This window comes from Gammaproteobacteria bacterium, assembly GCA_032250735.1.
Taxonomy (GTDB): Bacteria; Pseudomonadota; Gammaproteobacteria; order SZUA-152; family SZUA-152; genus SZUA-152.
In genome coordinates this window covers 98,942-154,869 of sequence record JAVVEP010000004.1, presented here as the reverse complement: position 1 = coordinate 154,869, position 55,928 = coordinate 98,942, and the positions used below count along the sequence as shown (strand labels likewise).

The 55,928-nt window shown below is 60.0% G+C and carries 60 protein-coding genes and 1 tRNA gene (1 of these 61 cut by a window edge); 35 read left to right on the top strand and 26 right to left on the bottom strand.

The genetic code is table 11. The features are described 5' to 3' along the window. The 3 genes from RRB22_04175 to RRB22_04165 form a co-directional block, all read right to left on the bottom strand. Positions 1-134 carry the start of a chemotaxis protein CheW gene (locus tag RRB22_04175; protein MDT8383590.1) on the bottom strand. Its footprint begins 406 nt before the window's first position, so the window shows 134 of its 540 coding nt (coding positions 1-134); it begins with the start codon at positions 132-134; its stop codon lies off the left edge, out of view. Between the two features lie 32 nt (positions 135-166). Beyond that, positions 167-532 carry a response regulator gene (locus RRB22_04170; GenBank protein ID MDT8383589.1) on the bottom strand — a complete coding sequence of 122 codons (366 nt, stop codon included), beginning with the start codon at positions 530-532 and terminating at the stop codon, positions 167-169. Between the two features lie 63 nt (positions 533-595). Further along, positions 596-955 carry a response regulator gene (locus RRB22_04165; protein ID MDT8383588.1) on the bottom strand — a complete coding sequence of 120 codons (360 nt, stop codon included), beginning with the start codon at positions 953-955 and terminating at the stop codon, positions 596-598. Positions 956-1,518: 563 nt separating this feature from the next. On the opposite strand from RRB22_04165, the gene gshB reads away from it, so the two are divergent. The 11 genes from gshB (at position 1,519) to RRB22_04110 (ending at position 10,569) form a co-directional block, all read left to right on the top strand. Then, positions 1,519-2,493, top strand: a complete 975-nt coding sequence (gene gshB, locus RRB22_04160; protein MDT8383587.1) for a glutathione synthase — start codon at positions 1,519-1,521, stop codon at positions 2,491-2,493. Beyond that, the gene (locus tag RRB22_04155) at positions 2,490-3,539 is read left to right on the top strand and encodes an FAD:protein FMN transferase (protein ID MDT8383586.1); all 1,050 of its coding nucleotides are present in this window, start codon (positions 2,490-2,492) and stop codon (positions 3,537-3,539) included. The genes gshB and RRB22_04155 overlap by 4 nt, the downstream gene beginning before the upstream one ends. Continuing rightward, complete coding sequence (locus RRB22_04150) at positions 3,536-3,904, top strand: NusG domain II-containing protein (protein MDT8383585.1); 369 nt, start codon at positions 3,536-3,538, stop codon at positions 3,902-3,904. The genes RRB22_04155 and RRB22_04150 overlap by 4 nt, the downstream gene beginning before the upstream one ends. Before the next feature lie 21 nt (positions 3,905-3,925). Next, positions 3,926-4,462: a Gx transporter family protein gene (locus RRB22_04145; GenBank protein MDT8383584.1), complete on the top strand. Its 537-nt coding sequence runs from the start codon at positions 3,926-3,928 to the stop codon at positions 4,460-4,462. 45 nt (positions 4,463-4,507) lie between these two features. Beyond that, complete coding sequence (locus tag RRB22_04140; GenBank protein ID MDT8383583.1) at positions 4,508-5,452, top strand: TonB family protein; 945 nt, start codon at positions 4,508-4,510, stop codon at positions 5,450-5,452. 110 nt (positions 5,453-5,562) lie between these two features. Next, positions 5,563-6,129: a YqgE/AlgH family protein gene (locus RRB22_04135; GenBank protein MDT8383582.1), complete on the top strand. Its 567-nt coding sequence runs from the start codon at positions 5,563-5,565 to the stop codon at positions 6,127-6,129. Next, the gene (gene ruvX, locus RRB22_04130; protein MDT8383581.1) at positions 6,126-6,593 is read left to right on the top strand and encodes a Holliday junction resolvase RuvX; all 468 of its coding nucleotides are present in this window, start codon (positions 6,126-6,128) and stop codon (positions 6,591-6,593) included. The genes RRB22_04135 and ruvX overlap by 4 nt, the downstream gene beginning before the upstream one ends. A gap of 89 nt (positions 6,594-6,682) precedes the next feature. Next, on the top strand, positions 6,683-7,216 hold the full coding sequence (gene pyrR / locus RRB22_04125) for a bifunctional pyr operon transcriptional regulator/uracil phosphoribosyltransferase PyrR (GenBank protein MDT8383580.1): 534 nt from the start codon (positions 6,683-6,685) through the stop codon (positions 7,214-7,216). Further along, complete coding sequence (locus tag RRB22_04120; protein ID MDT8383579.1) at positions 7,213-8,229, top strand: aspartate carbamoyltransferase catalytic subunit; 1,017 nt, start codon at positions 7,213-7,215, stop codon at positions 8,227-8,229. The genes pyrR and RRB22_04120 overlap by 4 nt, the downstream gene beginning before the upstream one ends. After that, positions 8,226-9,506 carry a dihydroorotase gene (locus tag RRB22_04115; protein ID MDT8383578.1) on the top strand — a complete coding sequence of 427 codons (1,281 nt, stop codon included), beginning with the start codon at positions 8,226-8,228 and terminating at the stop codon, positions 9,504-9,506. Before RRB22_04120 ends, RRB22_04115 begins: the two co-directional genes overlap by 4 nt. 181 nt (positions 9,507-9,687) lie before the next feature. After that, positions 9,688-10,569: a dihydroorotate dehydrogenase electron transfer subunit gene (locus RRB22_04110; protein MDT8383577.1), complete on the top strand. Its 882-nt coding sequence runs from the start codon at positions 9,688-9,690 to the stop codon at positions 10,567-10,569. Between the two features lie 149 nt (positions 10,570-10,718). Here RRB22_04110 and RRB22_04105 read toward each other — a convergent pair whose 3' ends face one another. Continuing rightward, entirely contained in the window at positions 10,719-11,873 is a 1,155-nt protein-coding gene (locus tag RRB22_04105) for a PilT/PilU family type 4a pilus ATPase (GenBank protein ID MDT8383576.1), read from the bottom strand. 196 nt (positions 11,874-12,069) lie between these two features. Then, entirely contained in the window at positions 12,070-13,107 is a 1,038-nt protein-coding gene (locus tag RRB22_04100; GenBank protein MDT8383575.1) for a type IV pilus twitching motility protein PilT, read from the bottom strand. 220 nt (positions 13,108-13,327) lie between these two features. On the opposite strand from RRB22_04100, the gene RRB22_04095 reads away from it, so the two are divergent. The 6 genes from RRB22_04095 (at position 13,328) to RRB22_04070 (ending at position 18,742) form a co-directional block, all read left to right on the top strand. Further along, positions 13,328-14,083: a YggS family pyridoxal phosphate-dependent enzyme gene (locus RRB22_04095; GenBank protein ID MDT8383574.1), complete on the top strand. Its 756-nt coding sequence runs from the start codon at positions 13,328-13,330 to the stop codon at positions 14,081-14,083. Between the two features lie 60 nt (positions 14,084-14,143). Continuing rightward, positions 14,144-15,007: a pyrroline-5-carboxylate reductase gene (gene proC, locus RRB22_04090; protein MDT8383573.1), complete on the top strand. Its 864-nt coding sequence runs from the start codon at positions 14,144-14,146 to the stop codon at positions 15,005-15,007. Beyond that, positions 15,004-15,588, top strand: a complete 585-nt coding sequence (locus RRB22_04085; GenBank protein MDT8383572.1) for a YggT family protein — start codon at positions 15,004-15,006, stop codon at positions 15,586-15,588. The genes proC and RRB22_04085 overlap by 4 nt, the downstream gene beginning before the upstream one ends. After that, positions 15,585-15,896 (top strand): DUF167 family protein, encoded by a 312-nt coding sequence (locus RRB22_04080; protein ID MDT8383571.1) that lies wholly within the window; start codon positions 15,585-15,587, stop codon positions 15,894-15,896. The genes RRB22_04085 and RRB22_04080 overlap by 4 nt, the downstream gene beginning before the upstream one ends. A 192-nt stretch (positions 15,897-16,088) precedes the next feature. After that, the gene (locus tag RRB22_04075) at positions 16,089-18,056 is read left to right on the top strand and encodes a dynamin family protein (protein ID MDT8383570.1); all 1,968 of its coding nucleotides are present in this window, start codon (positions 16,089-16,091) and stop codon (positions 18,054-18,056) included. Positions 18,057-18,289: 233 nt separating this feature from the next. Beyond that, entirely contained in the window at positions 18,290-18,742 is a 453-nt protein-coding gene (locus tag RRB22_04070; protein MDT8383569.1) for a DUF4426 domain-containing protein, read from the top strand. A 105-nt stretch (positions 18,743-18,847) separates the two neighbouring features. Here the strand turns inward: RRB22_04070 and RRB22_04065 are convergent, their stop codons facing one another. Further along, the gene (locus RRB22_04065) at positions 18,848-19,633 is read right to left on the bottom strand and encodes an exodeoxyribonuclease III (protein MDT8383568.1); all 786 of its coding nucleotides are present in this window, start codon (positions 19,631-19,633) and stop codon (positions 18,848-18,850) included. Positions 19,634-19,756: 123 nt separating this feature from the next. On the opposite strand from RRB22_04065, the gene pyrE reads away from it, so the two are divergent. Continuing rightward, the gene (pyrE, locus tag RRB22_04060; protein ID MDT8383567.1) at positions 19,757-20,398 is read left to right on the top strand and encodes an orotate phosphoribosyltransferase; all 642 of its coding nucleotides are present in this window, start codon (positions 19,757-19,759) and stop codon (positions 20,396-20,398) included. 221 nt (positions 20,399-20,619) lie between these two features. Further along, entirely contained in the window at positions 20,620-21,351 is a 732-nt protein-coding gene (locus RRB22_04055) for a DUF481 domain-containing protein (protein MDT8383566.1), read from the top strand. 184 nt (positions 21,352-21,535) lie between these two features. Here the strand turns inward: RRB22_04055 and RRB22_04050 are convergent, their stop codons facing one another. From RRB22_04050 to RRB22_04015, 8 genes are all read right to left on the bottom strand, one after another. After that, positions 21,536-22,291 (bottom strand): sulfite exporter TauE/SafE family protein, encoded by a 756-nt coding sequence (locus tag RRB22_04050; GenBank protein MDT8383565.1) that lies wholly within the window; start codon positions 22,289-22,291, stop codon positions 21,536-21,538. Between the two features lie 36 nt (positions 22,292-22,327). Further along, a complete protein-coding gene (gene slmA, locus RRB22_04045) occupies positions 22,328-22,921 on the bottom strand; it encodes a nucleoid occlusion factor SlmA (protein ID MDT8383564.1) in 594 nt (197 codons plus the stop codon). Between the two features lie 42 nt (positions 22,922-22,963). Then, entirely contained in the window at positions 22,964-23,866 is a 903-nt protein-coding gene (argB, locus tag RRB22_04040) for an acetylglutamate kinase (protein ID MDT8383563.1), read from the bottom strand. Positions 23,867-24,005: 139 nt separating this feature from the next. Next, positions 24,006-25,379 carry an MFS transporter gene (locus RRB22_04035; GenBank protein ID MDT8383562.1) on the bottom strand — a complete coding sequence of 458 codons (1,374 nt, stop codon included), beginning with the start codon at positions 25,377-25,379 and terminating at the stop codon, positions 24,006-24,008. 168 nt (positions 25,380-25,547) lie between these two features. Continuing rightward, positions 25,548-26,942, bottom strand: coding sequence for a phosphomannomutase/phosphoglucomutase (locus RRB22_04030; protein ID MDT8383561.1), 1,395 nt, complete (start codon positions 26,940-26,942; stop codon positions 25,548-25,550). A 150-nt stretch (positions 26,943-27,092) separates the two neighbouring features. Continuing rightward, positions 27,093-27,548: a dUTP diphosphatase gene (gene dut, locus RRB22_04025; GenBank protein ID MDT8383560.1), complete on the bottom strand. Its 456-nt coding sequence runs from the start codon at positions 27,546-27,548 to the stop codon at positions 27,093-27,095. A gap of 62 nt (positions 27,549-27,610) precedes the next feature. Next, positions 27,611-29,023: a pitrilysin family protein gene (locus RRB22_04020; GenBank protein ID MDT8383559.1), complete on the bottom strand. Its 1,413-nt coding sequence runs from the start codon at positions 29,021-29,023 to the stop codon at positions 27,611-27,613. Then, complete coding sequence (locus RRB22_04015; GenBank protein MDT8383558.1) at positions 29,013-30,473, bottom strand: pitrilysin family protein; 1,461 nt, start codon at positions 30,471-30,473, stop codon at positions 29,013-29,015. Before RRB22_04015 ends, RRB22_04020 begins: the two co-directional genes overlap by 11 nt. 258 nt (positions 30,474-30,731) lie before the next feature. Between RRB22_04015 and ftsY the strand changes: the two genes are divergently transcribed. The 6 genes from ftsY to RRB22_03985 all read left to right on the top strand — a co-directional run bounded on the left by ftsY (position 30,732) and on the right by RRB22_03985 (position 37,181). Then, a complete protein-coding gene (gene ftsY / locus RRB22_04010; protein MDT8383557.1) occupies positions 30,732-31,790 on the top strand; it encodes a signal recognition particle-docking protein FtsY in 1,059 nt (352 codons plus the stop codon). A gap of 222 nt (positions 31,791-32,012) precedes the next feature. Continuing rightward, entirely contained in the window at positions 32,013-32,744 is a 732-nt protein-coding gene (gene ftsE / locus RRB22_04005) for a cell division ATP-binding protein FtsE (protein MDT8383556.1), read from the top strand. 114 nt (positions 32,745-32,858) lie between these two features. After that, positions 32,859-33,842, top strand: coding sequence for a permease-like cell division protein FtsX (gene ftsX / locus RRB22_04000; GenBank protein ID MDT8383555.1), 984 nt, complete (start codon positions 32,859-32,861; stop codon positions 33,840-33,842). A 153-nt stretch (positions 33,843-33,995) separates the two neighbouring features. Continuing rightward, the gene (gene rpoH / locus RRB22_03995) at positions 33,996-34,847 is read left to right on the top strand and encodes an RNA polymerase sigma factor RpoH (protein MDT8383554.1); all 852 of its coding nucleotides are present in this window, start codon (positions 33,996-33,998) and stop codon (positions 34,845-34,847) included. A 275-nt stretch (positions 34,848-35,122) separates the two neighbouring features. Continuing rightward, entirely contained in the window at positions 35,123-36,265 is a 1,143-nt protein-coding gene (locus RRB22_03990; protein MDT8383553.1) for a hypothetical protein, read from the top strand. Positions 36,266-36,347: 82 nt separating this feature from the next. Next, the gene (locus tag RRB22_03985) at positions 36,348-37,181 is read left to right on the top strand and encodes a hypothetical protein (protein MDT8383552.1); all 834 of its coding nucleotides are present in this window, start codon (positions 36,348-36,350) and stop codon (positions 37,179-37,181) included. A 6-nt stretch (positions 37,182-37,187) separates the two neighbouring features. Here the strand turns inward: RRB22_03985 and bioD are convergent, their stop codons facing one another. The 5 genes from bioD to bioB form a co-directional block, all read right to left on the bottom strand. Further along, the gene (gene bioD, locus RRB22_03980; protein ID MDT8383551.1) at positions 37,188-37,880 is read right to left on the bottom strand and encodes a dethiobiotin synthase; all 693 of its coding nucleotides are present in this window, start codon (positions 37,878-37,880) and stop codon (positions 37,188-37,190) included. Further along, positions 37,880-38,818: a malonyl-ACP O-methyltransferase BioC gene (gene bioC, locus RRB22_03975; protein ID MDT8383550.1), complete on the bottom strand. Its 939-nt coding sequence runs from the start codon at positions 38,816-38,818 to the stop codon at positions 37,880-37,882. Before bioC ends, bioD begins: the two co-directional genes overlap by 1 nt. Before the next feature lie 37 nt (positions 38,819-38,855). Continuing rightward, a complete protein-coding gene (gene bioH, locus RRB22_03970) occupies positions 38,856-39,617 on the bottom strand; it encodes a pimeloyl-ACP methyl ester esterase BioH (GenBank protein MDT8383549.1) in 762 nt (253 codons plus the stop codon). Continuing rightward, positions 39,614-40,810, bottom strand: coding sequence for an 8-amino-7-oxononanoate synthase (gene bioF, locus RRB22_03965; GenBank protein MDT8383548.1), 1,197 nt, complete (start codon positions 40,808-40,810; stop codon positions 39,614-39,616). Before bioF ends, bioH begins: the two co-directional genes overlap by 4 nt. Positions 40,811-40,906: 96 nt before the next feature. Beyond that, positions 40,907-41,953, bottom strand: a complete 1,047-nt coding sequence (gene bioB / locus RRB22_03960) for a biotin synthase BioB (GenBank protein ID MDT8383547.1) — start codon at positions 41,951-41,953, stop codon at positions 40,907-40,909. 139 nt (positions 41,954-42,092) lie between these two features. Here bioB and RRB22_03955 point away from each other — a divergent pair, with 139 nt between their 5' ends. Continuing rightward, the gene (locus RRB22_03955; GenBank protein MDT8383546.1) at positions 42,093-42,812 is read left to right on the top strand and encodes a ComF family protein; all 720 of its coding nucleotides are present in this window, start codon (positions 42,093-42,095) and stop codon (positions 42,810-42,812) included. A 48-nt stretch (positions 42,813-42,860) separates the two neighbouring features. Here RRB22_03955 and RRB22_03950 read toward each other — a convergent pair whose 3' ends face one another. The 3 genes from RRB22_03950 to rpmB form a co-directional block, all read right to left on the bottom strand. Further along, positions 42,861-43,445: a YfaZ family outer membrane protein gene (locus RRB22_03950; GenBank protein MDT8383545.1), complete on the bottom strand. Its 585-nt coding sequence runs from the start codon at positions 43,443-43,445 to the stop codon at positions 42,861-42,863. A 269-nt stretch (positions 43,446-43,714) separates the two neighbouring features. Next, positions 43,715-43,870 carry a 50S ribosomal protein L33 gene (rpmG, locus tag RRB22_03945; GenBank protein ID MDT8383544.1) on the bottom strand — a complete coding sequence of 52 codons (156 nt, stop codon included), beginning with the start codon at positions 43,868-43,870 and terminating at the stop codon, positions 43,715-43,717. A gap of 94 nt (positions 43,871-43,964) precedes the next feature. Continuing rightward, positions 43,965-44,201: a 50S ribosomal protein L28 gene (gene rpmB / locus RRB22_03940; GenBank protein MDT8383543.1), complete on the bottom strand. Its 237-nt coding sequence runs from the start codon at positions 44,199-44,201 to the stop codon at positions 43,965-43,967. A 238-nt stretch (positions 44,202-44,439) separates the two neighbouring features. Between rpmB and rph the strand changes: the two genes are divergently transcribed. Continuing rightward, the gene (rph, locus tag RRB22_03935; GenBank protein MDT8383542.1) at positions 44,440-45,156 is read left to right on the top strand and encodes a ribonuclease PH; all 717 of its coding nucleotides are present in this window, start codon (positions 44,440-44,442) and stop codon (positions 45,154-45,156) included. Next, entirely contained in the window at positions 45,153-45,767 is a 615-nt protein-coding gene (gene rdgB, locus RRB22_03930) for an RdgB/HAM1 family non-canonical purine NTP pyrophosphatase (protein ID MDT8383541.1), read from the top strand. The genes rph and rdgB overlap by 4 nt, the downstream gene beginning before the upstream one ends. A gap of 131 nt (positions 45,768-45,898) precedes the next feature. Here rdgB and RRB22_03925 read toward each other — a convergent pair whose 3' ends face one another. Beyond that, a complete protein-coding gene (locus tag RRB22_03925) occupies positions 45,899-46,279 on the bottom strand; it encodes a hypothetical protein (protein MDT8383540.1) in 381 nt (126 codons plus the stop codon). A gap of 198 nt (positions 46,280-46,477) precedes the next feature. Between RRB22_03925 and RRB22_03920 the strand changes: the two genes are divergently transcribed. From RRB22_03920 to RRB22_03910, 3 genes are all read left to right on the top strand, one after another. Next, complete coding sequence (locus tag RRB22_03920; GenBank protein ID MDT8383539.1) at positions 46,478-48,598, top strand: AsmA family protein; 2,121 nt, start codon at positions 46,478-46,480, stop codon at positions 48,596-48,598. After that, complete coding sequence (gene mutY, locus RRB22_03915; protein ID MDT8383538.1) at positions 48,595-49,695, top strand: A/G-specific adenine glycosylase; 1,101 nt, start codon at positions 48,595-48,597, stop codon at positions 49,693-49,695. The genes RRB22_03920 and mutY overlap by 4 nt, the downstream gene beginning before the upstream one ends. 98 nt (positions 49,696-49,793) lie before the next feature. Continuing rightward, the gene (locus tag RRB22_03910; protein MDT8383537.1) at positions 49,794-50,063 is read left to right on the top strand and encodes an oxidative damage protection protein; all 270 of its coding nucleotides are present in this window, start codon (positions 49,794-49,796) and stop codon (positions 50,061-50,063) included. 256 nt (positions 50,064-50,319) lie between these two features. Here RRB22_03910 and amrS read toward each other — a convergent pair whose 3' ends face one another. Then, positions 50,320-51,402 carry an AmmeMemoRadiSam system radical SAM enzyme gene (gene amrS / locus RRB22_03905; GenBank protein MDT8383536.1) on the bottom strand — a complete coding sequence of 361 codons (1,083 nt, stop codon included), beginning with the start codon at positions 51,400-51,402 and terminating at the stop codon, positions 50,320-50,322. A gap of 110 nt (positions 51,403-51,512) precedes the next feature. On the opposite strand from amrS, the gene RRB22_03900 reads away from it, so the two are divergent. Both RRB22_03900 and RRB22_03895 read left to right on the top strand, forming a co-directional pair. Further along, positions 51,513-51,588, top strand: a tRNA-Phe gene (locus RRB22_03900). 387 nt (positions 51,589-51,975) lie between these two features. Further along, complete coding sequence (locus RRB22_03895) at positions 51,976-52,422, top strand: hypothetical protein (protein ID MDT8383535.1); 447 nt, start codon at positions 51,976-51,978, stop codon at positions 52,420-52,422. Between the two features lie 82 nt (positions 52,423-52,504). Here the strand turns inward: RRB22_03895 and RRB22_03890 are convergent, their stop codons facing one another. Together RRB22_03890 and RRB22_03885 are read right to left on the bottom strand one after the other, a co-directional pair. Next, positions 52,505-53,392, bottom strand: a complete 888-nt coding sequence (locus RRB22_03890) for a phosphoribulokinase (protein MDT8383534.1) — start codon at positions 53,390-53,392, stop codon at positions 52,505-52,507. 286 nt (positions 53,393-53,678) lie between these two features. Then, complete coding sequence (locus tag RRB22_03885) at positions 53,679-54,158, bottom strand: Rrf2 family transcriptional regulator (protein MDT8383533.1); 480 nt, start codon at positions 54,156-54,158, stop codon at positions 53,679-53,681. A gap of 241 nt (positions 54,159-54,399) precedes the next feature. Between RRB22_03885 and RRB22_03880 the strand changes: the two genes are divergently transcribed. After that, positions 54,400-54,768, top strand: coding sequence for a group 1 truncated hemoglobin (locus RRB22_03880; GenBank protein ID MDT8383532.1), 369 nt, complete (start codon positions 54,400-54,402; stop codon positions 54,766-54,768). A 45-nt stretch (positions 54,769-54,813) separates the two neighbouring features. After that, positions 54,814-55,785, top strand: a complete 972-nt coding sequence (locus RRB22_03875) for an FAD-binding oxidoreductase (protein ID MDT8383531.1) — start codon at positions 54,814-54,816, stop codon at positions 55,783-55,785. Positions 55,786-55,928 lie beyond the last annotated feature (143 nt).

The following is a 55,928-nucleotide window of genomic DNA, read 5'->3' as shown; positions in this document are numbered from 1 at the left end:
ATGTCACCGATGCGAAAACCGATGCCGCTCCACAGAGAACGCACCTCGGTCTGCTGCGGCAGCCCGCGTGCACTTTTTTTGCTTTGTTGCTCCATGGACAGGAGCAGGTCAAAGGGATGGGTCTGATTCGCCACTGATAGCTTACCGATTTAAAAGCAGGCCGGCGTCAGGCGCCAAGCAGGTTGTTGATTTTGGTGATCAGTTCTTTTTCCTTTGCGGGCTTGGTGACGTAGTCTTTTGCACCCTGACGTAACCCCCACATCTTGTCGGTCTCCTGATCCTTGGTGCTGACGATAATGATCGGGATGCCGGTGGTTTCCGGGTCGGTGGAGATCTGTCGTGCGGCCTGGAAACCATTCATGCCCGGCATGACCACGTCCATCAGGATCAGGTCCGGCTTTTCCGCCCTGGCCTTCTCGACGCCTTCCTCGCCGTTATTGGCGACGGCCACGGAAAAGCCATGCTTTTCGAGCATCGACGTGAGGACGTGGATTTCAGTAGGTGAATCATCAACGATCAAGATGTTTGCCATGGAATGCTTCTCCAGTTATTACTAAATTCAGGTGTGCGAAATAATGATGTGTAAGCCCTGCATTCAGGGTGCAGGCGCCAGATGCTCCTTGATGGCGCCCAGTAATTCGTCTTTGGTAAAGGGTTTTGTCAGGTAACGATCAGAACCGACGATGCGCCCGCGGGCACGATCGAACAGGCCGTCTTTACTGGTCAGCAAGATAACTGGGGTATTTTTGTAGTTATGATTTTTCTTGATCAGTGCGCAGGTCTGGTAGCCATCCAGACGCGGCATCATGATATCGACAAAAATCACATCGGGATTCTGGTCGGTAATTTTTGCCAGGGCCTCAAAGCCATCGGTGGCCGTGACCACATCGCAGCCGGCCTTTTTGAGCAGGGTCTCGGCCGTGCGACGAATCGTTTTACTGTCATCAATGACCATGACCTTAATGCCTTCCAGGCTGAGTTCTTCTGTTTCGCTCGACACCGCATCACCTCTAACTAGGTTGTAATCTGTATGGCACCCGCGTTGCTGCGAATGGTGTCGCCGGTGGGGCCACATGTTTTTGGGGTAAGCCGTTATCAGACAGGGTTACCGGTTCGGTCTTGCTGCTTCCTTAATATGTGAGTCTCGGCAGATATCGGGAGGCGATAGCCGCAGATTGTTTGGAAGCGTGGATCAAAAAAACCGGTTATTTCAGGTTGGTAGACTCCAGGCTCTACCGCATGCGCTGATGTCCGCATCGGTCGGTCAGGTCTACGTTTTCCAAAAAACTCACCTGTTAAATCAATAGCATCGCCCCGTTTATTTATCACACTATTCAAGTACAATCCATAAGTGCCTGCCGTTCATACGTATATCCGCACAGCTGGCAGCTCACCCAAACTATCGGCCGAGATTCTGGAACCTTAACGACCTTCTTAACTTATGCCGGGCGTCGCTGTACAGATAGTGTTCGAAGTGCCGAAGTTTTGTACAGGCGACAACCCGGTGGCGATGAAAAAATGATCAAGCTGGCCCTTTTGATGGATCCTATCGGCACGATCAAGCCGTACAAAGACAGCAGCCTGGCCATGGCGCTGGCCGCCCAGGCGCGGGGCTGGCAACTGTATTACCTGGAGATGGGCGATCTGTTTTTACGCGATGGCCGCGCCTATGCGCGAGCGCGTGAACTGACCGTGCGTGACGATGCGGCGGACTGGTTCAGCCTGGGCGCATCACGGGAGCTGCCGGTGAGTGAGCTGGATGTGCTGCTGATGCGCAAGGACCCGCCCATCGACACCGAATATCTCTATGCCACCCAGATGCTGGCGCTGGCCGAAGCCGAGGGTACCCTGGTGGTCAATCGCAGCCAGGCGCTGCGCGAGGCGAACGAGAAGCTGGCCAGCACCTGGTTTCCGCAGTGCGCGCCGCCGACCCTGGTGACCCGCGACCAGGACCGACTGCGCGCCTTCCTGGCCGAGCAGGGCGATGTGATCATCAAGCCGCTGGACGCCATGGGTGGGGCCTCGATCTTTCGGGTGCGGGCCGATGACCCGAATACCGGGGTGATTTTCGAGACCCTCACCGAGCACGGCGGCCGTTACGCCATGGTGCAGCGCTTCATCCCGGAGATCGCCGCCGGCGACAAACGCATCCTGCTGATCGATGGCGAGCCCGTGCCCTATGCGCTGGCGCGGGTGCCGGCCAAGGGCGAGACGCGGGGCAATCTGGCGGCGGGCGGTACCGGCGTGGGGGTGGCGCTGTCGGACCGCGACCGCTGGATCTGTGAGCAGGTGGGGCCACGGCTGAAGGCCATGGGACTGATGTTTGTGGGTCTGGATGTGATCGGGGATTATCTGACCGAGATCAATGTCACCAGCCCCACCTGCATCCGGGAGCTGGACCGTCTTTACGGGCTGGATATCGCCGGCCAGCTGATGGATGTGATCGAGTCAAAGCTGAGAGAAGGCGGCCAGAAGACCGACGTTAGCGCATGATCAGGTATTTTATCCGTAATCTGCTGGTGGTTGCCGTCATCTTGGTGGCCGGCTGTAGCGCGCGCCCTGCCGTCTATCACGAGCAGCTGCTGGTGTTCGGCACCGTGGTGGATATCCAGTTGTGGGGCGTGGACGAGACACGGGGTCAGCAGGTGGTGTCGCGTCTGGCCGAGGATTTTGAGTTCATGCACCGCACCTGGCACGCCTGGCACCCCGGCACCCTGGGGCGAGTGAATGTGCAGCTGGCCACGGGCGAGGCCTTTACGGCGGCGCCCTCGATCCTGCCCCTGATCGCACGCGGTACCGAGCTGTCGCAACTTAGCGGGGGACTGTTTAATCCGGCCATCGGCAGGCTCATCGCGCTGTGGGGTTTCGCCAGTGATGAACCGCCCAAGGGGCCGCCGCCCTCCGCTGAGGCCATTCGCGCCCTCCTGGATCAGCGGCCGGCGATGACGGATATCCACCTCGACGGGATCAAGATGCAGTCCCGGAATCCGGCCCTGAAGCTGGATTTTGGCGCCTTTGCCAAGGGTTATGCGGTGGATCGCGCCATCGATGCGCTGCGGGAGATGGGCATTGAACACGCGGTGGTCAATGCCGGTGGCGACCTGCGGGCCATCGGCCGGCATGGCGAGCGGGCCTGGCGGATCGGGATTCGGCACCCGCGGGCAGAGGGGATCCTCGCCTCGGTGGAGGTCGAGGGGGACGAGAGCGTGTTCACCTCCGGCGATTACGAGCGCTATTTTGACTGGCAGGGCCAGCGTTACGACCACATTATCGATCCGCGCAGTGGCTATCCCGCGCAGGGGCTGAGTTCGGTCACCGTCTTTGCCCGGCAGGGCGACCTTGCCGATGCGGCGGCCACCGCACTGTCCGTGGCCGGCCCGAAGGTCGAGAACTGGTTGCCGGTGGCGCGGGCGATGGGCATCAGCGGCGCGATGCTGGTGGACCAGCAGGGCGTGGTGCAGATCACCCCCGGTATTCGGCAGCGGATCCGCTTTGAGCCGGAGTCCCTGCCCACCATCGTGGTCAGCGAGGCGCTGTGACGGCCTTTACCCGCGGCGACCGCCTGCTGCTGTTGCTGGCGTTGATCCTGCTGACCGGCCTGTACCTGCGCTACTGGCAGGCCGATGGCCACGGTGCCGAGGCCCGGGTGCTGGTCGATGGCAAGCCGTGGGCGCGGCTCAACCTGTTTCACGACCACGACCTGGCGGTGCCGGGCCCGCTGGGGCTGAGCCATATCCAGGTGCGTAACGGCCAGGTGCGGTTTACCGCCTCGCCCTGCCCCAACCAGCTGTGCGTGCACACGGGCTGGCTGAGCCGGGGCGGCGAGGTGGCGATCTGTCTGCCCAATCGGGTGAGCCTGCAGATCCTGGCCAGCGACCCGCGTTTCGATGCGATCAATTTTTAGCGCACGCCAGCGCGCCTCGCCATGAGCCAGCTGATCCAGACCACCCGCGACGATCACCTGATTGCCGGCTTTACCGCCCTGGCGATCACCATCCACATCGCCGAGAGCGCCCTGCCCAGCCCCCTGCCGGGGATCAAGCCTGGTCTGGCGAATGTGGTCACCCTGCTGGTGCTGTGTCGCTATGGCTGGCGGATGGCGGCCTGGGTATCCCTGTTACGGGTGCTGGTGGGCAGCATCCTGATCGGCACCTTCCTGTCGCCGGCCTTTTTTCTGTCCGCCGCCGGGGCCCTGGCCAGCGTAGCAATGCTGGGTCTGTTGGTGGCGGTCTCACGGGCGCTGCCGGCCTGGGCGCCGGGGCCGATGGGGCTGGGGCTGGCGGCCGCCCTGGCGCATATGAGCGGACAGTTCTGGCTGGCCTATGTCCTGTTTGTGCCCCATTCCGGCCTGCTGATGCTGTATCCGTTGCTGATGTCGATGGCAGCGATCCTCGGCGTGCTCAGCGGCTGGTTGACCCGCAGCGTGCTGGCGCGGTTGAATAAGGCTCCAGCAGTGCAATGAACAATGTTATTAACAAACTGGTCGTAGCGTAATGGTCTCAAAACAATGACAGCGGCTCAGGCAATACAGCAGGCACCCCTGCCGCCCCATCGCCAACCGCGCCGGGCGCGGCCGCCGCTGCGCCCCAAGGTCACTAGCGGTGACCGCCTCAGCCTGACCATCTTTTTCGCCGTGGTGTTGCACAGCCTGATCATCCTCGGTATCAGCTTCTCCCAGGAGGATCGCTCCCAGCCAAAACAGAAGCTGCCGGGTCTGGAGGTGACGCTGGTGCAGAGCCGGACCGACAAGGAGATCAAGGACGCCGATTTTCTCGCACAGGCCAGCCAGGAGGGCGGCGGTGATACCGAGGAAAAGGTGCGACCTTCCACCGAGGTGGTGCCGGTGGTGCCCACCGGGGAGCAGGGGGAGGTACGTGAATTTGTGCCGGAGACCCGCATCGCCACCCAGCCGGAGCCGCAGCGCCAGCAGTTGCTGACCGCCGCCAGCTCGGAGCGCAAGGTGTCGGCGGGCATCAGCGCACCCGAGCTGGAACAGGAGCAGCAGTTGACCGCGGCGCAGCTGCTGTCGCGCAGCAAGGAGATCGCCCGCCTGTCGGCGGAGATTGATCAAACCCAGCGGGTGTTTGCGCATCGACCCAAGCGCAAATTTATCTCGGCCCGTACCCAGGAATACCGTTACGCCAGTTACGAAGAGGCCTGGCGCGCCAAGGTAGAGCGCATCGGCAGGATCAATTTTCCAGACCAGGCAAAACGCCAGCAGCTGTCGGGCAGCCTGATCATGGCGGTGACCATCAGCAAGGACGGCAGCATCAAATCCATCAACATCCGTCAGTCATCGGGGCACAAGATCCTCGACGACGGCGCGGTGCGGATTGTCCGCCTGGCCGCGCCGTTTGCCCCCTTCTCGGAAGACATCCGCAACGAAGTCGATGAGCTGGTGATCACCCGCACCTGGGTGTTTGAGGCCGGCAGCAAGTTTTCGACCCGCTGAGAGCCGGTGAAAAAACCGTCGGCCTACTGCGGCCGACGGTTTTTTCACCGGCGCTAAGGATTTGGCCGCCAGGCCTGTCACTTTTGGCCTCCCTGCCCCATACTACGGACATGGCCGAATCCGGTTATCTGACCAATCAATTCCTCATTGCAATGCCAACATTGTTGGACCCCCATTTTTTTCACAGCGTGGCCTACCTCTGCGAACACAATCAGCATGGCGCCATGGCCATCATCATCAATCAGCCGGTGGACCTGACCGTGGGCGAACTGATGGCGCAGATGGATGAGCATCCGACGCATGAGGGCATTGCCACCAGGCCGGTATTCCGTGGCGGCCCGGTGGAGATGGAGCGGGGTTTCGTGTTGCACCAGACCGGTGAGCGCGCCTGGGCGTCCACCCTGCCGGTGACCGAGGAGATTGCCTTGACCTCCTCCAATGACATCATCACCGCCATGGCCCAGGGCCGCGGCCCGGTCAACAGCCTGGTGGCCCTGGGCTACGCCGGCTGGGGTCCGGGTCAGCTGGAGGCGGAGATCCGTGACAACGCCTGGCTCAATGTGCCGGCCGACAAGCAGATCCTGTTTCATACCGAGGTGTCGGCGCGCTGGGAGGCGGCAGCGGCACTGCTCGGTATCGATATCCATCAGCTCAGCGGCGAGGCCGGCCACGCGTGACCGATCCGGCGTCGGGCGCGCCCCGCAAGAGCCGCCTGTTTCTGGCCTTTGATTACGGCACCCGACGCATCGGTGTGGCGGTCGGCCAGGCGCTGACCGGGGCCGCTACGGCGCTGGGCACGGTACGCGCCACCGACGGCAAACCGGACTGGGATGCCATCAGTCAGCTCATCGCGCAATGGCAGCCGGACGAAGTGGTGGTGGGCCTGCCGCTGAACATGGATGGCACGGACAGCGAGCTGAGCCGACGCGCGCAGCGATTTGGGAATCAACTGCAGGGGCGGTACAATCTGCGCGCCCATTTTATGGATGAGCGCCTGTCGTCGCTGCAGGCCGAGGAAGAGTTGCGCGAACGCCCGCCGGCACGGGGACGCTCACGTCGGGTGCAGGCGGCGGATATCGATCAACAGGCGGCAAGGATCATTCTGGAGTCCTGGCTCAGGCAGGAGAGTGATGGGGCCTGAAGTGGTGTGATCTGAATAAAAAATCGGCTCTGCACAACAGATAAAACAAACACCGTACCAATTACCCTACTACAGCGTAAAGGCAGGTCATGACCGCACAACATTCTCAGTCCGCCACCTCGATAGCCTCGGTGATCACCCGCATGGCGGACGAGCTGCGCACCCGGTTTGCACAGGATCACCCCGGCACCGGGCTGGAGGATGCGCTGATGATCGGCATTCACACCGGCGGGGTGTGGGTCGCCGAACGGCTGCACGCGCAGCTGGGCCTGCAGCAGTCCCTGGGCAGGCTGGACATCTCCTTTTATCGTGATGACTTCTCGCGCATCGGCATGAACCCACAGGTGAAACCCTCGCAGCTCCCAACCACGGTGGACGATAGTCACATCATCCTGGTCGACGACATCCTGCACACCGGCCGTACCATCCGCGCCGCCCTCAACGAGATTTTTGACTACGGCCGACCGGCCTCGGTGACCCTGGTGGTACTGGGCGAGCGCAGTGGCCGGGAGCTGCCGATTCAGGCGGATATCGTGGGCCAGCACCTGTCCCTCAGCGAGCATGAACACGCCAAGCTGACCGGGCCGGAGCCGCTGCAACTGGAAGTGGTGGAGGCGCCATGAGGGGACAGAATCTACAGCTGGATGAGCAGGGCCGACTCAAACACCTGTTGACCATCGAGGGCCTCAAACGCCAGCAGATAGTCGACATCCTCGACATCGCCGAATCCTTCATCAGTGTCGGCGATCAGCAGGTGAGAAAGGTGCCCCTGCTGCGCGGCAAGACCGTGGTCAACCTGTTCTTTGAGGCCAGCACCCGGACCCTGACCACCTTTGAGCTGGCGGCAAAGCGGCTTTCGGCCGACGTGTTAAAGATCAACATCAATACCTCGGCCACGGTGAAGGGTGAGAGCCTGCTGGACATGCTGCACAATCTGGAGGCCATGCAGTGCGACATGTTTGTGGTGCGCCACAGCGATAGTGGCGCGGCCCATCTGATCTCCCAGCACGTCGCGCCGCACGTCAGTGTGATCAACGCCGGTGACGGCCGCCATGCCCACCCGACCCAGGCCCTGCTGGACATGTTTACCATCCGCCGTCGCAAGGGTGAGTTCGCGCCGCTGACCGTGGCCATCGTCGGCGACATCATGCACTCACGGGTGGCCCGCTCGCAGATCCATGCGCTCACCACCCTGGGGGTGAACGAGGTGCGGGTGGTTGCCCCCAAGACCCTGATCCCCGCCCAGGTGGAGAGCCTGGGCGTGCACGTCTATCACGATATGAAGGCGGGGCTGCGCGACGCCGACGTCATCATCATGCTGCGCCTGCAAAAGGAGCGCATGCGCGGGGCGATGCTGCCCAGCGAGCAGGAGTATTTTCAGAGCTACGGCCTGACCCGGGACAAGCTGGCGATGGCCAGGCCCGATGCCATCGTAATGCACCCCGGCCCCATCAATCGCGGCGTGGAGATCGATTCCGAGATCGCCGATGGCCCGCAGTCGGTGATCCTGGAGCAGGTCAGCAACGGCATTGCGGTGCGCATGGCGGTGATGTCCATGGTGCTGGGCCGGCCGCCCGCAGAGAACGCGCCTGCCGAGGCGCCGGCGAAGGGAAGCGCACAGGGAGAGGCATCATGAGGCTGTCGATTCTGGGCGGTCGTGTCATCGACCCGGCCAACGGTATTGACCGGATCACCGACCTGCACATCGCCTCCGGCAAGGTGCTGGCGGTGGGTGAGGCGCCGGCGGGCTTTGAGGCCGGCAGGGTCATCGATGCCAGGGGGCAGGTGGTGTGTCCCGGCCTGGTGGATCTGCAGGCCCGACTGCGCGAGCCGGGTCAGGAAAACAAGGCCACCATCGCCAGCGAAACGCGAGCCGCCGCCAGGGCCGGCATCACCACCCTGGTCTGTCCGCCAGACACAGATCCGGTCACCGACACGCCGGCCGTGGTCGACCTGATCCGCCACCGCGCCACCCAGGCCGGTTTTGCGCGGGTAGTGTCGCTGGGCGCCCTGACCAAAAATCTGCAGGGCGAACAGCTGGCGGAGATGAGCGCGCTAAAAAATGCCGGTTGTGTTGGGGTCAGCAATGCCCACCATGCGATCGCCAGTACGGAGGTGATGCGGCGCGCGATGGAATATGCCGCGAATCAGGACATGCCGGTGTTTCTGCATGCGCAGGACCCCTGGCTGGCCGCCGGCGGTTGCGCTCATGAGGGGATGGTGAGTGTGCGACTGGGGCTACCCGGAATTCCCGAGGCCGCGGAGACCATCGCCGTGGCGCGCGAACTGCACCTGATCGAACAGACCGGGGTCCGCGCCCATTTCTGTCAGCTGTCCAGTGAGCGGGCGGTGAACATGATTGCCCGCGCCCAGCACGACGGTCTGCCGGTGAGCGCGGATGTCGCGGCCCATCAGCTGTTTCTCACCGAGATGGACATCGGATTCTTTGATAGCCACTGCCATGTGCAACCCCCGCTGCGCACCCAGCGCGACCGCGATGGCCTGCGCGAGGCCCTGCGCCGCGGCAGCATCAGCGCCATATGTTCGGATCATCAGCCCCTGGACCGGGATGCCAAGCTGGCGCCGTTCCCCTCCAGTGAGCCGGGGATCAGTGGCCTGGAGACCCTGCTGGTGCTGACCCTGCGGCTGGTGGACGAGGGCCTGCTGAGCCTTCCGCAGGCGATCGCCTGCATCAGCCAGGGCCCCGCCGGCATCATCGGCCTGAGTGCGGGGCTGGGGGTGGGGGAGCGCGCGGACATCTGTATCTTTGATCCCGAGCAATACTGGGAGCTGGGCGCCGAGGGTATGGCCAGTCAGGGGAAGAATTCGCCGTTCCTGGGCTGGGAATTCAAGGGCCGTGTCACCCACACCCTGTTGGCGGGCCGTCTCAGCTTTAGTAGTGAGAGCCTGTGAAAAACCGTCGACCTACTGCGGCCGTCGATTTTTTCACATGCTCTGAGGAGTGAGGCGCCGGGGACAGATCCCGCCCGACGCTGCCCGAGGCGCAGTGCCTGCCGGGTCTGCGCCTGGGCGTCCCTGCTCGGTTTAACACATCAGCCATGACACGCATCAGCCACTATTAAGAAGAACCGCTATGAGCCCATCACACCGCGACAGCATTTTTATCGAACAGGCCAGGGTGCTGGAACGCCAGGAGCACCCCGGCGAGCAGGTGATCCTGCGCCTGCACGCGCCGGAGACCGCGGCCCATGCCCGGCCGGGACAGTTTATGCATATCCAGTGTGACCCGGCCCTGCCCATGCGCCGTCCGCTATCGATCATGCGCGTCAGCGCCCGGGCGGGCTGGGTGGATATCCTGTTCAAGGTGCTGGGGGAGGGCACCCGACTGCTGGCGATGCGCAAGCAGGATGATCTGGTCTCCGTTATGGGGCCGATCGGCATGCCCTTCACACCGCAACTGCGCCACTCACGACCGCTGCTGATCGGCGGTGGTGTGGGCATGCCGCCCATGGTGTTTCTGGCCGATTCTCTGCGCGAGGTGAAAGGTGCCTATGAGCCGCTGGTGATCATGGGCTCGGAGGTGCCGTTCCCGTTCAAGGCCCAGCCCTCAAAAATCATGGTCCCCGGCGTGCCCGCCGAGGTGATTGCCGCCATGCCCCTGCTGGACGACTGGGGCATCGCCTCGCGGCTCGCCAGTCAACAGGGTTATGCCGGATGCTTTGAGGGTTATGTGACCGACCTTGCACGTACGTGGTTAGATGCGCTGGACGCGGCGCAGCGCGAACAGGTGGCGGTCTTCGCCTGCGGCCCGCACCCCATGCTGGAGGCGGTGGCCCGGCTGGCGCGGGAATATCAGCTGCCCTGTCAGGTCTCGCTGGAGGAATTCATGGCCTGTGCGGTGGGTGGCTGCGCCGGTTGTACCGTGGAGGTGCAGACCGCCAGTGGTCCGGCCATGAAACGCGTGTGTGTTGACGGTCCGGTGTTTGAGGCGAGTGCAGTATTTCCCGCGGCCTGATGCCAACCGCAGAATCGGCGTCGAAGCCACCGTGCCGATGGCGAAGCCGACGGCCGCAGTCTGTTCAGCCTGAGTCCGAGAGACTGCTGAGAGCCTGTGAAAAAAATCGACGGCCTCGCTACGGCCGTCGATTTTTTCACAGGCTCTGACTATTTGTCCTGCACATCCATCAAGGTGACGCCGCTGAGGGTGTCGCCCATCTGTTTCACCCCCGCCTTGTTGCCGAGCTTGATCATCAGCCGCAGCTCGTTGGCGGAGTCGGCGTGGTGCAGGGCCGCCTCATAAGAGATCTTTTTGGCCTTGTAGAGCTCAAACAGGGCCTGGTCAAAGGTGAGCATGCCCTGTTGATTGGACTTGCTCATTACCGCCTTGAGTTCGGTGACATTGCCCTCGCGGATCAGCTGGCTGACCAGGGGTGTGTTGATGAGGATCTCAACGGCGACGCAGCGCCCGGTTTTATCGGGCGTGGGGATCAGCTGCTGACCGATGATGGCGCGCAGGTTGAGGGACAGATCCAGCAGGGTCTGTTCGCGGCGATCCTTGGGGAAAAAGTTGAGGATACGGTCCAGCGCCTGATTGGCGTTATTGGCGTGCAGGGTGGTCAGGCAGAGGTGGCCGGTTTCGGCAAAGGCGATGGCGTGTTCCATGGTCTCCCGGGTGCGGATCTCGCCGATGAGGATCACATCCGGCGCCTGTCGCAGGGTGTTGCGCAGGGCCGCCTCGAAGCTGATGGTATCCACGCCGACTTCCCGCTGGGTGATGATGCAGCCATCATGCTCATGCACGTATTCGATGGGATCTTCCACGGTGATGATGTGGCCATGACTGTTGCGGTTGCGTTGCCCCAGCATGGCGGCCAGGGTGCTGGATTTGCCGGTGCCGGTGGCGCCGGCGATGATCACCAGGCCCCGTTTGGCCATCGCCAGATCGGCCAGGGTTTGCGGCACCCCCAGATCGGCAAAGGTGGGGATCTCGGTCTTGATGCGGCGCAGCACAATGCCGACGTGATTTTTCTGCTGGAAGACGTTGACGCGAAAGCGCCCGGTGCCGGGTGGGTCGATGGCGAAATTGCATTCCAGCGTGTGTTCAAATTCGTGACGCTGCTGATCGTTCATCAACGACAGCGCCAGCTTGCGCACCTGGTCGGCATTGAGCGGTGATTCGGAGATCGGCGAGATCTCACCGTTGATCTTGAAACTGGCGGGCAGCCCTGCCGTGAGGAACAGGTCAGAGGCCTCCTTGCGCATCATCATTTTCAGTAAGGACTGAAAATCCTGGATGACATTAAACGGTTTGGCGGCCATGCGTGATCAATATCCCTGTGCGGTCAATGTGGGTCGTTTTTACGGGCATATGCAGCGCTTTGCAACCTCCTGCTGACGGCGAAGGTCGGTACATGGGTTACACGCCATTCCCGGGTGGAATGATCCCGGTGTCGGCGTATCGATGGGTGGCTGCCCACAGTGTGGCATACCGAGTGCGACAACCGAGTGTCGCATACTACACAAAGGTATCCTTGTTGGCCGCCTTGGAGGCTGCCTCCTGTTTGGTGATCACCCCTTTCTGTAACAGCTTTTGCAGATTCTGATCGAGGGTCTGCATGCCGCTGCCCTGTCCGGTCTGGATCGCGGAATACATCTGCGCGATCTTGGCCTCACGGATCAGGTTACGGATGGCCGGGTTGGCGATCATGATTTCATGCGCGGCGACACGCCCGCCGCCGACCTTCTTCATCAGGGTCTGGGAGATAACGGCGCGCAGCGATTCCGACAGCATGGAACGCACCATCTCCTTTTCCGCGGCGGGAAACACGTCGATGATACGGTCGATGGTCTTGGCGGCGGAGCTGGTATGCAGGGTGCCAAACACCAGATGGCCGGTCTCGGCCGCGGTCAGCGCCAGGCGGATGGTTTCCGGGTCACGCATTTCGCCCACCAGAATCACGTCGGGGTCTTCACGCAGGGCCGAGCGCAGGGCCTCGTTAAAGCCCAGGGTATGGCGGTGCACCTCGCGCTGATTGATGAGCGACTTTTTGGATTTGTGCACAAATTCGATCGGGTCCTCGATGGTGAGGATGTGTCCGTGGTCGGTGTCGTTTTTGTAATCCACCATTGCAGCCAATGTTGTGGATTTACCCGAGCCGGTCGGCCCGGTGACCAGCACCAGGCCACGCGGTGTTTCGGCGATGTCGGCGAAGATGGACGGACAGCCCAGTTGTTCAAAGTTCAGGATCACGCTGGGGATGGTGCGGAAAACGGCGCCGGCACCGCGCTGGTGATTAAAGGCATTGACGCGAAAGCGCGCCAGTTCGGGAATCTCAAACGAGAAGTCGACCTCGAGGAATTCTTCATAATCCTTGCGCTGGCGATCGTTCATGATGTCGTAGATCAGGGCGTGCACGGTCTTGTGATCCATGGGCGGCACATTGATGCGGCGAATATCACCGTCCACACGAATCATCGGTGGCTCTCCGGCAGAGAGGTGTAAATCAGAGGCGTTGTTTTTGACGCTGAAGGCCAGTAGTTCAGAGATATCCATCGGTGCTCCTGCAATGCATTACGTTATATTTGGTAGCGGGTGTCGCGAACGCCGGCCCCCGCCGTCATTGCACATCTACGTTAGACGTCAGCGTAAGTGCCGCAATCAAAGTTACACAAGGGTGTCATGACAATAAGTAGCGACCGATAGTGTAAAATTCTTTATCGCCACGATCCTTGACGGGGTCGGCATAAAATACGCAAACCGAGACGATTTGACCATGCCTGAGAATGGCCCCAGCGGCAAGATGAACCTTGAACAGCGGCTGCGTGATGTGCTGGCCCGGGTGCGGGCGGCGGAGCTGCGTTACGGGCGGGCCGCCGGTTCGGTGCAGCTGTTGCCGGTCAGCAAGACCCGCAGCGCCGAAGAGATTGCCGCGCTGGCGGAGCTGGCGCTGGCGGGCGTGGGGTCGGCCTTTGCGGAGAACTATGTGCAGGAGGCGCTGGACAAGATCGCGGCGTTGGCGGGCCGGGGCCTTGAGTGGCATTTCATCGGCCCGCTGCAATCCAATAAGACGGCGAGCATCGCGCAGCACTTTGCCTGGGTGCATAGCGTGGATCGGCTGAAGATCGCCCAGCGCCTGAATGACCAGCGTCCGCCCGGACTGCCACCGCTGAATGTCTGCCTGCAGCTCAATGTCAGTGGAGAGGCCAGCAAATCCGGGTTAGCGTGTGATGAGTTGCCGGACCTGGCCGCCCAGGTGGTACAGTTGCCGCAGCTGCGGCTGCGCGGCCTGATGGCCATCCCGGCGGCGAGCACCGATCCGGCCGTGCAACGGGCGGCCTTTAGAGCCGTGCGCGAGGCCTTTCAGCGGCTGGAAGCCTCCCCGCCCGGGGCCGGGGAGGCATGGCGATACTGGGATACCCTGTCCATGGGCATGTCGGGCGATCTGGAGATGGCGATCGCCGAGGGTGCGACCATCGTACGTGTCGGCACCGATATCTTTGGACCCCGTCGGCCCTATAATGCAACCTGAATCCGTGGTTAAACCACGGATCCAGGTTCAACACAATCAATGGATGGCGCTTAACACATCATGAAAAATATACACATCAGCTTTATTGGCGGCGGCAACATGGCTGCCAGCCTGATCGGCGGCCTGCTGGCCGACAATCTACAGGCCGGACAGATCACGGTGACGGATCCCAACCCGCGCAGTCGCGACTATCTCGCCGAGAATTTTGGCGTGCACACCACGCAGGATAATGCCGCGGCGGTGGCCGAGGCGGATGTGGTGGTGCTGGCGGTCAAACCGCAGCTGCTGCAAGGCGTGGCCACGGCCCTGGCGCCAGCGGTGCAGGCCCGTCAGCCGCTGGTGATCACGGTCGCCGCCGGCATTCGCAGTGTGGACCTCAATCGTTGGCTGGGCGGCGAGGCGGGCAGGCCGGTGGCGGTGGTGCGGGCGATGCCCAATACCCCGGCGCTGGTGCAGACCGGGGCGATCGGCCTGTTCGCCAGTGCGCCGGTCAGCGCCGCGCAGCGGGATCTGGCCGAATCCATCCTGCGGGCCGCGGGCCTGACCCTGTGGGTCGAGGACGAAGACCAGATGCATGCCGTGACCGCGCTGTCCGGCAGTGGCCCCGCCTATTTCTTCCGTATCATGGAGGCGTTGGAGGCCGCCGGTGCCGAGCTGGGGCTGCCGGCGGAGACGGCACGCCTGCTGACCCTGCAGACCGCGCTGGGCGCCGCCAAGATGGCGCTGGAAAGCAGCGAGACGGTGACCACCCTGCGGGAGCGGGTGACCTCACCCGGCGGCACCACCGAGCAGGGCCTGCGGGTGCTGGCGGAAAATCATATCGACCGGCTCATGGCCCAGGTGCTCCAGGCGGCGGCCGATCGGTCGCGCGAATTGGCCGCCCTGCTGGGTGACGACCAGGCGAAGGCAGAGGGAGATGCATGATGGGCGGTTCGTACGCCGGCAACGCGGGCGTGTTTCTGGTGCAGACCCTGTTTGGCCTGTATATCGGCGCGGTGATGATCCGCTTCCTGCTCGCCCGGGTGCGGGCGGATTTCTATAATCCCGTCTCCCAGTTCCTGGTGAAGGTGACCAATCCGACGCTGGTGCCCCTGCGCCGGTTGATCCCCAGCATGCTGGGGATCGATGTGGCCTCGGTGGTGCTGATGCTGGGCCTGCAGTTGCTGGAGCTGTTCGTGATCGGGCTGATCTCCGGGCTGGGTCTTCAGCCGCTGGGCCTGGTGGTGCTGTCCCTCGCCGAGCTGCTGTCGCTGCTGTTGCAGATCTATTTTTTCACCATCCTGATCCAGGTGGTGCTGAGCTGGGTGAGTCCCGGCAATTACAACCCCGCCGTGGCCCTGCTCTACAGCCTGAATGAACCCCTGCTGGGCCGGGCGCGGCGCCTGCTGCCGCCGATCCAGGGCTTTGACCTGTCCCCCATTGTGGTGATGATCGGGATCCAGCTGCTGACGATCCTGCTGGTGGCGCCGATCCGGGATCTGGGCCGGGGCCTGGCGCTCGGGTGAGCGCGGAGCGCCAGGCCTGGTACCGCTGGGAAGGCGACACCCTGACCCTCTCGGTGCGGGTGCAGCCCAAGGCCAGCAGTGACGAGATCGTCGGCCCCTGTGCCGATCCCCTCGGTGGCGAGAGCCTGAAGGTGCGCATCACCGCCCCGCCGGTCGATGGCAAGGCCAATGCCCAGCTGGTGAAATTCCTGGCCAAGGCCTTCGGGGTCGCCAAATCGCGGGTGAGCGTGCTGGCGGGTGAAGGCGGGCGTCAGAAGCGTGTCCAGATCAGCGCGCCGACCCGGCTGCCGCCACCGATTCAGCGTTAGCCGGGTTTCGGCCCTCCGCCCAGCCCTTTCTATCTATAGCCAGACGGCATTCACCAACCGACCACCGGCAGGCGCGGCGGCTGGGGCTAAACTTCCCCTGCCAGGGGCCGTTATTGATACCGAGATATCAGCTGCGGGCGGGTTTTTCGTGCCGCGCAGCGACTAACGACAACATTTCAGGTAAAGACGGGCATGGCCAAAGACCAGTTTACAGAACAATTAGAAGCCTATAGTCGCTGGAAAGAAGACATTATCTGCCAGATCAAGACCTATCGTGAGTGGCTCGCCAAGCACGAGATGAGCAGTCCCGAGGACGATCTACGCATGTACGAGATCCTCGACTCGCTGGACTCTGATCACATCACCATCGGCTTTGCCGCGGAGTTTTCGCGCGGCAAGACCGAGCTGATCAACTCGATCTTCTTCGCCGATTACAAACGCAGACTGTTGCCCTCATCCGCCGGCCGCACCACCATGTGCCCGACGGAGCTGTTTTACGACCATAAAACGGAAAAATCCTATATCCGTATGCTGCCCATCGAGACCCGCCTCGATGACACCAGCATCAGCGAATTCAAGCAAGACCCCAACAACTGGATCAATACCGATCTGGACGTGGATTCTCCGGACCACATGGCCGAGGCCTTCAAGGAGATCATCAAGACCAAATCGGTGCCGGTGCAGAATGCCATCAAGCTGGGCCTGTACTCGCAGGAGGAGTATGACCAGTGCGACGTGCCCCCGGTCAGCATAGAAATCCCCATGTGGCGGCATGTGATGATCAGTTTCCCCCACCCGCTGCTGAAGCAGGGGCTGGTGATTCTCGACACCCCGGGGCTGAATGCCATGGGCTCCGAACCGGAACTGACCATGGACATGCTGCCGAATGCCCAGGCGGTGATCTTCGTGCTGGCCGCCGACACCGGGGCCACCAAGACCGACATGCAGATCTGGCGTGACCATGCCCAGGCATTCCGTGAAAACCGCGAGTCAGGCGGGCTCATCGTGGTGCTGAACAAGATCGACACCCTCTGGGACGAGCTACAGGATGAGGCCACCAATAACGCCAATATCCAGAAGCAGGTCGACAAGACGGCGGAAATGCTCAACATCGACGCCAGCAATATCTATCCCGTATCGGCCCAGAAGGGCCTGCTGGCCCGGGTAAAGGGCAATGACGAACTGTTGGAAAAGAGCGGCCTGCTGGCGCTGGAGGCCACCCTGTCGGATGACGTGTTGCCCGCCAAACAGCATCTGGTGCGGGAGAATATTGTGTCGCGGATCGGCTCCATGGTGGAGACCACCCGCGGTGTGCTCACCGAGCGCCACGAGGCGGTGAATCAGCAGCTGGAAGAGCTGCGCTCCCTGTCGGGAAAGAGCGCCGATGTGCTGATGGAGACCATGCAGAAGCTGCGCACCGAGCAGGGCATCTATCAAAAAGACGTCGAGAATTTCCAGACCTCCCGCCACGTGCTGAAACGCCAGCTGGTCGCCTTGATCGAGGCGCTGGGGCTGGACAGCCTGGACAAGATGATTGCCAAGACGCGTACCGAGATGGTCGACAGCTGGACCACCCACGGTCTGCGATCCGGCATGAAGGGCTTTTTTGAAAATGCCCGTGACACGATGACCCAGGTGAACTATCAGGCGGAAAAATCCAATGCCATCGTGCAGTCGATCTACGACCGTTTTCGTGACGAGCATGGCTTCACCGATCTGAACCCCACCCTGTTCACCACCGCCCGCTATTCACGCGAGCTGGACCAGCTGTACAAAAAGGCGGGTGAATTCAGAGAAAGCTCGATGACCGCGATGACCGAGCAAAGCTTCGTGGTGAAAAAATTTATTGTCTCGATGGTCAGCCATGCGCGCAATATCTTCTTCCGCGCCAATCAGGATGCCGAGGAGTGGGCGGGATCAGTGATGCGGCCACTGGCGGCACGCATCAAGGAACGAAAAATCCAGCTGGAAAAGCGCCTCAGCAATTTGCAGAAGATCAAGAATTCGCGTGAAAAGCTCTCGGACAATATCGCCGGCCTGGAGAAGCAAAGCGATGAGCTGATGGAGCAACTTGGAACCATTAACAAGGTGCTTGGGCATATCAACACCCCCCTGGCGCCGCTGCAGAATACGGATCAGAAGACCGCGGAGGCCTCATAACCGCATTGATAACGCCGTTGCGGCACTCGCCAGGGCGCGAGCGCAAACCCATTATCGTAGCGTAAACAGGGCATGACTCGTGGATAGCGGGTCGTGCCTTTTTTGTTGTGCTCAACTAGAATCAACCCTGTAGCTTAATGGCAAGCCATAGAACGGGCTTGACACGAGCCACAATATTCAAGAAGGTTGATCGAGAGCCGGAATGAGTCCTTTAGGGTGCGAAAGGTGCTGCGATGATGAAAAAGATATCCCTGTTAATCCTGCTGGCCGTCAGCGCCATCGTCGTGATGTGTCACTCCGCCGTGGCCGGAGAGCCCCAGGTATTTGGCGAATACACGGTGCACTACAACGCCTTTAATACCGATACCCTGCAGCCGGCGATGGCCGAGGCCTACAATATCGTCCGCAGTAAAAACCGCGGCATGATAACCGTCTCCGTGATGAAGAATGAGTCAAAGGGCGTGGAAAAACCGGTGCGGGCAAATATCACCGCCAGCGCCAGCAATCTGACCGGTCAGTTCCGTACCTTCAAGGTGCGGGAGATTGACGAGGGGGACACGATCTACTACGTGAGCGAATTTCATGTGGCGCATGAAGAAATGCTGGATTTTGTCCTGCAGGTTTTGCCCGAGGGCAGCGCCAAGCCTGTCGTCGTGGAGTTCCGCCAGAAATTTTATACCCAGTAGGCGCGCGGATAAAAACCCCGGCGCCCGCATCGAATAACAGCCGTCAAAACGCTCGCGGTGCTGGCTATTGATAGTTAGCTATTGATGGTTATCGGGAATGTCTGGCTAGCGATACTCAATAATCAGTGGCGCGTGATCTGAGAAACGTTCAGCCTTATAGATGCTGGCATTTAACACCCGCTCCCTCAGGCCCGGGGTAATCACCTGATAGTCGATACGCCATCCGACATTATTGGCCCAGGCCTGGCCGCGGTTTGACCACCAGGTATATTGGCCGGCCTCCTGATTCACCACCCGAAAGGCATCGCTAAAACCCAACGGGCCAAACAGCTGGTCCAGCCAGGCACGCTCTTCGGGCAGACAGCCGGAATTTTTCTGATTGCTTTTCCAGTTCTTGATATCGATTTCCCGGTGCACGATATTCCAGTCGCCGCAGATCACAAATTCATGAGCTTTGCGGTGCATGGCCTTGAGCGTGTCGGTGAAGCGATCCATAAAGCTGAACTTGATCTGCTGGCGCTCTTCCCTGGAGGAGCCGGAGGGAAGGTAGAGCGAGATCACGCTGAGCGTGTTGCCGTCTTGCTGGGCAAAGTCCGCCTGAATGAAACGACCCTCGGCATCCATGTCTTCAAAGCCCTCGCCCAGTCCGCGAATCACGCGTAGCGGTTTTTGCCGGGCATAGATGGCCACACCGCTATAGCCCTTTTTTTCGGCATCAAAATAGTGGCAGTGATAACCCTCGGGATAAAACACATCGGGGTCGAGCTGATGCTCCTGTGCCTTTGTCTCCTGCAGGCAGATGACGTCGGCCTGCTGGGTGTGCAGCCATTGGAAAAAGCCCTTTTTGTGAGCGGAGCGTATGCCATTGAGATTGGCGCTGATAATTTTCATGCAAAGTCCTGATATCTATTAATGCGACGGATTATACCGCAGCTTCAGCGGCAGGGCTTAATGTTGTGCGGGCAGATGGGCTACAATATGCCACCTTAATGAACTGTCTAACGGGAAGCGGCCATGCAAGATTATCAACAGGAATTTCTTGAATTTGCGATCGACGTTGGCGTGCTGCGGTTTGGCGAATTCACGCTCAAGTCCGGGCGCGTCAGCCCCTATTTCTTCAATAGCGGGCTGTTCAACACCGGCGCCAGCCTGGCCCGTCTGGGGCGTTTTTATGCCCAGGCGATTATCGATTCGGGCCTGGCGTTCGACACCATTTACGGCCCGGCCTACAAGGGCATCCCGCTGGCGGCGAGTCTGGCGATTGCATTGGCGGATCAGCACGGACGCGACGTTCCCTACTGTTTTAATCGTAAGGAGGCCAAAGACCATGGCGAGGGTGGGTTGATTGTCGGCGCCGAGCTCAAGGGCCGCGTATTGATTATCGATGACGTGATATCAGCCGGCACCTCGGTGCGTGAGTCGGTGGAGATTATCCAGGCGGCGGGCGCACAGCCGGCCGGCGTGGTGATCGCCCTGGATCGTCAGGAGCGCGGCCAGGGTGAGGTCTCGGCGATTCAGGAGGTAGAGCGTGATTATGGCCTGAAGGTGGCCAGTATCGTCGGTTTGCTACAATTGGTTGAATTCCTCAGCAACAAGAGTGACCAGGCTGATGCCCTGGCGGCGATCCAGGCCTACCGGGACAAATATGGTGTTTAGGTATCTGCCGGATCTGGTGTTGCGAACCGGAAATAACGAAACATGAAACAGCGTCTTTTTCCGCCATGCGTCGTTGCAGCCCCTTGCCGTATACCCCATACGGCTGCGGGTCTGCGCCTAGCCTGACGAAAAAATCCATCTGTTGCATTTGTTCCGCTATCTCCGGTTCGCAACACTAGTATATATTTTACGAATCACGGATGGATAAAAAGGAAAAACCGATGCAACAGAATAGAGTGATCGGCGCACTCTCGGTGCTATGTCTGTCAGGCCTTGTCGTCACTGACACCATGGCGGAGACGGCACCTGGCGATGGAAGCTGGAAGGGCAGTGTTGAACTGGGTATCGTCAATACCACGGGTAATACCAAAACGAAAACCACCAGTGCCAAGGCCAAGGCGGAAACCGAGCGGGAGAAATGGCGGCATACGCTGGGCTTTGATTCCCTGACCAGCTCGGATCACGGTACCACCACGGCGGAACGCTATGCCATTACTGGGCAGAGCAATTACAAGTTCGGCCCGCAAAATTATTTGTTTGCGCTGCTGGCCTATGAAAACGATCGCTTCAGTGGTTACGACTACCGCGTCACCGAGGCGCTGGGTTATGGTCGACGCATTATTGATAATCCCGATCTGAAGCTGGATCTCGAAATCGGCCCCGGTGCGCGCCAGAGCAAGCTGGAACACGGCGGCAGTGAAGATGAGCTGATGGTGCGCGGTGCCGCCAACCTGGCCTGGGATATTTCCGGGACCAGCAAGTTTACCGAGAACTTTTCGACCGAGGTGGGTGAAGATGTGACGATCACAAAATCCGTGACCGCCCTGTCGGCGCAGATCAATGGCAGCCTGGCGACAAAGATCACCTATACGATAAAAAATACCTCGGATGTGCCGGTCGGTATCAAGAAGACCGACACGGAGACTGCCGTGACCCTGGTGTACAATTTTTGATGTTGGTATAGGGGTTGATGATCGACAAGGGACATTCGTTCGGTCACAGGCTAAAATAGCTAACCACAGCAGCTAACCACAGCAGCTAACCATAGCAACTAACTACAAAAGGCCGGCAATCGGATTGTCGGCCTTTTTGTTGCGGGTATATTTTTGAGATATAGGAAAGGATGGCCCGAATCTTTCAACCGATGATCAGTTTCAGGCCCACGGCCAGGGTGATGGCCTCGAAAGTATGCTTGATCCAGCGATTGCCCCGGGTGATGGCGAGGTGTGCGCCGATATAGCCGCCCAGCAGTGAGCCGGCCAATAGGGCCGGCAGCCAGTCCCACTGTATGTCACCGATCAGGCCCAGGGTGATGGCGCCGCTGCCATTCCAGAACAGCCCGACCAGCACCAGGGTGTGGGCCACGGCGCGTTTGTAATCCAGCCCGAACCAGCGCACCAGCCAAAGGGTGACGAACAGGCCGGTGCCGGAGGTGAGCGAGCCGTTCAGGATGCCGATGAAAAATAACACGACACCCCCGATGGCATAGTGTTGCAGGCTCTGGTTCGTGGTGCGCGGCTGTTGTCCCAGCTGCGGCTGGAAGAATGAATACAGGCCGAGGGAAACGGTCAGCAGGCCCAGCGCGATTTCGGCGCTGCGGTCGGGCACAAACAGGATCACGCTGGCGCCGATAATGACGCCGGGCACACCGCAGGCGGTAATGAACAGGGTCAGGCGACGCTGCAGACCGCCTTCGCGCAGGTTGCGCAGTGTGGCGCCGATGCCCAGCGCCACACTGGCCACCTTGTGTGTCGCCAGGGCGACGCCGAACGGCAGGCCCAGAAAGATCAGCACGGGAAATTGCAGCAGGCCCGCGCCGCCGCCGGCAAAGGCAGAAAATATATTGGCGACCAGGGAGATAAGAAACAGTAGTAAGTGGTTGAGCCAGTCCACGGGGGAGGGGATGACGGTTGTGGGGTCGGGCGCGGTCTAGCGGGGCGTGGGAAACAGCGTGCCGACGAGTAACTGCCACTGTTGGTCCCAGCGTTCCAGTGGCGACTGCCGGAACCCGCTGCGCACAAACTGATTCATGCGCCCCTCGGCGATGGCCAGCAGCAGGTTGGCGATGGCGGTGGAGGGGTGGCCGACCGGTAACTGGTTTTTGCCTTCAGCCTCGCGCAGGATCTGCTTTAGCTGGGTTTCCAGCCGGTCGTAGAACTGGGTGATCCGCAGCCGTAGCCGCTCGTGTTCACCGGTGAGCGCATCACCCACCAGGATGCGGGTCAGGCCGGGGTTGCGCAGGGAAAAACTCAGCAGCATGGTAAGCAGGTGTTCGCAGCGTGCGCTGGCAGTATCGTGCTCGTCGAGAATGCGGGTGATCAGGCCAAACACGCTGTGTTCGATAAATTCGATCAGCGCCTCAAACATGCGGGCCTTGCTGGGGAAGTGGCGATACAGGGCGGCCTCGGAGACCCCCACCGCCCTGGCCAGCGCGGCCGTGGTGATGTGCTCACCGGGATGGTTTTCCAGCTGGCGGGCCAGGGCCTCGAGAATCTGTTGGGCGCGAGGAGATTTATCGGTCACGGTTGATGACTCCAGAAGGGATGTGCCGGCTAGCGTGCAACACTAGCTATTGCGCGAACGAATCAGGGTGCCGACACCCTCGTCGGTAAAGATCTCCAGCATCACCGCATGTTGTACCCGACCATCGATAATGTGCGCGGCGCTGACGCCGGCCTGAACGGCCTCCAGTGCGCAGCGGATCTTGGGCAGCATGCCGCCATGGATGGTGCCATCGGCGATCAGTTCGTTGACCCGGTCGGTGCCCAGGCCGGTGAGCAGCTCGCCGTCCTTGTCCAGCAGGCCGGCGGTATTGGTGAGCAGGATCAGCTTTTCGGCGCGCAGGGTCTCCGCCAGTTTGCCGGCCACCAGGTCGGCATTGATATTGTAGGACTGGCCGTCCTGGCCCACGCCGATGGGGGCGATAACCGGAATGAAGTTGCCGCTGACCAGCATGTTCACCACCGAGGGATCGATGCTGGTGACCTCGCCCACATGGCCGATGTCGACGATCTCCGAGGCGTTCATCTCGGGCGCGGACTGTTCAAAGGTGAGTTTGTGGGCGCGGATCATGTCACCGTCCTTGCCGGTGAGGCCGATGGCGCAGCCGCCTCGCTGGTTGATAAGGTTGACGATCTCCTTGTTCACCAGCCCGCCCAGCACCATCTCCACCACGTCCATGGTCTCGCTATCGGTGACCCGCATGCCCTGCACAAACGCGGTCTCCTTGCCGATGCGCGCCAGCAATTTGCCGATCTGCGGGCCGCCACCGTGCACCACGACGGGATTGATGCCCACCGTCTTCATCAGCACGATGTCCCGGGCAAAGCTGTTTTTCAGGTCATCATCTACCATGGCGTTGCCGCCGTATTTGATGACGATGGTCTTGCCGGAGAAACGCTGTATATAAGGCAGCGCCTCGGTCAGCACGTGGGCGACATTCATTGCGGATTTGGCGTTTAGAGTCATAGAGGTAGTGTAACGGGTCTGAGGTTTGGGATCACTAACATAGGGGTATTTTATTAGATGCAATTCGTAGGGCGCAAGAGCGTGGCCTTTGGACGGGCCAGGCTGGGAATGTTACGTCATCCCTATCACGCGGGGTTTGTCAGGGTGATTTCCGCCGACTACTGATGATTTCAAAGTTCAGGCCCGATAAGGGATTAAAACGGACAACTCTAAATACCAATCTTCTAATTGTGACCGGTTTAACGCGTCGAGTTTCTTTTAATCGTGGGATCAGTAGAAATGACGTAATCAAACGTAGAACAAACGACAGAATAAAAACATTATACAGTTGGCTGACCAAATTTATTTCATAGCCGAGCACGCTATATTTTTCAGGCATCACAGTTCCTAAATAACCGCCCAGTAACGCCCCAAAAAAGACACCAATACTCGCCAGCACATTGTGTGAGGCCATATAGGTAGCACGTTTATTTTGTGGAATCAGGTCGTAGAGAAAATTACTTGCGCTTAATGTAAAGCCGGCCCAGATAGCTCCGCCGAATGCCTGGACCACAAGCAGGTAACTAAAGTTTGTTGAGAAAAGCCACAATAAAGGAACGAAGGGGATCAGGCTGCCACACAGGCTCAGTATTACCCTGTTACCAAATATATCCGATATGCGGCCCCAGCGGTTAAGCGTGAGAAACTGCAGAAGTACAGTGGATGCCATGCAGGCCATGAATTCGATATAACTAAAACCGAGATCACGTAACAGATAAATTGAAAAAAAAGGTGAGGCAATGGCGACGCAAAACTGGATCAGTGCAAAGTACGATGAAAAACCGGCAAATTGTGATTGCGTTAATTGTTTCCAGGTGGTTTTTTCAACAGGTACTTCAATGGCTGCGACATGGCCTGGTGGGTCATACATTTTTGACAAATGATATACAGAGATCAGGCGGGAAATAAAGGCAACACTAAAGATGATTAGATAACCCGTTTTAGTTGCCATGTTGTCATCAAAATAATGCAACAGTAAGCCGGCCGAGACTAAAGAGAAGAATGACATCATGCTTGAGATGCGGGTGCGACGTGCAAAGAAGCGGCCGCGTTTTTTTTCTGTCACCAGTTCTCCCATCAGGCTTGACCACTGCGGCGCAACCAGATTGCCAAAAGCATAATAGAGAATGATGCAGGTGATAAATATTTCTACTGAATGATCTGTCGGAAAAAATGGCAATAACGCAATCGGAATCCAGATCAATGCCTGTAGGCTTGCGCCAATCAAAATAATAATTTTTCGATTGCCATAGATGTGCCCGAGCCAGGCAGACAATAGCTGGGCAAATGATGCGAGCAAGAGAGGGACTGACGCTAGAAAACCGATCTGGGCGGTGGATGCTTTGAGGAAAATGGCGAAGGCCGAAAAATAGGTTTCGCCAGTGCCTGACATCACCGCATAAGCCGCACCATCGCGAACGGAATGTTTTAAGGAGCGATTAATAACAGGGTCGCGTGAGTAGGTCTGTTTCAAAAGGAACCTTGAAAGACATTTAAAGTGGCAGCATGCTAATAAATTATTCCGCTAACGAAGTGGAATGAAAAACATGCCAGAAAACAAAATTCTCAACGGGTTGCCGCCCAGCGTCAAATAGCCGCTGATACCCTTTTTTAGATATCAGGTTTTGGTCTTAATTGTAATTCAAAAAGGCAGCTCGGCATCAGGAATCTGTGTTTTCAGCAGCTTGCGGAAGTCATCCTGGATTCGTCTCAGGCCATTTTCATTCGTGGCCTCGAAGCGAAAGACTAAACAGGGTGTTGTGTTGGAGGCGCGCACCAATCCGAAGCCATCCTCGAAGTCCACACGTAGTCCGTCGATGGTGGTGATTTTGGCATCGGGGAAATCTGCCGTTTGAATCAGTTTGTCGACCAATGGATGGTTTTCACCTTCGGCGGTGCCCATATTCAATTCAGGCGTGTTGATGCTGTCGGGCAAGGCGTTGAAAATGTCATCGGCCGGTCTGACATCTTTAGCGAGAATCTCCAGCAGGCGTGATGCCGTGTAGGTGGCGTCGTCGAAACCGTACCAGCGTTCCTTGAAAAAGATGTGGCCACTCATTTCGCCGGCCAGTGCCGCGCCGCTTTCCTTGAGCTTGGCCTTGACGAAGCTGTGACCGGTCTTCCACATGGTGGCCTTGCCGCCGGCCTGTTCGATGATCTTGTGCAGGTTGGTGGTGCACTTGATGTCATAAATGATCTCGGCGCCCGGATTGCGCGACAGCACATCCTGCGCATACAGCATCATCTGCCGATCGGCCCAGATCACCTTGCCGGTGGGCGTCACCACCCCCAGACGATCGCCATCGCCGTCGAAGGCGAGGCCGATGTCGGCCTGTTGTGCGGGGGGGAGTCCGGCCAGTGCCTGTTTCAGGTCGAGCAGGTTTTCCGGTTTGCTGGGGTCGGGGTGATGGTGAGGGAAGGTACCGTCGACCTCGCAGAACAGCTCGATGACCTCGCAGCCCAGCGCGCGCAGTAGCTGTGGCGCGACCACGCCGGCTACGCCGTTACCGCAGTCGACGATGACCTTCAGGGGCCGGGCCAGCTTGATGTCAGCGGTAATCCTGGCAATGTACTGGCCGACCACATCGTCAGATGACCGTGTGCCCCGGCCCTCGCTGAACTCACCCCGCTCAATGCGCTGGCGCAGCCGCTGGATGTCCTCGCCTGACAGGGTGGTGCCGCCGAGCACCATTTTCAGGCCATTGTATTCCGGCGGGTTGTGGCTGCCGGTGATCATGATGCCGGAACCGGAGCCGAGTTCGTAGGCGGCATAATAGAGCACCGGCGTGGGCACCATGCCGAGATCGGTGACGTCGCGACCGGCGTCGATCAGCCCGCGGCTGAGGGCGGCGATCAAGCTCGGGCCTGACAGGCGGCCGTCCCGCGCGACGTAGATGTGTTGTTCGCCACGGGCCTCGGCCTCGGCGCCCAGGGCTCGCCCGATCCAGTACACGGCCTCCTCGGTGAGGGTTTTGTCCACGATGCCGCGAATGTCATAGGCCTTGAAAAGGGTGGGGTCGAGCGAAGCAGTACTCATGTGACGTCCTGTGTTGGTCATTCGTGTTGGTAGTGCGTGTTGCGGATACCCAGGATGCGATCGTGTTCGGCGCAAAAAAAAACGGGCACCCCCGTGTAGCGATGCCCGCGTAGAATACCAGCTTTTCCGGCCGGATTGATTAGTTACGGATCAATGCCGCCCCGTATGACCAAAGCCACCCGCGCCGCGATCGCTCTGATCAAAGTTGTCGACAATCTCAAAGCTGGCCTGCACCACCGGCACAAATACCATCTGCGCGATGCGTTCCCCCAGGTTGATGGTGAAGGCGGTGTCGCCGCGATTCCAGCAGGAGACAAACAGCTGCCCCTGGTAGTCAGAATCGATAAGCCCCGTGAGGTTGCCCAGCACGATGCCGTGCTTGTGGCCCAGCCCGGAGCGCGGCAGTAACACGGCCGCCAGGCCGGGGTCGCCGATGTGGATGGCGATGCCGGTGGGAATCAGGTGGGTCTCGCCGGGCTGGATCACCAGCGCCTCATCGATGCAGGCGCGTAGATCCATGCCGGCGGAGCCGCCGGTGGCGTAGTGGGGTAGGTCGATCTGCTTGCCGATACGGGGGTCTAGGATCTGTAACTGGATCTGGGTCATGAACAGAGCTCTCTCTATTATTGTTGTTTTACGGTTGCTTGGTAATTCGTCTGGTAACGGTCTCAGTTTTTATCGTCAGTAACCTTGCCGCCCACCATCACCGTCACCATCCGCTGCGGCTGGATGCGTTGCTGGAAGGCCCGTTTGATGTCGTCGACCGTGACCGCCTGCACCTGTTGGTTAAAGGTGTCGAGGTAGTCCAGCGGCAACTGGTAGAAACCGATCATGCCGATGTAGTCGATGATGTTTTTGTTGCTGGCGATGCGCAGCGGGAAACCGCCGGTAATGTTTTTCTTCGAGGCATCCAGTTCCTCTGCGCTAGGCCCTTGTTGAACGAACGTGGCGATGGTCTCGCGCAGCACCGTCAGCGCCTCCTCGGCAGATTCATTCTTGGTCTGCAGGCCAACGGTATAGGGGCCAAGCTCGCGCATCGGCAGAAAGTAGCTGTAGCTGCTGTAGGCGAGGCCGCGCTTTTCCCGGATCTCGTTGGAGAGTCTGGCCACCAGCCCGCTGCCGCCTAGCATGTGATTGCCGACGTATAACGCGAAATAGTCAGGGTCGCCGCGTTTCAGGCCGGGCTGGCCGACCAGGATATGGGTCTGCGCCGAGGGATGATTGATGCGAATCTCCTGAGCCTCGGCGAGTGGCGCAACCGGTGGCAGTTCGGCGGCGGGCTGACCTGCCGGCAGCCTGCCGATGACCGTCTCCGCCAGGGCCTCGGCCTCGGCGCGCGACAGATCGCCGACAATGGCCAGCACCGCATTGCGGGCCACGTAATATTTTTCATAATAGGCCCGCAACTTTGCCGTGTTCAGAGCGCTGATGCTGGCCTCGGTGCCGGTGGGCGGCGTACGGTAGGGGTGGCCGGTGTAAAGCGCATTGTAAAAGGCCTCATCCGCCTGGGTGTCGGGCATCTGCTGATGCCGCTTGAGGGTGGTGAGCAGACGGCTGCGCTCACGCTCAAAGGCGTCCTGCGGAAAGTCCGGCTGGGTGAGGATGGTGGTGAGGGTTTTAACCGCCGCATCAAACACCGCCTTTTCCGACAGGGTGCGCAGGCTGAGAATGGCCATGTCACGCTGGGCGCTGTTACTGAACTGCGCGCCGATGGATTCAAATTGCTCGGCCAGCTGATCGGCGGAGAGGCCGCCCGCGCCCTCGGCCATCAGGCCGTTGGTCATTACCGCGAGCCCCGGATCGGTTTCATCGCGTGCCGCACCGGCATCAAAGATAATCCGTAGGTCGACGATGGGCAGCTCAGGCGCGGGGACGAAATAGACCCGTGCACCGTTTTGCGTGGTCCAGTGTGCGATGTCGGGATTGGCGCCGGCGGTTGTGCTCACCAGCGCCATGCAGAACAGCAAGGCGGTAAACGTAATAGAGGGTTTAATTATTTTATCCTCGGTGAGCCGCCGCAAAGGCGTGAGTATTGCCATTGATGTCAGGCGATTATTTTTGTGGGTGGATTTACTGGGCATGTGCATGGCCTCCATTGGCGGCGACAGGCGTGGACTGTGGCTCCAACACCGCCACGGTCAGGCGATCATCAAGCAGATATTTTTTGGCGACGGCCTGCACCTGTTCCGGGGTGACCGCGCGCAGGCGTTCGACAAACTGGTCCATCAGTTGCCAGTCCAGCCCGACCGTGGCCAGGGTGCCGATCTGCATGGCCTGATAAAACAGGGAATCCTTTTCGTAGACCTTGCTGGCGACCACCTGTGCCTTGATGCTGTCCAGCTCTGCCTGGCTGACCAGTTCGGTTTTGAGGGTCTCGATCTGCGCGCGGATGGCCTGTTCGAGATCATCCACTGACTTGCCGCTGGCCGGCGTGCCATCGAATATCATTAGTTCGTCTAACCGTGAATAGATATCATAACCGGCGCCCACGCCGGTGGCGACCTGCTGGCCGCGCACCAGCTGTCTGGAAAAGCGCGAGCTTTCGCCGGCATCCAGCACGTTGGCCAGCATCTCCAGCGCGTAGGGCTCCCAGTCGGTCTCGGCAGTCTTCACCACCGGCACCTTGTAGCCCATGATCATGTACGGTACCTGGGCCGGCGCCTTGACGGTGATGCGCCGAATGCCGCGCTGCTCGAATTCGTTTTGCGGCTTCACCACAGGAATCGGGCGGGCCTTGACCAGGCCGTAGGTCTTTTTGGCCAGCTCAAACACCTCGCTCGCATTCACGTCGCCGGCGACCACCAGGGTCGCGTTGTTGGGCGCGTACCAGTCGCGGTACCAATTGCGCATGTCGTCCACGGTCATGTTTTCCAGGTCATTCATCCAGCCGATGATGGGGTGGTGATAGGGGCTGTTGACGAAGGCCGTGGCGGCAAAGTGTTCGTAGGTGAGCGAGCGGGGCTTGTCCTCGGTGCGCATGCGGCGTTCCTCCATGACCACCTGCACCTCCTTGGCGAAATCCTCGGCGCGCAGATTGAGGTTGGCCATGCGGTCGGCCTCCAGCTCAAAGCTGATGGGCAGGCGGCTCTTTTCCAGCTGCTGGAAATAGGCGGTGTAGTCCTGGCCGGTGAAGGCGTTTTCGCGCCCGCCATTGGCGGCGATGATGCGCGAGAATTCGTTCGGCCCGAGTTTCTGCGTCCCCTTGAACATCATGTGTTCCAGCACGTGGGCCACGCCGGTGGTGCCGTTGGATTCGTAGCTCGAACCTACCTTGTACCAGATCTGCGATACCACGATGGGGGCGCGGCGATCCTCCTTGACCAGGATCTTCAGCCCGTTGGCGAGCTGGTATTCGTGCACGCCGTTGCTGGAGGTGATGTGGCCCTCCCGGGCGGCGACGATTTCGGTGTCAGCGTTGTGGGTGGCAGCGCTGGTATCCGTGTCGAGCCTGGCAGTGGTGGTGACACAGCCGGCAAGTGCCACGGCCATCAGCGCAATGGTGATGGTCTGTCTGTTTAGCAATGGATTCATAAGCCTCTCGATGTGGTCGTTCAACGTGCTTTACTGGTTCGATTCGCGGTCGACGTGCTGACGGTGTTTCGGCGTGACGGCGGTTGATGCCAATCGAATGACGCTCTGCGCCGGGTCGTCCCCTTATTCACAGCTGACGTCCCGTGTCCGCGAGTGGTAGGATAGTCTACCGAATTTACCGGACCCCAGCGAATTGCCCTGATATCAGCAGGCACGCAGGGGCCGCCCAAAAATCCATCACTCTGACCCTAAAATCCCATGTTTGGTTTCAAAAAAAACAGACCCGATTCGAGCAAGGCAACGCCGACCCAGGACGCGCCGGAAACGGCGCCGGTCGATGATACGGCAGAAGCCAGCGCGCCGGAATCCGCCGCGAGCGTGACCACGAATAAACCCGGCCTGTTCGCGCGCCTCAGGGCCGGCCTCAGCCGTACCCGCAGCGGCATCACCGATGGCCTCGCCGATCTGGTGCTGGGCAGAAAGGCCATCGACGACGAGGTGCTGGATGAGATCGAGACCCTGCTGCTGACCTCGGATGTGGGCGTGGAGGCCACCCAGCAGATCGTCGCCGGTCTCACCGGGCGCATCCAGCGCAAGCAGCTGGCCGACGCCGATGCCCTGTTCGCCGCGCTGCGGGAGGATATGGCGGCGATCCTCGCCCCGGTCTCGGCACCACTGGAGGTCGATATCAGCGCCAAACCGTATGTGATCCTGATGGTGGGCATCAACGGTGCGGGCAAGACCACCACCATCGGCAAACTGGCCAAGCGGCTGCAGAACGAGGGCCGGTCGGTGATGCTGGCGGCGGGCGATACCTTTCGTGCCGCCGCCGTCGAGCAGCTGCAGGAGTGGGGCCGGCGCAATGAGATTCCCGTGGTCGCCCAGCAGAGCGGGGCCGATTCCGCCTCAGTGATCTTCGACGCCGTGCAATCCGCCAGGGCCAGGGGCATCGACGTGCTCATCGCCGACACCGCCGGCCGCCTGCACACCCAGGCCAACCTCATGGAAGAGCTGAAAAAGGTCAAACGGGTCATCACCAAGCTCGACGAAACCGCCCCCCACGAGGTGATGCTGGTGCTGGACGCCGGCATCGGCCAGAACGCCGTAGTGCAGGCCGAACAGTTCCGCGACGCCGTGGGCGTGTCCGGCATTACCCTGACCAAGCTCGACGGCACCGCCAAGGGTGGCGTCATCTTCGCCGTCGCCAAACGCCTCGGCCTGCCGATCCGCTTCATCGGCGTCGGCGAAGGCATCGACGACCTGCGGCCATTTAACGCGGATGAATTTGTGGATGCTTTAATGCAGATGAAAGAGTAAAGGGGAAATGCAGATAAAAGATCAAAGAGTAAAGATGAAAGTAAAAAAACGATGATTTTATTTTTTCGTTACTCCGGCGCAGTGTGTAGGGTGGGCACCGCCCACCAAAATAGGTTTTCAATCCACCGAATGGTGGCCAATGCCTTTATGCCCACTGGGGTGCACCCTACAAAAAATGAACCGACTTTTCTCTTTCATCTTTACCCTTTACCCTGCCTCTAAATGATTAAGTTCGATAACGTCACCAAACGCTACCCCGGCGGCCACGAGGCCCTGACGGGGGTGAGCTTTCATCTGCAGGCGGGAGAGATGGCCTTTCTCACCGGGCACTCCGGCGCTGGCAAGAGCAGCCTGCTGAAGCTGATCGCGTGCATCGAGCGGGCCTCGCGCGGCAACGTGCTCATCGACGGCCAGAATCTTACACGCCTCAAGGGCCGCCACATCCCCGCGCTGCGCCGCAAGATCGGCGTGGTGTTCCAGAATCACAACCTGCTCTACGATCGCACCGTGTATGACAACGTCGCCCTGCCGCTGATCATCGCCGGCTACCACCAGAGCGAGGTGGGCCGACGGGTGCGCGCGGCGCTGGACAAGGTGGGGTTGCTGGGCAAGGAGCGGCTGATGCCGATTACCCTGTCTGGCGGTGAGCAGCAGCGTGTCGGCATCGCCCGCGCGGTGGTCAACCGTCCCCCGCTGCTGCTGGCCGATGAGCCCACCGGCAACCTCGACCCGGAGCTGTCGAAAGAGATCATGGGGCTGTTCGAGCAGTTCAATCAGGTGGGGGTCTCGGTGCTCATCGCCAGCCATGATCACGAGCTGATTTCACGCATGGATCATCGCCTGCTGACGCTCAAGCAAGGCAAGCTGGAACGGGATGGGCGTACCGCGGACATGTTGCGTATTGGTGAAGGTGAGCATTCAAATATTCCCTCTCCCCTTGGGGGAGAGGGTTAGGGTGAGGGGGATGCATCGCAAAAGTACGTTGCTACGCAACGCACCCCTCATCCCAACCTTCTCCCCTTCGAGGGGAGAAGGGGTTATACGTGTAATTAGTCGTAGGGTGGTTTAATGGTACGAAATAAGGACAACGCTACCGATACCGGAAAACGCCCGCGCCCAAACAAGCCCCGTGGCCGAGTGAACGCTTACTTTACCCATCACCTCTGGGTGCTGGTGTCCTCCCTCGGGGGGTTGTGGCGCACGCCGCTGGCGACGCTGATGACCGCCGCGGTGATCGGTATCGCCCTGGCGCTGCCGGCGGGTCTGCACGTGTTGTTGCAGAATGTGCAGCAACTCTCCACCGGCTGGGAAGGCACGGCGCAGATGTCGCTGTTCCTCAAGCCGGCGGTAACGGAGACACAGGCCCAGTCGCTGGCGGAAAAACTGCGTGGCTGGGAGGGGGTGGAAGAGGTGCGCTACATCTCCCGTGAGCAGGCGCTGGCGGAATTCCGCGAGGTGTCCGGTTTTGGCGAGGCGCTGGAGTCGCTGGATGAAAACCCGCTGCCCGCTGTGCTGGTGCTGAGGCCGTCTGCCAAGGCCACGGCGCCGGCGCAGATGGAGCTGCTGTTGGGGCGGGTGCGCGCGCTGGAGCCGGTGGATCTGGCCCAGCTGGATATGGAATGGGTGCGGCGTCTGAGCGGCATTATCGAGGTGGGCAAGCGCGGCGTGCTGCTGCTGGCGGGCCTGCTGGGCATGGCGATTCTGCTGGTGGTGGGCAATACGATCCGCCTCACCATCCTCAGCCGGACCCAGGAGATCGTGGTCACCAAGCTGATCGGGGCGACCAATGCCTTTATTCGGCGGCCCTTTCTCTATACCGGCCTGTGGTATGGGCTGATGGGGGCGGTGGTGGCCTGGCTGCTGGTGGCGATCCTGCTGGGCCTGCTCAGTGCCCCGGTCAATCGTCTATCCTTCCTCTATAACAGCCGGTTTTCCCTGGGTGGCCTGGATCTGCAGACGGTGGCCGTGCTGCTGGCAAGCGGCGTCGGCCTGGGGCTGCTGGGCTCCTGGCTGGCGGTGGGCAAACACCTGAAGGCGATTGAGCCCTCCTGATCTACACCGCCGCCGGCCTCAAGAACGGCGTCATCCGGTCGTTGAAGGTGCCTGAATACAGGGCGGCCCTTGAATATAAGGGAACTTTAATTTAGTTTGGCACTCTCAGCATTCGATTGCTAAAATAGCGACATGCGAATAAACGGAGAAGACATGAACAAGAGCCTGACAGTTGATCTTGCCGTCCCCATGGGTAGCCTCGAGGCCTATATCTCGGCCGCGGCACAGATACCGATGCTGAGCGTGGAAGAGGAGCGTGATCTCGCCGAGCGCCTGCAGAAAAAGGGTGACCTTGAGGCGGCGCGTCGTCTGGTGATGTCACACCTGCGTTTCGTGATCCACGTGGCCAAGGGCTACAGCGGTTACGGCCTGCCCCAGGCGGACCTGATCCAGGAGGGCAACATCGGCCTGATGAAGGCGGTCAAGCGCTTCGACCCCGAGCACAATGTGCGCCTGGTCTCCTTCGCGGTGCACTGGATTCGCGCCGAGATGCACGAATACATCCTGCGCAACTGGCGCGTGGTCAAGCTGGCCACCACCAAGGCCCAGCGCAAGCTGTTCTTCAATCTGCGCAAGAGCAAAAACCGCCTCGGCTGGTTTACCCAGGAAGAGGTGGAGACCGTCGCCAGGGAACTGGACGTCCCCGAGGCCACTGTACGCCAGATGGAAGAGCGGATGAGCAGCCACGATGCCGCCTTCGACGGCTATGAGGCCGAAGACGACAGCGAGTTCAGGCCCGCACCGGTCGGCTATCTTCAGGACATGCGCATGGAGCCGGCCACCCAGCTGGAGGAAGAGAACTGGGAATCGCACAACCACGCCCTGCTGGCTAATGCGCTGGCGGACCTCGATGACCGCAGCCAGGATATCCTCAAGAGCCGCTGGCTGTCGGACAAAAAGGCAACCCTGCACGACCTGGCCGACAAATACGGTGTCTCCGCCGAGCGCATCCGTCAGCTCGAGGTCAATGCCATGAAAAAGATGAAGGGCGCGATGCTGGCCTGAGTGAATGGAATAAACCGGTGGGTTAATAACCACCAGAAAAAGGCCGCACTTGCGGCCTTTTTTGCGTCCGGGGTTAGCCGATACCGAAAATGTGAACGCAGTCAGAAAATAAAATGCCCTATGGTCGAGAATGGAACCTGACCCGCGCGTTTCAACGTGTATTATTAGTGGGGTTAATATTTTTACAAGGGCAATGCGGATTGGCAGGTATTGGATGCCCAGATAGTGAAGAGTAGCCCGTAGAGGGAATAGGGCATAACTGGAGGTATGAGAAAATGAATTCTGTAGTAATGAAAGGGGTGCTGCTGGCCATATTTGGCGCCGCGGCCCTGTTGACGGGTTGTGGCGGTGGAGGCGGCGGCGGTGGTGATACCGGTTTTAGTGCGCCGAGTATCCCTCGGGTGGCGATACCCCTGACTGGCGCCAATGCTGAAGTGGTAACTAGCGAGGCCTATGCGGCCATCGAGGGGACACAGAACACGACCGACTTTGTGCCGGTAGGTGTGGTGCTGCAATCAGCAGGTGAAACCACGGAAGTTAATCTCAGGAAGATCGTCAGCGACAAGGTCCGGGAGGTGATCGCCCAGGGGCCGTCACGGGTTAACCGTGATTTGCCAGTGGCTGCTGAGATCAATACTAGCGAGGCCTGTGGGTATTACGATAGCGGCCTGGATGCACAGGTGCAGTCAGGCAGTATGTCGGTGACAGGGACGGTCAACGACCCGAACGCACTGAATGATGGGGGTGGCACTTGGACAGCCGGTGATAACGCCACGATCTCATTTAATCGCTGCGTAATGGGCCTTCCGGGTTGGGTGCTGAATGGCACGGTCGGTTTGACGATCAATGCGAATTTTGATCCATCGGCGGTGGAGGATCCCAGTCAATGTGCCCTGGGGTGTGATGCGGACATACAGGTCACGATTACCAATCTGGCTTTTTCTGTGAATCAGGCGGTGTTTACGATGCATGGCGCATTTAATCTCGCATGGCATATCATCCCGACCAGCTGGACGGAGACCCTGCGCGGAGATTCCCTGTATCTGGTGCTGAGCAGCGGTGGTCAGACGGCGGCCACCGAGATAAGCAATTTCAATATTGAGACGATAGTCGACTTCACGGCGGCAACATACGCGGTGAGTGGCACGGCGACAGTCGCCTCCACGCTGGCAAATGGTAGTGTGACCATCACTGCAGCCTATGGTGGTACGGTGACAATATCCTATGACGGCTTGACGGGATTCATAGACGAGGTAGAGGCACAGGTCCCCAGCACGGGAACCCTAACGATTACGGGTAGCAACTCATCGATCGTTGTGACTTCTCTACCGGGTTCAGTCACCATTGAGGTGGATGAAGATGGTGATGATAGCTTTGATGGTGCATCGATAGTGACAAACTGGGGTGACCTCGAATAGCCATCAGAATAGATGATGGGTGATGGAAAAGGCGTGTTGATTCGCGCCTTTTCTGCATTTGAACCTGAATCAGCGGTTTAGCATGAGTTTAAGCGAGGGATTGATGTCTGGTGGGTTTATTCGAGGATGTGGCTTTTTGATGTTGGGTCTTTTTGTGGAGGTGACCGCGCATGCCGATCCAGTCAATACCTATTTTCAACTAGGCGTCAGCGCGGCGGATTTTGGCTACCAGGAATTTGATGAGCAGAATGTATTGCTGGACCGCGAAGATGGTGCGATACCGGGAATGATGCTCGAGTTCGGTATTGACCAGGGTTCTGTATCTGCGGCACTGCGTTTTGAATTGGCGGATGGACTGGTTGTCTATGACGGACAAACACAATCAGGTACGCCGATTAAAACGGAGACAGATGAAAAAATTACAAATCTGCAAGCGGTGTTGCGATACAAACTTAAACCGTTATCACAGTATGACGTCATGCTAATAGGAGGGGTCGGTCAGCGTGTGTGGCGGCGTGATATACGTGCTACAAATATCACCAGCAGTTTATTAGAGGTCTATCGTTGGCAGTATTGGATGCTCGGCGCTAGCGCACCTCTCTGGAAAAGTGGGCAATGGTCGGCGGGTATTGATGTGCGCTGGTTGCGCCCAATTCAGCCCACCATGAGCGTGCATCTTGTCGGCTATGACGATATACAGTTAGATCTGAGATCACGCGATAGCGCACGAATCGGTTTTCCGATTCGGATAGCGGCGCAGAAAGAGTGGATATTGACACCCTACTGGGAGTGGTGGCAGCTGGGGCGCAGTATGGATAAGGCGCTAACGGTGAATGGGGTGCCGACAGCAACTACGGTGCATGAACCACGCAGTGACACCCGCATTGTCGGCATTACCTTCTCGGTGCAGCTGTAAACAACGCTACAGGATTGCGCCGATATCCAGATACCTGGCGATGTCCTCGGCCCGCAACGGGTCGGCATCGGCCGGGGTGAGTGCCGGCACGATGCCCAGACACCGTCCGGGCAGGCGTTGTTGCAGGGCCTGAATATTTTCAGCGCCACAAGGCATATCGGCGACACCGTGATTGGCCACCCATGCCGTGTGGCGCAGGCCCTGGGCAGCGATGCCCTGTGCGGTCAGCAGGGCGTGATTCAGGCAACCCAGTTTCAGGCCCACCACCTGAATGACGTCCGCCTGCAGGGCCTGGGCGAGGTCGGCCATGGTCTGGTGTCGGTTGAGGGGCACCTGCCAGCCGCCCGCGCCCTCTACAATCACCACCTCCACCTGTTCGGCAATTTGCCGGTATGCCCGTAACAGGCTGTCGATATCCATCTCCACCTGTTGATCTTCGGCGGCGATGTGCGGGGCGATGGCAGGCTCAAAGGCGTAGGGGTTTACCAGCGCATACGGCAAGTCGATGCTGGCCTGATGCATGAGCCGCACAGCATCATCATTACGCAGCCCATGGTCGGTGTTTACGCAACCTGCGGAGACAGGTTTCATGGCGGCGACCGTCAGGCCTGCATTTTTTAGTGCAACCATCAAGCCGAGCGCAATCGTGGTTTTGCCCACATCGGTGTCGGTGCCGGTGATAAAAAATCCGCGCGCCATCAGCGTCGGCGGGTCGCGTGTAGCTGGGTGATAGGGATGCTGACCTCAAGGGGTCGGTCTGTGTGCCTGGCAACGTGGTCCGGGGCCCAGGCATGGCCGTAGACCACCTCGTAGGTGGCGGGCAGATGGCCGTCGGTACGGAAGTGTTCGTAGGCCGTGACCATGTTCCGGATCCGGTGCTTGCCGGTCAGGGTCGGACGCCTGCCGCTGGTGACGTTGTTGGCGCCCAGGGTCTTGAGCTCACGCATGAGTTGATAGACGTCGGGGTAGGTGAGGGTGAAATTTTCCACATCCATCACCGGGTCGGCCAGACCGGCGCGCAGCATGGCATCGCCGATGTCGTGCATATCAATAAAGTCGTGCACGTGGGCGGTATGCTCGAGGCTGACGTTAAGGCTGGCGTCGGCGGCCTGCCAGCTGGCGCGCAGCTCCTTCAGGGTGTCGGGTCCAAAGGTGGAAAACATCAGCAGGCCGCCAGGGCGCAGTACCCGGTTCAGTTCGCTGAAGGTGTGATCAAGATCGGCGCACCATTGCAGGGTGGCGTTGGAATAGATCAGATCAAAGCTGTGGTCGGCAAAGGGCAGCTGTTCCGCATCGCCGCAGATGAAGCCGCGCCGCTGGAGCAGCTGGCCCTTGCAGCGCGAAAACCAGCTGCCGCGACGGCGCGCCTGCTTCAGCATGTTGGGGGCGAGGTCCAGGGCGATCACCCGTGCCTGCGGGTAGCGGGCAGACAGCGTTACGGTGCCGACGCCGGTGCCGGCGCCAATATCGAGAATGCTGGCGGGTTTGAGTTTCACCAGTTCTAGGCGCTCAATAATACGCTCGCCGATCTCCCGTTGCAGGATGGCGACATCATCATAGCGTTCGGCCGCGGCATCGAAGGCGGCGCGGACCCGTTGTTTTTCAAGTTGTAATAGCGGTGAAGGGGGTGCGGTCATGGTGAGTGGCATCGAAGGTGTGGTGGTAAATGGGCGACTATAAAAAGGCCTGTAAAGCGGCGAGAAAGATCGCCGGATGGGACAGAAACGGGGCATGTCCGGCACCGGGGATCAAGGTCAGATTGGCCTGCGGAAGCAGTTCCAGCGTCTGCTCGGCGGCGCGGCGTCGAAATAGCGCATCGTGCTCGCCGACAAGCAACAGGCTGGGACAGCGAATCTCCGCCAGGCGGGGGCGCAGGTCGGCCTGACGCAGAATGTTGAGACCGCCTTCCAGTGCGGCGGGTTGCGGATTGCCATGTCGAAACACGCGTTCACGCAGGCTGCGTTGTTGGTCGCGGGCGTGCTCGCTGCCCATGGCCTGGATGGCGATAAAGCGGCGGATGGTTTGCTGGAAGTCCTGCCTGAGCCCGGCGGCGAAACCGTCCAGCACATCGGGCTCGACGCCCTCCGCCCAGTCGCTGTCGCGGACAAATTTCGGGGCGCTGGCGACCAGCGCCAGTTTGTGGATGCGCTGCGGATGATCTAACGTAAACTGGGTGGCGAGCATGCCGCCCAGTGACCAGCCGACGAGACTGGCCTGCGCGGGCATGACATCGGCCAGCACCGCGGACAGGTTGGCGAGACTGTAATCGCGGGGACAGTCCAGGCTGCGGCCGTGGCCGGGCAGGTCCACAATGGTGGTGCGATAGTGCTGTGACAGGGTGGGCAGCAGGCCCTCCCACACATCGCCATTCATGCCCCAGCCGTGCAGCAGCACAAGATCGGGGCCCTCGCCGCAGGTATGGGTAAACAGACTCATGCCGAGACCTTGCGCAGGCAGGCCGATAGCGCGGACAGCAGTTGCTCGATCTGTGCCGGGGTGTGGCCGGCGCACAGAGTGATGCGCAGTCGGGCGCTGCCGTCCGGCACGGTGGGTGGCCGGATGGCGCTAACCATAATCTGATGCTGTTCCAGCAGGGCGTCACTGAGCGCCACGGCCTGTGCCGAGTCGCCGATCAGCAGCGGCTGAATCGGTGTGCTCGATGCCATCAATGGCAGGCCGAGCTGTTCCGCGCCACGCCGAAACTGGCTGATCAGCGCGTCGAGCTGCTCGCGGCGATCATCACCTGTGCGCACCAGCTCGAGGCTGGTGCGTGTGGCCTCGGCGATGGCGGGCGGCAGCGCCGTGGTATAGATGTAGCTGCGCGCCTGCTGGATCAGGGTCTCAATCAGGGCCTCGCTGCCGGCGACAAAGGCGCCGAAGGTGCCGAAGGCCTTGCCCAGTGTACCCATGAGTACAGGGACTTGTGATTGTGCGAGTCCAAAGTGGTCGACCGTGCCGCGTCCTTGTCGGCCGATGACGCCCAGGCCGTGAGCGTCGTCGACCATCAACCAGGCATCGTGTTGTTGCGCGGCGCCTGCCAGTGCAGGTAGCGGCGCCAGGTCACCATCCATGCTGAACACGCCATCGGTGGCAATGAGGCGCCGACCGGCACTATTTTTTATCGCGATTTTTTGTAAATGCGTATCGAGTGATGCACTGTCCGCGTGCAGGTAGCGTTGCAGGCGCGCGCCGGATAACAGCCCGCCGTCGATCAGCGAGGCGTGATTGATGCGGTCTTCCAGGATCACATCACCCTTGCCCACCAGGCTGGTGATCACGCCGAGGTTGGCCATATAACCTGTGGAAAATAATAGCGCGCGGGGCCGACCCACAAACTCGGCCAGCTCCTCTTCCAGGGCATGATGGGCGTGGCTGTGGCCGTTGATGAGGTGTGAGGCGCCGGAGCCGACTCCGTACTGCTCGGCGCCACGTGTCAGCGCGGCGCGCAGTTGCGGATGATTGGCGAGGCCGAGGTAATCGTTGCTGCAAAAATTGATTACACTCTGTCCGCCTAACGATAAACAGACAGCCTGCGGCCCATCGACAATGCAGCGTTGACGATAGAGGGACTGCTCGCGGCGTTGTTGCAGGGCAGGGCTAAGGGTTGCGTCCAGGGATTGTGGTTTCATCTGTTTATGTGGGGCGGGAGTTGCCCGCCGATCGTGCACTATTCACAACTGGTTGGTGGGCGGTGCCCACCCTACGGTGACTATGCAAGCATTAACTTAGCCAACGGCATTGCGACTTTGTTCTGCGTTACGGCGCTGCTGAGTGTCGCCACGCACCTGCAACTTGAGCGCATCGAACATCTGCAGATCGTCATTGACGCTACGACCGCTGGTGGTGAGGTAGTCACCGATCATCACCCCGGAAGCGCCGGCCATGAAGATCATCGACTGCATGTCACCGAGAAACTGGCGGCCGCCGGCGATGCGGATCTCGGCCCGGGGCAACAGGTAACGGAACACGGCGATGCTTTGCAGGATCTCGAAGGCCGCCATCGGTTTGCGGTCGGCCATGGGCGTGCCGGTTTGTGGGCTGAGAAAGTTCAGCGGCACGGATTCCACGCCGAGGTCGCGCAGCTGGATGGCCAGCTCGATGCGCTGGTCGAGGCTCTCGCCCATGCCCAGGATGCCGCCGGCGCAGACCCGCAGGCCGGCGTCACGGGCGTGGCGGATGGTGTCGATATTTTCCTGATAGGTGTGCGAGGTGCAGACGTTGTGGAAGAAGCTCTCGGCGGATTCCAGATTGTGGTGATAGTTTTCCAGGCCCATGCCTTTTAATTCGGTGGCGGTGTCTTCGGTGAGCACCCCGAGGCTGGCGCAACGGCCGATGTCGGACTGCTGCGACAGGGTGTCGAAATACTCCCCCAGTTTTTGGCGTTCTTTTTGCGAACGCATGCCCCAGCCCTTGGAGACCACACCGAAGTCGCTGGCCCCCCATTCGCGGGCGCGCCGGGCCTGCTGGCTCAGGTCCTCACTTTCGATAAAGCCGTAGACCGGGGCGGTGGTCTGTTTGTGGTGGCCGCTCTGGGAGCAGAACGAGCAGTTTTCCGAGCAATTGCCCGAGCGCACATTGGAGATGGCGCAGACTTCGATCTGGTTACCCCGGTTGGCCTTGCGGATGCGGTCGGCGCCCGCCATCAGCCAGGGCAGGTAGTCGTGGTGCAGGCCGATGAGCCACTGGCCCTCGGCCGCGGTGGCCTCGCCGGCATCGCCGCCAAGAATGCGTTGGGTGATGGCGTCGATGCGTTGGTAGGTGGCGTTGTCCATGGGTGGCTCCTGGGTGTGGGTAGGGGCATACTCTTGCGAGTGCATTTGCGGGTAATTGGTGGAACATCAGCGCGCAACGCAGGCCGAGGGGGCATCTTAGTCAATGTGCCTGCGCTGTCAACCAGGGAGGGGTGGCAAAGTGAACCGATGGATACAAAACATACAATCCGGGCTGGCGGTCGCGGTGCTGCCGCCGGTCTGCGTACTCTGCGGCGAGGCGGGGGTTCGCGCGCCCGGGGGCAGCAGCGATCTCTGCCTGGCCTGCCGCACGGCCCTGCCCTGGGCCGAAAACCCCTGCGCCCGCTGCGCCCTGCCACTGCCCGCGACGGCGGTGGAGGCCCTGTGCGGGCGCTGCCAGACGCAGCCGCCCGCCTTCCATGCCTGTCTGGCGCCATTCCGGTACGGGTCGCCGCTGGATCACCTGTTACAGGGGCTCAAATTTAATGGCCGGCTGGCCCAGGCGCGCCTGCTGGGCGAGCTGATGGCGGACTGGCTGGGTGCGGTGGTGGAGGCGCCGCCGGATCAACTGATTCCGGTGCCCCTGCATGCCGCACGCCTGAGGGAGCGGGGCTTTAATCAGGCGCTGGAGCTGGCCCGTCCCATCGCCCGGCAGTTTGGGCTGCCGCTCAACATCCACGGCGTGCGCCGGCGGCGGGCGACGCCGCCGCAGTCAGATCTGTCGCGGCAGCAACGGCTGAAGAATATCCGGGGCGCGTTCGAGGTGGTGCAGCCGCTCGGCGCCCATGTGGTGATCATCGATGATGTGATGACCACTGGCAGTACCGCCGATGAGCTGGCGCGGACGTTGCTGGGTGCGGGGGCCGAACGTGTGGAGGTGTGGGTGTGCGCCCGGGCCTGATGCAACGGCGATGCCCCGGGCGCTGCCGGGGCAACAGGGCCGCTACGACTAAAAGGTGAAGCTGAGGCCGATGGAGGTGCCGTTATCGATGTTCTCAGAGCCGATGCCCTTGGTGAAATCGGCGCGGATGCGGCGATACAGCAGATAGACATTGGCGGTGGGCAGCAGCTCATAGGCGATGCCGGCACCGAACTCGTACATATTGTTGGCATCCAGGGTCGAGGTGATGCGGGGGGCATAAAAGGCGCTACCGATGAAGGCAAGGCGCTGCACGCTGCCCAGTTTGTAGCGCAGCTGCCCGCCCAAGGCGACGGCGGCGGCATTGGAGTCGGTGTCATCGTGGTGCAGATAATAGAAGCGGGGGCCGACGCCCAGCTCCAGCCCCGGCGTCTTGCTGCCGGCCACGTCGATGACCTGCAGGCCGATATCCACCGCCAGGTTTTCGTCTTCGTTGTAGAGCAGGCCGGTGTTCATCTCCGTGCGACCAAAAGTGGAGCCGCCGATCAGGGTGACGTAGGAAAAACGGGCGCTGTCCTGCTTCAGGGTGATGTCGAGGCGTTGGGCGCTGGCGGTGGCGCTCAGTGTGGTGCCGGTCAGGATGAGTAGAAAAGTGCTCAGGATGCGTGCGGACACGGGATGCTCCTTGTAAGAATCGGTTGTAACGGCAAGAGGGGGTTCGGCATAGAGACGCGGGCGACCGGATTGAAGTTCCTTGCGGTGCGCGTCTGCCCCGAAAATCAGCCCGCATTATACGCCATTCTGGTCCATTACCGAAAATTAAAAGCCGAGAATAAAAAGGCGAAAATAAAGCCGAAAACAAAAGGTAGAAAAATAAAAAGGCCCGGAGGTTCCGGGCCTTTTTGGCGCAGTCCCTGATGAGGCTGCGGGGGACAGGATCAGGATTATTTGATCTTGGCTTCCTTGTACAGCACGTGCTTGCGCACCACGGGATCAAACTTCTTGATCTCCATTTTTTCAGGCATGGTTTTCTTGTTTTTGTCGGTGGTGTAAAAGTGGCCGGTGCCGGCACTGGATACGAGTCTGATTTTGTCACGCATGGTTCTTTCTCCTGACTGCTATCTAAGATGGCCCGATGGGCGATCTCTTTGTTCTTGCTGTCTGCTTGCCTGAAGCGCTACAGGGCGACGCGGACTAGACCTTTTCGCCGCGGCCACGGATGTCGGCCAGGACGGTGTCGATACCCTTTTTGTCGATAAGGCGCATGCCGCTGGCGGTAACACGCAGGCGCACAAAGCGGTTTTCGCTCTCCACCCAAAAACGATGTGAGTGCAGGTTGGGCAGGAAACGGCGACGCGTCTTGTTATTCGCGTGCGATACGTTGTTGCCAGTGGTGGGGCGTTTTCCCGTCACCTGACAGACTTTAGCCATGATCGATCTCCAGAAATCTATAAATTCGTATGAATATTACAAGGTCGCAGCCACACGGGCGGATGCCCGGTCGCGAGAACGGCGCATTAGACCAGATTTTGTCCGGCGAGTCTAGCCCGAGCCATGCCCTATATGAAATGAATCCGCAGGGGGCTGGCCTGTCATGCGCTGCTGCCGGGGGGTATACTGCGCGCCCATTGATTTTTAGCCAGAGGATTTTCCTATGAGTGCCAGCGAACTGCGTCCCAGCGGACGTTCCTCCGACCAGCTTCGCCCCATCACATTTACCCGTAATTACACCAAGCATGCCGAGGGATCGGTGCTGGTGGAGTTCGGTGATACCAAGGTGTTGTGCACCGCCAGTATCGAAAAGGGCGTGCCGCGCTGGTTGAAGGGCAAGGGCCAGGGCTGGGTGACGGCGGAATACGGCATGTTGCCGCGCTCCACCGGCAGCCGCATGGGCCGCGAGGCGGCGAGCGGCCGGCAGGGTGGGCGCACCATGGAGATCCAGCGCCTGATCGCCCGCTCGCTGCGGGCGGTGGTGAATCTGGAGGCCCTGGGCGAGCGCAACATCGTGGTCGATTGTGACGTGATCCAGGCCGACGGCGGTACCCGCACCGCGTCCATCACGGGCGGATTTGTGGCCCTGGCCGACGCCATGCAGGGGCTGGTGGATGGGGGCAAGATCAAGAAAAACCCCATCATCGGCCAGGTGGCCTCGGTGTCGGTGGGGATCTACAACGGTGTGCCGGTGCTGGATCTGGATTATGCCGAGGACTCCAACGCCGAGACCGACATGAACGTAGTGATGAACGACGCCGGCGCCTTCATCGAGGTGCAGGGCACCGCCGAGGGCCACGCCTTCCGCCAGGAAGAGCTGAACGCGATGCTGGCCCTGGCGAAATCCGGCATCGCTGAGCTCATCGAGCACCAGAAAGACGTGCTGTCGGCGTGAGCAAACCAGCGGCAGCGGCAAAGGTGGTGCTGGCCAGCAGCAATAAGGGCAAGCTGCGGGAGATCAATCACATCATCGCCGGCCTGGGTATGGAGGCCCTGCCGCAGTCCGACTTCGGGGTGCCGGATGCCGACGAGACCGGACTGAGCTTTGTTGAAAATGCCCTTCTCAAGGCTCGCCATGCGGCGCGGCTCACCGGCCTGCCGGCCATCGCCGATGATTCCGGGCTGGAGGTGGATGCGCTCAACGGCGCGCCTGGCATCTACTCCGCCCGCTACGCCGGTGTCGGGGCCAGCGATGCCGACAATGTGCACAAGCTGCTGTCGGCGCTAAAGGACGTGCCCGAGGCCGGGCGCACGGCACGCTACCAGTGTCTGCTGGTATTCATGGCCCATGCGGAGGATCCGACCCCGCTGATCTGCCAGGGCAGCTGGGAGGGCCGCATCCTGTTCGCGCCGCAGGGTGAGAACGGCTTCGGTTACGATCCGGTGTTTTGGGTGCCCGGCGAACAGTGCTCGGCGGCCGAGCTGCCGCCGGAGGTGAAGAATCGCCTCAGCCATCGCGGCCAGGCGTTGAACCGGCTGCTCGCGGCCCTCGCGCTGGAGCGCTAGCCCGCCATCTTGAAAGAGCACTAGCCGAACAGACCCATCTGAAACAGTAGCAGGACCGCCGCGGTCAAGGCGGAGGCGATCATGATGGTGACGACAAGCAGGGCAACGATAGGGCGCATAGGCTGTGGGCTTCAGTGTTTGGGGGTGATGTGCAGGGGTGCATTGCAGGCCGGGCAGTAGGTCCAGCGGGGTAATTCGTCTTTGGCCTCCAGCCGGAGGGTGATCGTTGCCTTGCAGCTGGGACAGTCGCCGCTGACGTGATCACGCCGGTGGGTCGTCTTATAGGTGCGATAGGCCACCCACGGTCCGGCGAGCAAAAAGCCCGGCACCAGTACCCAGTGGGCGAAGATGATGGGCAGGGAGACCGCCGCCAGCAACCAGAACAGCCCCAGTTTGAGCAGGCCACGCCTGATGCGGTCACGGTGATCAAACCACGTGGTCTGCAGCTTTCCCGCTGCGGCATGCGCCGCGTTATCGTTGATGCAGACCGAGGTGTGTTCGAGATTGGGCATGGTGTTGTGTTGTGTTGTGATGTGTGGGGCTGGGTGATCAGAGACACCGAATTCTGACTTTGCGGTGCCGTTTAATCAAGTCGACATCCCTCGGACAATCGTTCGCTCGCTGGCGTGGTGAATCTTGAGCGCGCAACCGGCATGGGCTACGGTGTTAGTAAGGGTAGGCAACGCAGGTTGGCAAAAAAGGGATCGACAGTGAATAAACTAGTACGCGGGCTGGGTTGGGGTATTGGCATTGCGCTGGCGGTGATCGCGACGGCGATGCTGGGCATCATCCTGTTTGTCGATCCCAATGACTTCAAGGATGACATCACCCAGGCCGTAAAGGACGCCACCGGCCGTGAGCTGGTGCTGACGGGGGATATCGAGTTGTCGGTGTTCCCCTGGTTGGGCCTGACCCTCGGCACAGCCCGGCTGAGCAATGCGCCCGGGTTTGACGCGGAGGATTTTGCCCGCGTCGCATCAGTCGACATCCGGGTGAAGCTGTTGCCGCTGCTGAAACAGCGTGTCGAGATGAAAACGCTACAGCTGCACGGTCTGCAGGTGAATCTGAGCCGGGCCAGAGACGGCCGTAGTAACTGGGATGATCTGCTGGCCGCGCCGGATCCCGCCAGTAGCGCCGTGCATGGCGGGGTATCGCCGCTGGCGGCGCTGGCCATTGGCGGCGTAAATATTGAGGACGCGCAGATTCACTGGGACGATCGCCAGGCGGGCCAGCGGATCGATGTGGAAAAATTTAATCTGCGCACCGGCGCCATCGCGCCGCGCCTGCCCATCGACATCCGCTTATCGACCCAGCTTAGTGTGTCGGAGCCCGCGCTACAGACACCGGTAACCATGCAGGCGCAGCTGACGCTTGATCCGGAGTCGCAACGCTATCGGCTCGAAGGCCTGGACCTGTCGCTGAATCTACACAGCGAGCTGCTGCCGGTCTCGCCCCTGGCGGTCGGCCTGACGGCAGATGCTGAGGCCGACCTTGCGCCACAGGCGCAGCCTATGTTGAAGGTGACCGCGCTACAGTTGCGCACACTGGGCGTGACGGCCAACGGGACGATGCAGCTGCAGCAAGATGCAGTTATGTCGCAGGCCAAAGGCGAGCTGTCGGTGGCGACCTTTTCACCGCGTGAGCTGCTCAAGGCGCTGGGTATCGCGCCGCCGGAAACGGCGGACGCCGGGGTGTTGGACAAGGCATCGGCGAAGCTGGCCTTTGTCGGGTCGCCGCAGGCGCTGGCGGTCAATGGGCTGGAACTGTTGCTGGACGACAGCAAGCTGACCGGCAGCCTGCAGGTGAAAGATTTTTCCCGGCCGGCGATAAGTTTTGATGTTGCGCTGGACGGCATAGACGCCGATCGTTATTTGCCGCCAGCCACAGATGCGCCACCGCCAAGCCCGTCGGCCGCGGTTGTCGCCAGCACACAGTTACCGTTAGAGTTGTTGCGCGAGCTGGATGTAAAGGGTGACCTGCGGGTCAATAAGTTGGTGATTTCCAGAGCGCATATTTCGGATATCGTTTATGGCATAACGGCAAAAGGCGGGCAGATTCGGCTGTCGCCGGCGCAGGCCAATCTGTATCAGGGCCGGTACAGCGGCAATATCGCGCTGGATGTGCGCAAGGACACGCCGGTATTGTCCGCCGATGAAAAGCTCAGCGAGGTGCATGTCGGTCCGCTGCTGAAAGACATGCTGGGGGATGACAAGGCCTCCGGCACCGCCAGCCTGATGGCGAAGGTCTCCGCAAACGGCCTCACGCCGGAGGCGATCCTGCAGAGCCTGAATGGCACCGCCAGTTTCCAGCTGGCGGACGGTGCCGTGAAAGGCGTGAATCTCGGACAGTTGATTCGCGAGGCCTACGCCAGGATCAAAGGCAAGCCGGCGCCGCCGAAAACCACCAATGTCACGGATTTTGCCGCCATGTCGGGTAGCGTGGATATTCGCAACGGGGTTTTGCATAACCAGGATTTGCAGGCCAAGTCGCCGCTTCTGCGTATAGCGGGCAGGGGTAAGGTCGATCTGCCGCGGCAGAAAATCGATTACCTATTAAATACCTCTATCGTCGAAACCGATCAGGGACAGGCCGGGGAAGATCTGTCCGAGCTAAAGGGCCTGACGATCCCGGTCAAAATCACCGGCAGCTTTGACCAGCCGAAGTTCGCCCTCGACCTGCAGCCGATAATAAAGGCCAGGGCAGAGGAAAAACTCAAGCGCCAAAAGGCCAGGCTCGAAGAAAAGGCCGACAAGAAGCTGGATGAAAAGAAGGATGAGCTGAAAAAGAAGGCGGAAGATGCGCTGAAAGACAAATTGAAAAGGCTTTTTTGAGCGTGCCGCCAGCAACGGATTTTTCGCAGTCGGTGCTGCAATGGTTTGATCGGCATGGCCGGAAACACCTGCCCTGGCAGCAGGACCGTAGCTGCTATCGGGTATGGGTGTCGGAGATCATGCTGCAGCAGACCCAGGTGGCGACCGTGATCCCCTACTTCGAGACCTTCATGGCGCGCTTTCCCACCCTCACCGAGCTGGCCGATGCGCCGCTCGATGCCGTGCTGAGCCTGTGGTCGGGGCTCGGTTATTATGCCCGTGCACGCAACCTGCACAAGGCGGCGCAAAAGGTGCGTGATGAGCACGCTGGAGTTTTTCCGGTCCACCTTGATGAGGTGCTGGCGCTTCCGGGCATCGGTCGCTCCACGGCCGGGGCCATCCTCTCGCTGGCCCTGAATCAACACCATCCGATATTGGACGGCAATGTGAAGCGCGTCCTGGCGCGGGTGTTCAGGGTAGAGGGCTGGCCGGGGAAATCGGCTGTTGCCGAGCGCCTGTGGGCATACGCCAAGCAACACACGCCAACACAGCGGGTGGCCGATTTTAATCAGGCGATGATGGATCTGGGTGCCGCGGTGTGCACGCGGACTCGACCGCGTTGCGAGGCCTGTCCGCTACAGCAAAACTGTGTGGCCTTTGCCGGGCAGTGCCAGGCAGACTATCCCGGCAAAAAATCCGCCAGGACGATTCCCGTGCGGGAAATCCAAATGCTGTTAGTGACCAACGCGGCGAACGAGGTGTTGCTGCAACGCCGCCCGCCAACCGGTATCTGGGGTGGGCTGCTCAGTCTGCCCGAGGTGCCGGTGGGCAGTGATGTGTCCCGCTGGTGTGAAAAAAATCTGGGTCTTGCCGTCCATGAGCAGACCCGCTGGCCGGTCATGCGACACACCTTCAGCCACTTTCATCTCGATATCACGCCGGTGCTGGTGACAATGGAGCCGGTGAAGAAAACATCGACGATGAGCAATAACCTTACGATGTCTGTCATGGAAGGCGCGGAATGGGTTTGGTATAAAGGCTGCGCCGATGCGGGTGGTCTGCCGGCACCGGTCACCCGGCTGTTGCAACAGGCGAATATCAGCGGCGACAAAAAATAATGCGCGATCCGTTCAGGCCAGCAATCAATAATCGCGGTGAAACATCGCCTTCACTCCAGAATGCGCTTCACTTCAAAATGCACAAAAGGAAAAACACCATGAGTAAAACGGTACATTGCGTCAAGCTGGGCAGAGAGGCCGAGGCCCTCGATCGCGCACCTTTGCCGGGAGACATCGGCCAACGCATATTGAACAATGTCTCCAAGGAGGCCTGGCAGCTGTGGATGGCGCATCAAACCATCCTGATCAATGAAAATCGTCTATCCCTGATCGATCCGAAGGCGCGGGAATTTCTGCAGGCAGAAATGGAAAAGTTTCTGTTCGGTGGCGGCAGTGAAATGCCGGCAGGTTTTAACCCGCCGCAATAGATAATGTATCCGCCGCGTGTATTGAGCGTCTCAGGGAAAATCTTTCAGGCAGCATGTTCCCGTCGTAGCGGAACAGCGATGAGGAATTCGGGCTAGGAGTCTGTCGGACTATGGAAGAATCTACTGCGCTGATGGGAAATCGGCCCATTTTTCCGATCATTTTCGTTAAATAGACCCACTATTCTCCTCAAATGATCGAAAAAATGGACTCGATTTCCCACCATGCTCGCTACGATTCCCATAGTCCGACAGGCTCCTAGCCCTGTCGTTCATATTTTTTCAGCAGGATGCCCTCATCACCACAGCAGGAGGCGGCGCACTGCTTCACGGTGTGCACGGCCAGCGGGTCGTCGTCCAGATAGGCGGCGACGGGCAGGTTGGTGTCGGCGCAGTCGCAACCCTTGTCGTCATACAGATAGACGTTCTGCAGGCCGGCGCGGCGGCCGATTTCGGCGGCGCTATGCAGGGTCTCGGTGGGCGTTGCGGGCAGGTCGGACAGTTTGTAGGCCGGGAAAAACTTGGTGATGTGCCAGGGACTGTCCGCCCCCAGGTGATCGCGAATCCAGCCGGCGATGTTGGCCAGTTCGTCGAGGTCATCATTTTTGCCGGGGATGATGTTGGTGCGTACCTCCACATGCATGCCCAGCTGTTTGGCCCGGGCGATGCTGCCCAGCACATCTTTCACGGTGGCCACGGGACAGATGTCTTTGTAGAACGCATCGCTGAGGCTTTTGATATCCGAGCACAGTACGTCGACGTGGGCGGCCATGGCCTCCAGGGCCTCGTCGGTGATAAAGCTGTTGGAGACGTACACCGTGTACAGGCCGGCCTGGCGCGCCAGCCTCGATACGTCGATCACATACTCCAGCCATACCGCCGGTTCCGAATAGGTAAAGGCGATGCCATCGACGCCATGGCGCAGCGCGGCATCCACCAGCTTCTGCGGACTGACGTAGGCGGCGGTGGACTGCCCCTGCGCCAGCTCGTCCAGTGCGCTCACCCCCCAGGAGATCTCCAGGTTGTGGCAGCCGCCGCAGCGGAAGTTGCAGCCGTAACTGCCGATCGACATGACCTTTGTGCCGGGGCGGAAGTGTTTGACGGGTTTGTCTTCGATGGGGCCGATGTCGATGGCCGAGAGGATGCCGTAGCTGAGGTTGTACAGGGTGCCGTGCCGGTTGACGTGGGCCTGACAGAAGCCGCGCTGGCCGTGGGACAGCTTGCAGCGCCACAGGCACAGGTCGCACTGCGTGGTGCCATTGGCGTGACGCGTTTGCAGTCTGGTTTCGACCAGGCGGTACTGGTTGTCGTCGAAATTTGAATCGGGCGTTTTGTGCATCATGGGCTCGGCGGTGTTGGGAGATGTGGGTGGGTTTTGGGCAATTGTAGCCTGATTGATGCAGTCTGGGCTTGACTCAATGCGGGTCAGCCGCTTTAATACGCATCCCTGATGGCTGGATAGCTCAGTCGGTAGAGCAGAGGATTGAAAATCCTCGTGTCCCTGGTTCGATTCCAGGTCCGGCCACCATCTTTCATTGTCTATGCCCGGTAATTTCCCCGATATCGCTTTCTGATTGCCCGTATTGATGGCCCTGCTGGCGTCTATGCGGCTGCAACGGCGTTGCGCTGCGTGAAAACGGCGTACTTGGGTCCACCAAACTCCCTTGTTTTCACGTAGCGCGCCTTGTTTTGCTCGCAAATCGACGACCTCGCTACGGCCGTCGATTTTTTCACTGGCTCTGAGGCGCGGAGCGATCAAGCTCGGCGACATCAACACACAGAATGACCGGGTCTACCTCCAGGTATCGCTGCTGGGTGTTAGCGCGTTGCTTATGCAGGGCCTGGGCGTTTCGGTGCGTCAGCGCGCCGGCAGACGTGCTAGTCTTGCGGCTGATTTTTGAGGAGCGGTTGATCTATGGCGGGACCCTTTTATGCAGCCGCATTCACCTTTGTGTTGATGCTGGCGGCGATCTACTGGCATCGGCAGCGCCGTTTTCACATCACCGTGATGGTGTCGGTAATGTTATTCGATATCGGCATGCCGTTTTATCTGGTGGCAACGCGTGACTGGAAGACGCGGCTGCTGGATGACGGCGATATTCTGTCCTTCGGGGTGTGGATGCACTTTGGGCTTCTCATTACCCTGTACGTGTTGTACGTGATCCAGGTGCAGACAGCCCTGAAACTGCTGCGCGCGAGCAAACAGGGGGAGGGTGCCGATGCGGTGGAGGCGATCCACCGTGAACATCGGGCGCAGGGCATGGGGATTTTGGTGGCGCGCGCGCTGGTGATCCTCACGGGCGCGATGCTGGCAGATCCGGCTGCCGCAAGCGAATGGGCACTGCGTAACCTGCATCAATAAGCGCAGGCCTGTCCGACGGGCCAGAAAATAGACGGCACAAAAAAGGCGGGGTCCTAGGACCCCGCCTTTTTTAGCGCTATTCCTAGCCCTTTTTCTTGGCCTCGATCAGTTGCTCGATGCGCGGCGCCAGCACCAGCTCCATGGCAAAACCCATCTTGCCGCCGGGTACCACGATGGTGTTGGGGCGTGACATGAACGAACCGTTGATCATGTTCAGCAGATAGGGAAAGTCCACGCCATTGTGATCGCGAAAACGGATGACAATGAAGCTCTCGTCAGGGGTGGGGATGTCGCGGGCGATGAAGGGGTTGGAGGTGTCGACCGTCGGCACGCGCTGGAAGTTGATGTCGGTGCGTGAGAACTGCGGCGTGATGTAATGCACGTAGTCGTCCATACGGCGCAGGATGGTGTCGACGATGGCCTCGGCGGAGTAGCCGCGCTGGGCGTTGTCGCGGTGGATTTTCTGGATCCACTCCAGGTTGACGATGGGTACCACGCCGACCAGCAGGTCGGTGTGTGAGGCAACGTCCACCTCGCCATCCACGGCACCGCCGTGCAGGCCTTCATAAAACAGCACGTCAGACTCTTCCTGGATCTCTTCCCAGGGGGTGAACTGGCCGGGGGTCAGCGCAGTGTTCAGTCGCGCATTGTGCTCGGCGGCCTCTTCGTCGCTGTGCAGGTAGTAGCGACGGCGGCATCTGCCGGTGTCGCCGTAGGTTTTGAAGGTCTCGGCGATGAGGTCGAAGTGGTTGGATTCAGGTCCGAAGTGGCTGAGCTGTTTGCCTTTGGCGGCAAATTCCTCGATCGCCTGTTTCATCGCGGCCCGGTCGTAGCGGTGAAAACTGTCGCCTTCGACTACCAGCGGGTTGATATTCTTGCGACGGAAAATGTGCTCAAAGGCATTCTTGACCGTGGTGGTGCCGGCGCCGGAAGAACCGGTGACGGCGATGACGGGATGCTTTACGGACATGCTTTTCTCCTCAAACTCTCATTTCTTTCGTAGTAAAAATCATTGTTAAGTCAATTGGTTATAGTCGCCGGTGCGGGCGTGGCGATAACCTGAATCCAGTGTCGACCAGAATGGCGCCGCAGGAGAGCTCCTGTCAGGCTGCGGTCACGAGGGTGCCGCTTGGACGGTGTCTCGATGGTGCTCAGGAGACATGGCGTGGGTGTGCCGCAAAGTCGAAGGGTGGATTCTATCGCGTTCGCCACAGGCAGGGAAGGATTCCCGGCGGGTGCGGCGACCCGGGCGCTACTTATGGATGGCCCTGGCGGTCACGCGGGGGACGGTTACCGAGCAGCTGCTCGACCGAAAAAATCTGCGCGGTTTGTTCATTCTGTCGGGTGGCGTCGGCCACGCTGTATCGGTCCAGCACGGCCAGAAATTCGTTGCCGGCGCGATACAGTACCTCTTTGAGCGCACACACGGCCGTCACGGTACAGGGTTGATTGCTGCTGCTGAAACACTCCACGATATCGAAGTTGGGCTCCATGCGGCGTACCACTTCCCCGACAGAGATCATTTCCGGCGCGCGTGCCAGGCGCATGCCACCGTGTTTGCCGCGGGTGGTGTGGATAAAGTTTTCGGTCGACAGATGATGCACCACCTTGACCAGATGGTTGCGTGAGATGTGATAAAAGTCGGCGATTTCGCTGATGGTGGTCAGCCCATCCCTTTTCTGTGCCAGGTAGATGAGCACACGTAAGGCGTAGTCGGTATGTAGGGTTAATTGCATGGCTGCCTCGGGGGGTCTGTTGGGATCATAGAACAGGAGCGAAGTGCTTGACAATGTGAATGGCATCGTTAAACATATATCCAGCATACATCTATTGAGGCCGGGATGGGGATTTAATGTTCGGCAGTTTTGGGTCGCTATGCTGTTTTTCGATAGGTAACCTGAATTTAATCAGCGGGGTTTGTGACATGCGGCCCCCTAACCGTCGGCTGTCGATAGCCGGCAAAACAGGAGAAGCAAAATGAGTGATTCTTTATTTGATCGAATTGGTGGTGAAGGTGCGGTGGATGCGGCGGTGGATATTTTTTATCGCAAGGTGCTGGCCGATGACCGCATTAGCGAGTTTTTCGACGGCGTCGATATGGACAAGCAGGCCGCCAAGCAGAAGGCATTCCTGACCATGGCCTTTGGCGGTCCGAATAATTATACGGGTGAAGACATGCGCAAAGGCCATGCCCACCTGGTGGCGCGTGGTCTGAACGACAGCCATTTTGATGCGGTGGTGGAAGATCTGGGCAGTACCCTGGCTGAGCTGGGTGTGCCGAATGACGTGATCGGTGAAGTGGCGGCCATTGCCGAAACGACCCGCAACGACGTGCTGGGCAAGTAATCCCTGCAAAAGCCATAATTTCACTAGTAACGGGACGGATGCGTTATGCCTGCGATTGAATTTGAGGGTGGACAATATGAGAGTGAGCCGGGTGAATCGGTGCTCGATTGCCTGACCCGGCATGGCGTATCCGTCAACTATTCCTGCCGGGCGGGCGTCTGCCAGTCCTGCATGATGGTGGCGGTGGAGGGTAAGCCGACGCCAGTCTCTCAGTTGGGCATTCGGGAGACACTCAAGGCGCAGGACCATTTTTTGATCTGTTCCTGCGTGCCGGAAACCGATATGACGGTGGCCGTCCCCGATCGCGCAGGCAGTCTGTTTGAGACGACGGTGGTGTCGCTGGACAGGCTCAGCGCCGATGTGATCCGCCTGCGTCTGGCGCGACCGGAAAATTACGACTATCGGCCGGGCCAGTTTCTCAACCTCACCAATGCTGCCGGGATCAGTCGCAGTTATTCCCTGGCCAGCGTGCCTGAGCTCGACGATTTTCTGGAGCTACAGATTCGCATTGTGCCGGATGGACAGGTCAGCAGCTGGGTGGCCAACGGTCTGCAGGTGGGCGATAGCGTGACCATCAGCCAGTCGGCGGGCGAGTGCAGTTATGTACCGGGTCGGGAACAGCAGTCTTTACTGCTGGTGGGCACCGGTACCGGACTGGCGCCGTTGGTCGGCATCGCGCGTGATGCGTTACGCCAGGGGCACGCCGGCCCCATCCACCTCTATCACGGCAGCAGTGCCGTCGAGGGCCTGTATCTGGTGGATGAACTGTCCGCCATGGACAGGGTGCATGAAAACTTTCAGTACTACCCCTGTGTCTCTCGCGGCGCGGTGCCGGACGGGGTGCGTGCAGGACGTGCGGCAGATCTGGTGTTACAGGATTTTGCCAAGCTGCCGGGCTGGCGGGCCTTCTTGTGTGGCCGTGAAGACATGGTAAAGGGTCTGCAGAAAAAGATCTTTCTGGCGGGCGCCTCGATGCAGGATATTTTTGCGGATCCCTTCATTGAAGCAAAGGATTGAAACAATTAAGAGTTGAGGCTAAGGACTGAGAGCCTGTGAAAACCGACGTCCATAGTAGGCCAGCAGTTTTTCACAGGCTCTCTTTATTACAGGCTCTCTTTATTACAGGCTCTCTTTATTACAGGCTCTCTTTATTACAGGCT

What these genes read in the sequence shown, in the direction of transcription:
- RRB22_04170 (MDT8383589.1), bottom strand. Translation starts at nt 532, where the DNA reads ATGGCAAACATCTTGATCGTTGATGATTCACCTACTGAAATCCACGTC.
- RRB22_04165 (MDT8383588.1), bottom strand. Translation starts at nt 955, where the DNA reads ATGGTCATTGATGACAGTAAAACGATTCGTCGCACGGCCGAGACCCTG.
- gshB (MDT8383587.1), top strand. Translation starts at nt 1,519, where the DNA reads ATGATCAAGCTGGCCCTTTTGATGGATCCTATCGGCACGATCAAGCCG.
- RRB22_04155 (MDT8383586.1), top strand. Translation starts at nt 2,490, where the DNA reads ATGATCAGGTATTTTATCCGTAATCTGCTGGTGGTTGCCGTCATCTTG.
- RRB22_04145 (MDT8383584.1), top strand. Translation starts at nt 3,926, where the DNA reads ATGAGCCAGCTGATCCAGACCACCCGCGACGATCACCTGATTGCCGGC.
- RRB22_04140 (MDT8383583.1), top strand. Translation starts at nt 4,508, where the DNA reads ATGACAGCGGCTCAGGCAATACAGCAGGCACCCCTGCCGCCCCATCGC.
- RRB22_04135 (MDT8383582.1), top strand. Translation starts at nt 5,563, where the DNA reads ATGGCCGAATCCGGTTATCTGACCAATCAATTCCTCATTGCAATGCCA.
- pyrR (MDT8383580.1), top strand. Translation starts at nt 6,683, where the DNA reads ATGACCGCACAACATTCTCAGTCCGCCACCTCGATAGCCTCGGTGATC.
- RRB22_04120 (MDT8383579.1), top strand. Translation starts at nt 7,213, where the DNA reads ATGAGGGGACAGAATCTACAGCTGGATGAGCAGGGCCGACTCAAACAC.
- RRB22_04115 (MDT8383578.1), top strand. Translation starts at nt 8,226, where the DNA reads ATGAGGCTGTCGATTCTGGGCGGTCGTGTCATCGACCCGGCCAACGGT.
- RRB22_04110 (MDT8383577.1), top strand. Translation starts at nt 9,688, where the DNA reads ATGAGCCCATCACACCGCGACAGCATTTTTATCGAACAGGCCAGGGTG.
- RRB22_04105 (MDT8383576.1), bottom strand. Translation starts at nt 11,873, where the DNA reads ATGGCCGCCAAACCGTTTAATGTCATCCAGGATTTTCAGTCCTTACTG.
- RRB22_04100 (MDT8383575.1), bottom strand. Translation starts at nt 13,107, where the DNA reads ATGGATATCTCTGAACTACTGGCCTTCAGCGTCAAAAACAACGCCTCT.
- RRB22_04095 (MDT8383574.1), top strand. Translation starts at nt 13,328, where the DNA reads ATGCCTGAGAATGGCCCCAGCGGCAAGATGAACCTTGAACAGCGGCTG.
- proC (MDT8383573.1), top strand. Translation starts at nt 14,144, where the DNA reads ATGAAAAATATACACATCAGCTTTATTGGCGGCGGCAACATGGCTGCC.
- RRB22_04085 (MDT8383572.1), top strand. Translation starts at nt 15,004, where the DNA reads ATGATGGGCGGTTCGTACGCCGGCAACGCGGGCGTGTTTCTGGTGCAG.
- RRB22_04075 (MDT8383570.1), top strand. Translation starts at nt 16,089, where the DNA reads ATGGCCAAAGACCAGTTTACAGAACAATTAGAAGCCTATAGTCGCTGG.
- RRB22_04070 (MDT8383569.1), top strand. Translation starts at nt 18,290, where the DNA reads ATGATGAAAAAGATATCCCTGTTAATCCTGCTGGCCGTCAGCGCCATC.
- RRB22_04065 (MDT8383568.1), bottom strand. Translation starts at nt 19,633, where the DNA reads ATGAAAATTATCAGCGCCAATCTCAATGGCATACGCTCCGCTCACAAA.
- pyrE (MDT8383567.1), top strand. Translation starts at nt 19,757, where the DNA reads ATGCAAGATTATCAACAGGAATTTCTTGAATTTGCGATCGACGTTGGC.
- RRB22_04055 (MDT8383566.1), top strand. Translation starts at nt 20,620, where the DNA reads ATGCAACAGAATAGAGTGATCGGCGCACTCTCGGTGCTATGTCTGTCA.
- argB (MDT8383563.1), bottom strand. Translation starts at nt 23,866, where the DNA reads ATGACTCTAAACGCCAAATCCGCAATGAATGTCGCCCACGTGCTGACC.
- RRB22_04030 (MDT8383561.1), bottom strand. Translation starts at nt 26,942, where the DNA reads ATGAGTACTGCTTCGCTCGACCCCACCCTTTTCAAGGCCTATGACATT.
- dut (MDT8383560.1), bottom strand. Translation starts at nt 27,548, where the DNA reads ATGACCCAGATCCAGTTACAGATCCTAGACCCCCGTATCGGCAAGCAG.
- RRB22_04020 (MDT8383559.1), bottom strand. Translation starts at nt 29,023, where the DNA reads ATGCCCAGTAAATCCACCCACAAAAATAATCGCCTGACATCAATGGCA.
- RRB22_04015 (MDT8383558.1), bottom strand. Translation starts at nt 30,473, where the DNA reads ATGAATCCATTGCTAAACAGACAGACCATCACCATTGCGCTGATGGCC.
- ftsY (MDT8383557.1), top strand. Translation starts at nt 30,732, where the DNA reads ATGTTTGGTTTCAAAAAAAACAGACCCGATTCGAGCAAGGCAACGCCG.
- ftsE (MDT8383556.1), top strand. Translation starts at nt 32,013, where the DNA reads ATGATTAAGTTCGATAACGTCACCAAACGCTACCCCGGCGGCCACGAG.
- ftsX (MDT8383555.1), top strand. Translation starts at nt 32,859, where the DNA reads ATGGTACGAAATAAGGACAACGCTACCGATACCGGAAAACGCCCGCGC.
- rpoH (MDT8383554.1), top strand. Translation starts at nt 33,996, where the DNA reads ATGAACAAGAGCCTGACAGTTGATCTTGCCGTCCCCATGGGTAGCCTC.
- RRB22_03990 (MDT8383553.1), top strand. Translation starts at nt 35,123, where the DNA reads ATGAATTCTGTAGTAATGAAAGGGGTGCTGCTGGCCATATTTGGCGCC.
- RRB22_03985 (MDT8383552.1), top strand. Translation starts at nt 36,348, where the DNA reads ATGAGTTTAAGCGAGGGATTGATGTCTGGTGGGTTTATTCGAGGATGT.
- bioD (MDT8383551.1), bottom strand. Translation starts at nt 37,880, where the DNA reads ATGGCGCGCGGATTTTTTATCACCGGCACCGACACCGATGTGGGCAAA.
- bioC (MDT8383550.1), bottom strand. Translation starts at nt 38,818, where the DNA reads ATGACCGCACCCCCTTCACCGCTATTACAACTTGAAAAACAACGGGTC.
- bioH (MDT8383549.1), bottom strand. Translation starts at nt 39,617, where the DNA reads ATGAGTCTGTTTACCCATACCTGCGGCGAGGGCCCCGATCTTGTGCTG.
- bioF (MDT8383548.1), bottom strand. Translation starts at nt 40,810, where the DNA reads ATGAAACCACAATCCCTGGACGCAACCCTTAGCCCTGCCCTGCAACAA.
- bioB (MDT8383547.1), bottom strand. Translation starts at nt 41,953, where the DNA reads ATGGACAACGCCACCTACCAACGCATCGACGCCATCACCCAACGCATT.
- rpmG (MDT8383544.1), bottom strand. Translation starts at nt 43,870, where the DNA reads ATGCGTGACAAAATCAGACTCGTATCCAGTGCCGGCACCGGCCACTTT.
- rpmB (MDT8383543.1), bottom strand. Translation starts at nt 44,201, where the DNA reads ATGGCTAAAGTCTGTCAGGTGACGGGAAAACGCCCCACCACTGGCAAC.
- RRB22_03925 (MDT8383540.1), bottom strand. Translation starts at nt 46,279, where the DNA reads ATGCCCAATCTCGAACACACCTCGGTCTGCATCAACGATAACGCGGCG.
- RRB22_03910 (MDT8383537.1), top strand. Translation starts at nt 49,794, where the DNA reads ATGAGTAAAACGGTACATTGCGTCAAGCTGGGCAGAGAGGCCGAGGCC.
- amrS (MDT8383536.1), bottom strand. Translation starts at nt 51,402, where the DNA reads ATGATGCACAAAACGCCCGATTCAAATTTCGACGACAACCAGTACCGC.
- RRB22_03895 (MDT8383535.1), top strand. Translation starts at nt 51,976, where the DNA reads ATGGCGGGACCCTTTTATGCAGCCGCATTCACCTTTGTGTTGATGCTG.
- RRB22_03890 (MDT8383534.1), bottom strand. Translation starts at nt 53,392, where the DNA reads ATGTCCGTAAAGCATCCCGTCATCGCCGTCACCGGTTCTTCCGGCGCC.
- RRB22_03885 (MDT8383533.1), bottom strand. Translation starts at nt 54,158, where the DNA reads ATGCAATTAACCCTACATACCGACTACGCCTTACGTGTGCTCATCTAC.
- RRB22_03880 (MDT8383532.1), top strand. Translation starts at nt 54,400, where the DNA reads ATGAGTGATTCTTTATTTGATCGAATTGGTGGTGAAGGTGCGGTGGAT.
- RRB22_03875 (MDT8383531.1), top strand. Translation starts at nt 54,814, where the DNA reads ATGCCTGCGATTGAATTTGAGGGTGGACAATATGAGAGTGAGCCGGGT.